54 protein-coding genes and 1 pseudogene (2 of these 55 running past the window's edge) are annotated in these 56,927 nt (G+C 63.7%); 26 read left to right on the top strand and 29 right to left on the bottom strand.

Annotated features, from left to right (window positions below):
• The 3 genes from NKH51_RS08825 to NKH51_RS08815 all read right to left on the bottom strand — a co-directional run.
• Positions 1-452 carry the 5' portion of a hypothetical protein gene (locus tag NKH51_RS08825; RefSeq protein WP_254765000.1) on the bottom strand. 1,372 nt of this gene lie to the left of the window's left edge, so the window shows 452 of its 1,824 coding nt (coding positions 1-452); its start codon is at positions 450-452; its stop codon lies off the left edge, out of view.
• 377 nt (positions 453-829) lie between these two features.
• On the bottom strand, positions 830-2,020 hold the full coding sequence (locus NKH51_RS08820; protein WP_254764998.1) for a carboxylate--amine ligase: 1,191 nt from the start codon (positions 2,018-2,020) through the stop codon (positions 830-832).
• Between the two features lie 270 nt (positions 2,021-2,290).
• A complete protein-coding gene (locus NKH51_RS08815) occupies positions 2,291-3,157 on the bottom strand; it encodes a polysaccharide deacetylase family protein (RefSeq protein WP_254764996.1) in 867 nt (288 codons plus the stop codon).
• Positions 3,158-3,859: 702 nt separating this feature from the next.
• On the opposite strand from NKH51_RS08815, the gene NKH51_RS08810 reads away from it, so the two are divergent.
• Together NKH51_RS08810 and NKH51_RS08805 are read left to right on the top strand one after the other, a co-directional pair.
• Positions 3,860-4,354, top strand: a complete 495-nt coding sequence (locus NKH51_RS08810) for a hypothetical protein (RefSeq protein ID WP_254764994.1) — start codon at positions 3,860-3,862, stop codon at positions 4,352-4,354.
• A 510-nt stretch (positions 4,355-4,864) separates the two neighbouring features.
• Positions 4,865-6,691 carry a hypothetical protein gene (locus tag NKH51_RS08805; RefSeq protein ID WP_254764992.1) on the top strand — a complete coding sequence of 609 codons (1,827 nt, stop codon included), beginning with the start codon at positions 4,865-4,867 and terminating at the stop codon, positions 6,689-6,691.
• A 19-nt stretch (positions 6,692-6,710) separates the two neighbouring features.
• Here NKH51_RS08805 and NKH51_RS08800 read toward each other — a convergent pair whose 3' ends face one another.
• The 9 genes from NKH51_RS08800 to NKH51_RS08760 all read right to left on the bottom strand — a co-directional run bounded on the left by NKH51_RS08800 (position 6,711) and on the right by NKH51_RS08760 (position 17,246).
• Positions 6,711-7,823: a DUF354 domain-containing protein gene (locus NKH51_RS08800; protein ID WP_254764990.1), complete on the bottom strand. Its 1,113-nt coding sequence runs from the start codon at positions 7,821-7,823 to the stop codon at positions 6,711-6,713.
• A 2-nt stretch (positions 7,824-7,825) separates the two neighbouring features.
• On the bottom strand, positions 7,826-9,385 hold the full coding sequence (locus tag NKH51_RS08795) for an alkaline phosphatase family protein (protein WP_254764988.1): 1,560 nt from the start codon (positions 9,383-9,385) through the stop codon (positions 7,826-7,828).
• Between the two features lies 1 nt (position 9,386).
• A complete protein-coding gene (locus tag NKH51_RS08790; protein WP_254764986.1) occupies positions 9,387-10,169 on the bottom strand; it encodes a hypothetical protein in 783 nt (260 codons plus the stop codon).
• Positions 10,162-11,193, bottom strand: a complete 1,032-nt coding sequence (locus NKH51_RS08785; protein ID WP_254765131.1) for a glycosyltransferase family 2 protein — start codon at positions 11,191-11,193, stop codon at positions 10,162-10,164. Before NKH51_RS08785 ends, NKH51_RS08790 begins: the two co-directional genes overlap by 8 nt.
• A complete protein-coding gene (locus NKH51_RS08780) occupies positions 11,186-12,601 on the bottom strand; it encodes a nucleotide sugar dehydrogenase (RefSeq protein ID WP_254764984.1) in 1,416 nt (471 codons plus the stop codon). Before NKH51_RS08780 ends, NKH51_RS08785 begins: the two co-directional genes overlap by 8 nt.
• The gene (locus tag NKH51_RS08775) at positions 12,594-13,583 is read right to left on the bottom strand and encodes a Gfo/Idh/MocA family protein (protein WP_254764982.1); all 990 of its coding nucleotides are present in this window, start codon (positions 13,581-13,583) and stop codon (positions 12,594-12,596) included. Before NKH51_RS08775 ends, NKH51_RS08780 begins: the two co-directional genes overlap by 8 nt.
• Positions 13,573-14,646, bottom strand: a complete 1,074-nt coding sequence (locus NKH51_RS08770) for a DegT/DnrJ/EryC1/StrS family aminotransferase (RefSeq protein ID WP_254764980.1) — start codon at positions 14,644-14,646, stop codon at positions 13,573-13,575. Before NKH51_RS08770 ends, NKH51_RS08775 begins: the two co-directional genes overlap by 11 nt.
• A complete protein-coding gene (locus tag NKH51_RS08765; RefSeq protein ID WP_254764978.1) occupies positions 14,643-15,212 on the bottom strand; it encodes an acyltransferase in 570 nt (189 codons plus the stop codon). Before NKH51_RS08765 ends, NKH51_RS08770 begins: the two co-directional genes overlap by 4 nt.
• A gap of 513 nt (positions 15,213-15,725) precedes the next feature.
• Complete coding sequence (locus NKH51_RS08760; RefSeq protein WP_254764976.1) at positions 15,726-17,246, bottom strand: hypothetical protein; 1,521 nt, start codon at positions 17,244-17,246, stop codon at positions 15,726-15,728.
• 721 nt (positions 17,247-17,967) lie between these two features.
• On the opposite strand from NKH51_RS08760, the gene NKH51_RS08755 reads away from it, so the two are divergent.
• The gene (locus tag NKH51_RS08755; protein WP_254764974.1) at positions 17,968-18,360 is read left to right on the top strand and encodes a hypothetical protein; all 393 of its coding nucleotides are present in this window, start codon (positions 17,968-17,970) and stop codon (positions 18,358-18,360) included.
• 630 nt (positions 18,361-18,990) lie between these two features.
• The gene (locus tag NKH51_RS08750; protein ID WP_254764972.1) at positions 18,991-19,317 is read left to right on the top strand and encodes a hypothetical protein; all 327 of its coding nucleotides are present in this window, start codon (positions 18,991-18,993) and stop codon (positions 19,315-19,317) included.
• Between the two features lie 187 nt (positions 19,318-19,504).
• Here the strand turns inward: NKH51_RS08750 and larC are convergent, their stop codons facing one another.
• Positions 19,505-20,830 carry a nickel pincer cofactor biosynthesis protein LarC gene (gene larC, locus NKH51_RS08745; RefSeq protein WP_254764970.1) on the bottom strand — a complete coding sequence of 442 codons (1,326 nt, stop codon included), beginning with the start codon at positions 20,828-20,830 and terminating at the stop codon, positions 19,505-19,507.
• Positions 20,831-21,040: 210 nt separating this feature from the next.
• Here larC and NKH51_RS08740 point away from each other — a divergent pair, with 210 nt between their 5' ends.
• On the top strand, positions 21,041-23,272 hold the full coding sequence (locus tag NKH51_RS08740; protein ID WP_254764968.1) for a CDC48 family AAA ATPase: 2,232 nt from the start codon (positions 21,041-21,043) through the stop codon (positions 23,270-23,272).
• Between the two features lie 77 nt (positions 23,273-23,349).
• Here NKH51_RS08740 and NKH51_RS08735 read toward each other — a convergent pair whose 3' ends face one another.
• Positions 23,350-25,590, bottom strand: a complete 2,241-nt coding sequence (locus tag NKH51_RS08735; protein WP_254764966.1) for an AAA family ATPase — start codon at positions 25,588-25,590, stop codon at positions 23,350-23,352.
• A gap of 62 nt (positions 25,591-25,652) precedes the next feature.
• A complete protein-coding gene (locus NKH51_RS08730; protein ID WP_254764964.1) occupies positions 25,653-26,288 on the bottom strand; it encodes a helix-turn-helix domain-containing protein in 636 nt (211 codons plus the stop codon).
• Positions 26,289-26,375: 87 nt separating this feature from the next.
• On the opposite strand from NKH51_RS08730, the gene NKH51_RS08725 reads away from it, so the two are divergent.
• Both NKH51_RS08725 and NKH51_RS18815 read left to right on the top strand, forming a co-directional pair.
• Complete coding sequence (locus NKH51_RS08725; protein WP_254764962.1) at positions 26,376-27,275, top strand: ribonucleotide-diphosphate reductase subunit beta; 900 nt, start codon at positions 26,376-26,378, stop codon at positions 27,273-27,275.
• Positions 27,276-27,360: 85 nt separating this feature from the next.
• Positions 27,361-27,495, top strand: a complete 135-nt coding sequence (locus NKH51_RS18815; RefSeq protein WP_256527523.1) for a DUF7128 family protein — start codon at positions 27,361-27,363, stop codon at positions 27,493-27,495.
• A gap of 13 nt (positions 27,496-27,508) precedes the next feature.
• Here the strand turns inward: NKH51_RS18815 and NKH51_RS08720 are convergent, their stop codons facing one another.
• Positions 27,509-27,754 carry a DUF7508 domain-containing protein gene (locus NKH51_RS08720; protein ID WP_254764960.1) on the bottom strand — a complete coding sequence of 82 codons (246 nt, stop codon included), beginning with the start codon at positions 27,752-27,754 and terminating at the stop codon, positions 27,509-27,511.
• Complete coding sequence (locus NKH51_RS08715) at positions 27,754-28,236, bottom strand: DUF5796 family protein (protein ID WP_254764958.1); 483 nt, start codon at positions 28,234-28,236, stop codon at positions 27,754-27,756. Before NKH51_RS08715 ends, NKH51_RS08720 begins: the two co-directional genes overlap by 1 nt.
• A 124-nt stretch (positions 28,237-28,360) precedes the next feature.
• Between NKH51_RS08715 and NKH51_RS08710 the strand changes: the two genes are divergently transcribed.
• Both NKH51_RS08710 and NKH51_RS08705 read left to right on the top strand, forming a co-directional pair.
• On the top strand, positions 28,361-29,233 hold the full coding sequence (locus tag NKH51_RS08710; protein WP_254764956.1) for a shikimate kinase: 873 nt from the start codon (positions 28,361-28,363) through the stop codon (positions 29,231-29,233).
• On the top strand, positions 29,230-29,562 hold the full coding sequence (locus NKH51_RS08705) for a chorismate mutase (RefSeq protein WP_254764954.1): 333 nt from the start codon (positions 29,230-29,232) through the stop codon (positions 29,560-29,562). The genes NKH51_RS08710 and NKH51_RS08705 overlap by 4 nt, the downstream gene beginning before the upstream one ends.
• A gap of 6 nt (positions 29,563-29,568) precedes the next feature.
• Here the strand turns inward: NKH51_RS08705 and NKH51_RS08700 are convergent, their stop codons facing one another.
• Together NKH51_RS08700 and NKH51_RS08695 are read right to left on the bottom strand one after the other, a co-directional pair.
• On the bottom strand, positions 29,569-30,810 hold the full coding sequence (locus NKH51_RS08700; protein WP_254764952.1) for a hypothetical protein: 1,242 nt from the start codon (positions 30,808-30,810) through the stop codon (positions 29,569-29,571).
• 550 nt (positions 30,811-31,360) lie between these two features.
• Complete coding sequence (locus NKH51_RS08695; RefSeq protein ID WP_254764950.1) at positions 31,361-32,221, bottom strand: CPBP family intramembrane glutamic endopeptidase; 861 nt, start codon at positions 32,219-32,221, stop codon at positions 31,361-31,363.
• A gap of 126 nt (positions 32,222-32,347) precedes the next feature.
• On the opposite strand from NKH51_RS08695, the gene NKH51_RS08690 reads away from it, so the two are divergent.
• The 5 genes from NKH51_RS08690 (at position 32,348) to NKH51_RS08670 (ending at position 36,886) form a co-directional block, all read left to right on the top strand.
• Positions 32,348-33,040 carry a YqjF family protein gene (locus NKH51_RS08690; protein WP_254764948.1) on the top strand — a complete coding sequence of 231 codons (693 nt, stop codon included), beginning with the start codon at positions 32,348-32,350 and terminating at the stop codon, positions 33,038-33,040.
• A gap of 88 nt (positions 33,041-33,128) precedes the next feature.
• Positions 33,129-34,397, top strand: coding sequence for a hypothetical protein (locus NKH51_RS08685; RefSeq protein ID WP_254764946.1), 1,269 nt, complete (start codon positions 33,129-33,131; stop codon positions 34,395-34,397).
• Positions 34,394-35,257 carry a DUF8173 domain-containing protein gene (locus NKH51_RS08680; RefSeq protein WP_254764944.1) on the top strand — a complete coding sequence of 288 codons (864 nt, stop codon included), beginning with the start codon at positions 34,394-34,396 and terminating at the stop codon, positions 35,255-35,257. The genes NKH51_RS08685 and NKH51_RS08680 overlap by 4 nt, the downstream gene beginning before the upstream one ends.
• 133 nt (positions 35,258-35,390) lie before the next feature.
• A complete protein-coding gene (locus NKH51_RS08675; RefSeq protein WP_254764942.1) occupies positions 35,391-36,026 on the top strand; it encodes a flavodoxin domain-containing protein in 636 nt (211 codons plus the stop codon).
• The gene (locus tag NKH51_RS08670; protein WP_254764941.1) at positions 36,023-36,886 is read left to right on the top strand and encodes a hypothetical protein; all 864 of its coding nucleotides are present in this window, start codon (positions 36,023-36,025) and stop codon (positions 36,884-36,886) included. Before NKH51_RS08675 ends, NKH51_RS08670 begins: the two co-directional genes overlap by 4 nt.
• A 4-nt stretch (positions 36,887-36,890) precedes the next feature.
• On the opposite strand, the gene NKH51_RS08665 is transcribed toward NKH51_RS08670, so the two are convergent.
• Entirely contained in the window at positions 36,891-37,541 is a 651-nt protein-coding gene (locus NKH51_RS08665; protein WP_254764939.1) for a DUF998 domain-containing protein, read from the bottom strand.
• A 234-nt stretch (positions 37,542-37,775) separates the two neighbouring features.
• Here NKH51_RS08665 and NKH51_RS08660 point away from each other — a divergent pair, with 234 nt between their 5' ends.
• Positions 37,776-38,585, top strand: a complete 810-nt coding sequence (locus NKH51_RS08660; protein WP_254764938.1) for a formate/nitrite transporter family protein — start codon at positions 37,776-37,778, stop codon at positions 38,583-38,585.
• A gap of 68 nt (positions 38,586-38,653) precedes the next feature.
• Here the strand turns inward: NKH51_RS08660 and NKH51_RS08655 are convergent, their stop codons facing one another.
• A complete protein-coding gene (locus NKH51_RS08655; protein WP_254764936.1) occupies positions 38,654-39,334 on the bottom strand; it encodes a carbonic anhydrase in 681 nt (226 codons plus the stop codon).
• Positions 39,335-39,869: 535 nt separating this feature from the next.
• On the opposite strand from NKH51_RS08655, the pseudogene NKH51_RS18910 reads away from it, so the two are divergent.
• Together NKH51_RS18910 and NKH51_RS08650 are read left to right on the top strand one after the other, a co-directional pair.
• Positions 39,870-39,971, top strand: a pseudogene (locus NKH51_RS18910) (surface glycoprotein); the annotation flags it as partial.
• A 120-nt stretch (positions 39,972-40,091) separates the two neighbouring features.
• Positions 40,092-42,206 (top strand): BGTF surface domain-containing protein, encoded by a 2,115-nt coding sequence (locus NKH51_RS08650; protein WP_254764934.1) that lies wholly within the window; start codon positions 40,092-40,094, stop codon positions 42,204-42,206.
• Between the two features lie 480 nt (positions 42,207-42,686).
• On the opposite strand, the gene NKH51_RS08645 is transcribed toward NKH51_RS08650, so the two are convergent.
• Positions 42,687-44,063: an FAD-dependent oxidoreductase gene (locus NKH51_RS08645; RefSeq protein WP_254764933.1), complete on the bottom strand. Its 1,377-nt coding sequence runs from the start codon at positions 44,061-44,063 to the stop codon at positions 42,687-42,689.
• 57 nt (positions 44,064-44,120) lie between these two features.
• Positions 44,121-45,425, bottom strand: a complete 1,305-nt coding sequence (locus NKH51_RS08640) for a DUF389 domain-containing protein (RefSeq protein ID WP_254764932.1) — start codon at positions 45,423-45,425, stop codon at positions 44,121-44,123.
• Positions 45,426-45,699: 274 nt separating this feature from the next.
• On the opposite strand from NKH51_RS08640, the gene NKH51_RS08635 reads away from it, so the two are divergent.
• The 4 genes from NKH51_RS08635 (at position 45,700) to NKH51_RS08620 (ending at position 47,973) form a co-directional block, all read left to right on the top strand.
• Positions 45,700-45,987 carry a DUF357 domain-containing protein gene (locus NKH51_RS08635; protein WP_254764931.1) on the top strand — a complete coding sequence of 96 codons (288 nt, stop codon included), beginning with the start codon at positions 45,700-45,702 and terminating at the stop codon, positions 45,985-45,987.
• A gap of 213 nt (positions 45,988-46,200) precedes the next feature.
• On the top strand, positions 46,201-47,178 hold the full coding sequence (locus NKH51_RS08630) for a transcription initiation factor IIB (RefSeq protein WP_254764930.1): 978 nt from the start codon (positions 46,201-46,203) through the stop codon (positions 47,176-47,178).
• A 111-nt stretch (positions 47,179-47,289) separates the two neighbouring features.
• On the top strand, positions 47,290-47,469 hold the full coding sequence (locus NKH51_RS08625) for a DUF7836 family putative zinc-binding protein (RefSeq protein ID WP_254764928.1): 180 nt from the start codon (positions 47,290-47,292) through the stop codon (positions 47,467-47,469).
• 267 nt (positions 47,470-47,736) lie between these two features.
• A complete protein-coding gene (locus NKH51_RS08620; RefSeq protein ID WP_254764927.1) occupies positions 47,737-47,973 on the top strand; it encodes a UPF0058 family protein in 237 nt (78 codons plus the stop codon).
• A 178-nt stretch (positions 47,974-48,151) separates the two neighbouring features.
• Here NKH51_RS08620 and NKH51_RS08615 read toward each other — a convergent pair whose 3' ends face one another.
• Positions 48,152-48,637: a DUF555 domain-containing protein gene (locus NKH51_RS08615; RefSeq protein WP_254764926.1), complete on the bottom strand. Its 486-nt coding sequence runs from the start codon at positions 48,635-48,637 to the stop codon at positions 48,152-48,154.
• Positions 48,638-48,780: 143 nt separating this feature from the next.
• Between NKH51_RS08615 and NKH51_RS08610 the strand changes: the two genes are divergently transcribed.
• Positions 48,781-49,662 (top strand): DNA-3-methyladenine glycosylase family protein, encoded by an 882-nt coding sequence (locus tag NKH51_RS08610; RefSeq protein WP_254764925.1) that lies wholly within the window; start codon positions 48,781-48,783, stop codon positions 49,660-49,662.
• An 86-nt stretch (positions 49,663-49,748) separates the two neighbouring features.
• On the opposite strand, the gene NKH51_RS08605 is transcribed toward NKH51_RS08610, so the two are convergent.
• A complete protein-coding gene (locus NKH51_RS08605) occupies positions 49,749-50,795 on the bottom strand; it encodes an MBL fold metallo-hydrolase (protein WP_254764924.1) in 1,047 nt (348 codons plus the stop codon).
• 89 nt (positions 50,796-50,884) lie between these two features.
• On the opposite strand from NKH51_RS08605, the gene NKH51_RS08600 reads away from it, so the two are divergent.
• On the top strand, positions 50,885-51,163 hold the full coding sequence (locus tag NKH51_RS08600) for an acylphosphatase (protein WP_254764922.1): 279 nt from the start codon (positions 50,885-50,887) through the stop codon (positions 51,161-51,163).
• 30 nt (positions 51,164-51,193) lie between these two features.
• Here NKH51_RS08600 and NKH51_RS08595 read toward each other — a convergent pair whose 3' ends face one another.
• Complete coding sequence (locus tag NKH51_RS08595; RefSeq protein ID WP_254764921.1) at positions 51,194-51,331, bottom strand: hypothetical protein; 138 nt, start codon at positions 51,329-51,331, stop codon at positions 51,194-51,196.
• 218 nt (positions 51,332-51,549) lie between these two features.
• Here NKH51_RS08595 and NKH51_RS08590 point away from each other — a divergent pair, with 218 nt between their 5' ends.
• Genes NKH51_RS08590 through NKH51_RS08580 form a run of 3 tightly spaced genes read left to right on the top strand, consistent with a single transcriptional unit; the run spans position 51,550 to position 54,539 of the window.
• Complete coding sequence (locus NKH51_RS08590; RefSeq protein ID WP_254764920.1) at positions 51,550-52,977, top strand: NAD(P)H-hydrate dehydratase; 1,428 nt, start codon at positions 51,550-51,552, stop codon at positions 52,975-52,977.
• Positions 52,970-53,503, top strand: a complete 534-nt coding sequence (moaC, locus tag NKH51_RS08585; protein WP_254764919.1) for a cyclic pyranopterin monophosphate synthase MoaC — start codon at positions 52,970-52,972, stop codon at positions 53,501-53,503. Before NKH51_RS08590 ends, moaC begins: the two co-directional genes overlap by 8 nt.
• Positions 53,504-53,510: 7 nt before the next feature.
• Positions 53,511-54,539, top strand: a complete 1,029-nt coding sequence (locus tag NKH51_RS08580; protein ID WP_254764918.1) for an NAD(P)H-dependent flavin oxidoreductase — start codon at positions 53,511-53,513, stop codon at positions 54,537-54,539.
• 50 nt (positions 54,540-54,589) lie between these two features.
• Here the strand turns inward: NKH51_RS08580 and NKH51_RS08575 are convergent, their stop codons facing one another.
• The 3 genes from NKH51_RS08575 to NKH51_RS08565 all read right to left on the bottom strand — a co-directional run.
• Positions 54,590-55,333 (bottom strand): beta-ketoacyl-ACP reductase, encoded by a 744-nt coding sequence (locus tag NKH51_RS08575; protein ID WP_254764916.1) that lies wholly within the window; start codon positions 55,331-55,333, stop codon positions 54,590-54,592.
• A 111-nt stretch (positions 55,334-55,444) separates the two neighbouring features.
• On the bottom strand, positions 55,445-56,911 hold the full coding sequence (phaC, locus tag NKH51_RS08570) for a class III poly(R)-hydroxyalkanoic acid synthase subunit PhaC (RefSeq protein WP_254764914.1): 1,467 nt from the start codon (positions 56,909-56,911) through the stop codon (positions 55,445-55,447).
• Positions 56,908-56,927: the 3' end of a poly(R)-hydroxyalkanoic acid synthase subunit PhaE gene (locus tag NKH51_RS08565; RefSeq protein WP_254764912.1), read on the bottom strand. 523 nt of this gene lie beyond the right edge of the window; the window shows 20 of its 543 coding nt (coding positions 524-543); its start codon lies off the right edge, out of view; its stop codon occupies positions 56,908-56,910. The genes phaC and NKH51_RS08565 overlap by 4 nt, the downstream gene beginning before the upstream one ends.

Below are 56,927 nucleotides of genomic sequence, written 5' to 3'. Positions count from 1 at the left end.
TACTTGTGCGTGACGCTGAAGATCACCAGCGAAATCGCGACGAACGTGTGATACAGACAGACACCCGTGCGTCCCGCGTCGAGATCGGGGATCCAGATCAACAGCAGGATCACCGTGTACAGAAACGCGATACCGGCGTAGAATGTCAACGGACGGACATCGTAGACCGTAAGCGAAAGTATGAGTATGGTAACTGCAACGTGGAACGCGACTGAGGGGAGCCGCCAGTCGACGGCGAGTTCAGACACCGGATTTCGAAAGCGAGGGTCGTCGAGGCGCCACAGAACGATCGACGCCAGGACCATCGGAACGGCGAGATAGAGGCCGAGTATCGCGAAGTTCGTGATACCGAGAAGGTACGGAACGAGCACACCGGCGACCGCTAGCAGGGGGAGCACGATGATCGATGCGACGTAGGCTCGGTCGAACGCGGCGTCTCTGGACCAACTCATGTGTCCATCTCTGAGTCGACCTCGAGGAATCGCTCGCTCCACGCTCGAGTCACGCGACGGCGGTGTGATCGGACGAACGAGACCGACCTCGACTGTGATGGCAGCCCGAATCCGACCGTCATACTCTTGCCCCGTTCGACGTTCGGTTCGCTGTCGGCCCGGCGGCGTGGGACCGAAGTGAGCGGTGGAGGGGACATCAGTTCGGACACCCTACGACAACGTCCTGTATAAATCACCGTTCAACGAGCACAGCATTCTGACGATGTCAGTTCGGAACGAACGGTGGTCCGGTGAACCCGTCGATCCAGCCGGAGACGGCCACTCACGGCCATATATGTCGGTTTCCCATCTATCAGTCGGAAGAGGGTCGACCGAAATCAGCCGATCCGGGTTCGAGGTCGCTCGAACGTGGGCATGCGTCGGACGATGTCTACCGGCGGCGTCAGCCACGCACCGATGTCGTCTCGGTCAACGTTCCAGTCGACTCCGGGTCTGAGCGCCGTCTCGAGGCACTCACGAGCCAGTCGCCGTGTCGGGTTTCGAGCGCAGTGATACAGTTCTCTGAGCGGGAACACCATCTCGCCGACCGATTCGGCGGTGCCAAAGGGCACGTCTGCGTCGAGGTCGAGCGCGCTGGCGACCATCGTCGACGCGAATCGGTAGCCGTGCGCGCTGGCCAACGCATACGACGCCCAGAACTTCGGGTTGATCTCCATGAGGACGAACGAGCCGTCCGCTCGCTGCGTGAACTCGACGAGCGCGATCCCGTGCCAGCCGATCGATCGGAGCAACTCGGCCGCTCGCCGCTCGAGAGCGGTGTCGCGGCAGATTCGGAGGAGGGTACCGCTCCCGCCGCGGCGCGGAACGGATCTGAGTTCCTCGTGGCAAAACCGGAGGACGACCTCGTTGTCCAGACAGAGCACGCCGACGCCGTAGGTCATCCCCGGTCCGTCAACGAGTTCCTGGACCAGCACGTCGTCCGTCGGCGCGGCCGCCAGTATCTCGTCGTAGGCCTCCCAAAAGCGGGCTGGATCGTTGACCCGTGCCGTGGTCGCACCCCCACCGCCGGCTTCACGTCTGGCTTTGAGGAAGACCGGGAACTCTAGCCGAGCGAGCGCGTCGGCCGACCGACCGTTCGCATCGATCGATTCGACGAGGCTCGAGTAGTCCGTCGGAACGTCGATCCCGAGATCCGTCGCGTAGGAGGCGGTGGTCGCTTTGTCCGATCCAGCGCAGAACGACTCCGCGGACGGGAGACAGACCGTAACGGACGACGGGAGCTCCGGTCGAAGACACTGGAGTTGGGCCGCCGACTGGTAGCCGACAGGGAGGACGAACGCCGGTCGGTGGGTCCGGATCGCGGACAGGAGCGACTCGGCGTACCGATCGTCGTCGGTCGGCGCGACGGTGACCTCCACGTCGCAGTATCGCGAACGGAGCAGGCGGCTGTACGCCGTCGTTCCTGCACCGATGACGGTCGCACCGATGTCCTCGCTAAGTTCCTTCGCAATGGTGATCGAACTCGGATAGTCTCCGTCGAGGAGCAGAACCCGTGGCGAGGCGCTCATACCGTTCCAAGCCGCCGTCATCGGTGAAAAGCCAACCGGTGGTATTCGATTGTTCCCTCGAGCAATCCCGTATTTCCGCCTTTCAACGCCGATACGCGCCGATCAGGTTCTGACGATGCCTGTGAGATGGGGGCGATAGTAGCCACTGCAGTCACTGTACACCCGACCGCACGACCGCTGTGCGATCGGTGTGTTACTCGGTTCAGTTGGGACTACGGCGGAGGGACATTTATCACCGATCATAGAACACATACGTCGGCCCGGACGGGATCACTGCACTGTCGTCTCGAGTCGCCGGTAGTATTCTCCGCAGGGGCCTACCCAGGCGTCCATGGCCTTGGCTTCTCGAATCAGCCGTTCGTAGATCGTTCGGTAACCAGGGTATTCTTCCTCGTTTATGTATCTCGGGTGCCAGAGCACGGTCATAACTGCACCATGTTCCTGAGCTTCGACGAGCAGTCGCTTGCACTCCCGCCACGCGGCGTCGACCGACGGTGTCGATTCCATTAGCGGCGTTTCCATAATCGTAAGCGGAAACACGACGAACTCGTCGTCGAACGGCCGGCGGATGTCATACCGGCCGTTGAACCCGTACTCCGTGCTCGACCCCAGGCTGGCATCGTATCGCAATCCGATCCGTCGATGGTGGTCCCACGTTCGCGTTCCCTGCAAATTGAGATAGTGCTGCCGGCCGCCGATGACGTCCCCGTCCAGTAACTCCTCGAGTTGCTCTTTCTCGAATCGTAATCGACCACGGTCATCGAAGGACTCGTAAGACCCGTGCAAACCGACCTCCCACCCCCCTCGGTCGAGTGTCCGAATCACGTCCGTGATCTCATCTGACGTTATCTCGTATCGCCCACCGAAGAGTATCCAATTCCGTGGTTTGATCCACTCTTGGGGGCGTTTATCTCGGAGAAGCTTCTTCTCGTTTAGGAAATAAAACGATGACCGAACGTCGTATTTCTCTTCGAGAGACAGCAGTTCGTCGAACTGCCAGTACGGGCGGTCATCGCTGACCAGTGACGTCAGGTGTGCTAGATCTCGTTCCACAATCGCATCGTATGGGGCCTGAAACGTCTTGTACGGTCTATCGACGTCGTGTGTCAAACAGACCGCGAAGTCGTGTCCCTTCATCTTCGGGGACTCTCCACCTCGAGCATCAAAATACGCTCCCCTAGGGACGGTACTCAGCTGCGACACACACTGGTTCAGAAAAACACCTTGACTCCGAAGGACCCTATTTCGGGACTCCGGGGCCGTGTTGGGGCAGTGACGTATTCGAAGCCAAACGGCGGAGACGGGATGCTCGAGTCAAAGCGACACCCATCTCCTCGGTGGTACGTCAATGCACGTTCCAGAAAGTAGATCTTACCAAGGTCGAACAATACGACTGCTCTTCAAAATGGCCTCCGTACGGTGTATATAATGCTGAACCGTCGGTCGTATCTGAAGGCAGCGACAGTCGGAGCACTTTCGGTGGGTTCGATTTACGGGGTAGCTAGAATTGCCGACGATGCGAAACCCGCCCCGAAGAATGCCCCGGTGAACTCTGCGCTACCGTTTGATGATTTCAAGAGCGAGGAAATCGATAGCATTGCGATCGATTTCGATCAGTTCGACAATCTGGAGGAGATTTATCGAGTTTGGACGTGCGACCCAGAGCGAGCATCGCTAACAACGGAGCGAACTCGTACTGGTGACCAGGCACTTGAAATCAGCCTCGTTGAGGATGACAGTTGCGGGACGAACTGTCATTACTGGTTTCCACATCAAGGAGACGGGCAACCGACCGAGATGTATCAGTCGTGTTATATTCGGCTATCGGAGGGGTGGAAGATGGCCGACGGAGACAAATGTAAGATATTCCGGGTTGGTCTGAACACGGAGGCCGGCTCGTGTGGAACCGGTGTCGATTGCAAACCCTCCGGTGATGACGGATGGTCGGCGTCGCTCATCCTCGAAAATCCAGCCGGGCTGTCGGACGGCACCTACGAGTTGGCCACGTACGAGTATCACTTGGGTGAATGGAGTGACAATAATCCTCCCGACAGTGAGGCCCACGTGACCTCGGGCGAGTGGTTTAAAATCGGCGCTTACGTACGCATGAATTCGATAACCGACGGGGAGGCAAACCCTGACGGTGACTTACGCATCTGGTTAGACGACGAACTGATCTACGAGCGTGAGGAGCGTCGGTGGACGACGACGAACGACCAGGCGATCGAGTACGCCGGTCCGTTTCTGTACTACGGTGGGGGAGAGACTGCACCAACAGACATGGCGGCGACCTATGACGACCATACGCTATTCTTCAATACCGGTTCCGAATAGTCAGATGAATGAGGGTTAGAGAGTAACGGAACCGAACGCGTTAACGAGTACGCAATCCGAATCGACTGGGAACTGTTAGTCGAGAGAGAACGCGAACGATCGATAGACGCACCGCTTTGGTTTCCGGGATCGGTGCCGTATACCCACGATGATGAGTGCCGAGTAAATAGCTCGAGTAAGCAATGACGGCCAGTCAGAGGTGTGCCCGTCTGCGAAGTCGGCAAGCGGCGGGTGGATACCGCCATCGACAACGGCTTGGATAGACGTTCGATAGAACTTGTGGGGAGAGTGCACATCCGGTTAGGCGTTGGACGGGGTTTGGAGTCATCCGTTCTCTCCATGGCGAGGCACTATTGTTATTCCCTAGTCCAAGATCCAACATCGGGAGAATAATAGGCATCAAACGAAGGAGTAGTTAACTTACTTTCTAGATTCAACCACATCAACGTAAATTTCTCCACAATCTATCCTAAAAGCTTATGATGGTAAGGGGGACTTACTGAGACTGCAATGGCACGCGACCGACCGGTACGAGATGGCAAAGAACGGAACGAATCGGACACGCCCCCGAAACACGTTATTAACCGCAGATCGATGCTAAAAGCTGCGGGTGGAACCGCAATCGCATTTACAGGTTCGACGGGAGCCTCGATTGCTGCCGCGGAGTCCGGTGGAGACGTAATAGAGATAGATTATGATTCGCATACGAACCCGTCAGACGTGTATCGCGTATGGACGTGCAGTCCGGACCAGGCCTCTTTCGTCGACGGACAGGCGTACACCGGTACTAACGCATTGGAAATCGCGCTTCGTTCCGGCGGAAGTTGTGGGACGAACACTCATTTCAATGTCGAAAACGCGCTCGGCTATCAGCCGGTCGAGATACGGGACAGTTTCATGTTCCGGTTGTCAGATAACTGGACGATGAACGACGACGATCAGTGTAAGATTCTCCGGACAGCGATGTCCTATTCGGCGGGAAGCGGTCACTCCGGTGGCGAACCGGGTGCCGATGGCACTAACGGCTGGTCTGCAGGCGTCGTCCTCGCAAACCGTGGCTCCGGAGCACAAAACAACGGCCCATACAATCTCTCGGCGTATCTGTACCACATGGATACGGACGCACAGGAGAACGATGGCTACTACGGGAACGGGTTGATCGAACCCGGTAACTGGTATCGATTCGAGACGTACTGTAAAGTCAACAGCGTCGAAAACGGGCAGGCCCAGAACGACGGGATCTATCGCATCCGGGTCGACGGAGAACTCATTTACGAGCGAACTGATCTTCGATGGACCGAAGACCGTACTTCCAATGCGATCGAGTACTCCGGTCCGTACACTCGCTACGGTGGTGGCGAGACATCCCCGAGAGACATGGCGACGTACTACGATGATCACGTGCTAAATATCGAGCAGGGAACTTCAGATTCGGGGACTTCCGACTCAGACTCCTCCGATCCGGAACTGCCGACGGGTGATTTCACGCTCCAAATATCGGGCCAAGACGACCTGAACGAATACATCCTGGAATTCGACGCCGATTCCGTCGATCCGGGTTCGAACGCGAACACGAACGACCACGAGTACCAAGACCGTGCGGTCGAACGAGAGGGGCTCTGGTATGCCCACGGGTACACTTCGTCCGGCGGCACTGACGATTTCGACGTTACGAACGGCGAAATCCTCCGAGTCGGCGTACCCAAGGGTAGCATCACCCTCTCCGAAAGTGGGAATCAGGTCGCCATCGACGGATTCGAAACGATCGAATCGATCCCCGAAGACACAGACGAAGCGGACCTCGCGGCAAACGGGACCGATATCCTCGTCGACGGTGTCGGGACTTCGGGCACAAGCCAGTACGAGTTCCAGGTCAGCGGAGACATCGAGAAGACGAACTACAGGGGCGCGTATATCAACGAGGATGACGTTATCGACGGCGGCCGCGTTACCGGCACCGTCTCCGGATGGCGCGACGCGTACCGATTCAGCGGCGACCTCGAGTCGATCACCGTCGACGGTCCGGCGCGGGTCTATGTCGACGGCGAGCAACTGGACCCATCGGAGTATAGCACCGAACCGTCTCACGTCCTGACAATCGTCGGTAACGGAAACGAATCGACCTACGAGGTGACGGTCAGCGGTGTGATCGACACGCTCGCCGGCAGGGATGTCGAACTACTGTCAGAGACCTCCGCTACCGGGACAATCGAGCGTGGCGTCCACCGCCTCGGATATTCGGGCGAACTAGTCGACTTCACGTTCCTGTCGGGTGGCACGCAGGTCTACACCGACGATCAGCGTATCGATCCCGCGGACTACAACGCAGATCAGTAGCCGTCGCCCACGGCATTTTTCAGTCCGGTGTCGTTCTGGGTTTGGTCGCTTCCCCCTGGCTGAAATTCCGTTGTGTCCGTTTCGGATCGCTGTCGTTCGTGACGGAACGTATTCGATCCAGGAGAAAGGCGGTGACATCTATCTTATCGTCGAGCAGTCTCTTCACGCCCTCACGATGCTTTTCTGCTGTCCGCGGATCGGAGACTTGCGCTCTCAGTTCGCGGACTGCCTCACGTTCATGCGGTGTCGAACGGAGGAGGCCGTACCGCTCCTCTAGTTCGACGAAATTCCCGCCGGTGTGGCGTCCCGCGAGCGGATCGATCCGGATCGCCGGCGTTCCAAGGATCGCCGCTTCAGTCGCCATCGTTCCCGAATCTCCGATATATCCATTGGCAAAAGCTAGTAGATCGTGGATTCGGCATGGCGGGATCTCGAGTCCGTAGTCCGCCAGCGCCGACGGCACAGATCCTTCGCTCGTTATGTATACGCTTCCGCGATCGCTCAGTAGCGAAACGATCTCGGATAGGGTCTGCTGTGACACGCCGGAGGCGCCGTAGTCGTGGAACGCGTCCCAGGCGGTCAATCGGATAACGTAGTACTCTCCGTCGGGATCGATATCGTGGTCCCGCAACGCCGCTTCGTCGGGTGTAAACCGGTCGGGATGCAGATACGCCAGTTCGTGGTATCCGTCGTATCTGATCTGATTGTCGCCCAGCTCGAGTTCGAAACACGACGGCGTGAAGACGGCGTCCGCGAGCGGATAGGTGAGATTTTTGATGAGCGACGATTCGTTCTCCGTATCGTCTAGCATCAGGAACGGACACCCGACGACCTTCGACGCGTGTGCGCCAGCAGGGTTGAACCGACTGACGATAACGTCGGGGTCGAACTCGGTCGCGATTCGTGCCAGTCGGACCTCTCGGAGCAGCCATTCACTGACCGTCCCGACGATCCCGCTCGATTTAGACGAGAGGACGACGTGTGGGATCCCGTAGGACTCGAGCAGCGGTACCGTGATGTCCTTTCCCCTCGCCGTGACGAGGACGTGGTGGCCGGAGTCCCAGAGTTCCCGAATCGCGTTCTTGAACAGGTGCACGTGTGCCGGATGAGTGATGTCGAAGAGGACCCGCATGATCACTCGAGGTATCCCAGGTCGGCCAACCGTTGTTCGACCGATTCACTCTCGGTTCTGGCAGCGCTGTTGGGGGTGGAAAGCGGCGTCCGATATGTGACAGCGTTGTCGGCATCGTCTTCGAAGACGTCCAGAACGGTCCCATCCATATCATCAGGCACGGGAACGTTCATCGAGTGGAGAATCGTCGGTGCGATATCGACGATCTCGGCATCGGCGTCGGTCGCCCCTTGGCGGAAGCTCGGACCGTGAAACAGGAACAAGCCGTTTCGCGTGTTGCCTCCCTGCCAGACACCAGTGTTCGCCCACCACGAATTCGGACCGATCGCATCGCTCGTGTGTACGTTGTCGCCCTGTTCGATGACGAGATCCGGGGAGGCCCCGGCGTACGGTCCCGAGTATAATTCCTCCCCTCGATGGACGGCATCGACGATGTGCGCCCCGGTTTCGGGATGCGAGAGGGCTTGCAACCGTTCGATCAGTTCGGTTCGAAGGGGCTCGTACTCGGCATCGTCACGATCGAGAGTCAGGTAGACCGGACCCTGATTGCTGGCGAGGACCGACGTTTCGTCCCAGTCGACCGCCGAGAGCACTCTGTCACGTTTGAGCCCCTCCTCCCAGGGGAGGACCTTCTGGATTCGTTCGGGCACCGTCTTGCTGAGAACGTCGACCATTCCTAGACGTTTGGCGATCCGAAGCGCCCGTTCGCGGGTAAATCCGAGAGACCGTAACCGCCGATCGACGGTCTGCTCGGTCGTCAGATAGCCGTTCTCCTCGAGCCAGACGTTGATGTAGAACGTAACGTCGACACGACACGTTCCGTGGTCGGAGAAGATGACGAGGTCGTGACCGTCGTCGATAAACCCGGCGAGGTTCTCGTCGATAACCTTCCAGGCACGAAGAACCGGTTCCTCTCGCCAGAAGTAATGCTGGAGGGCCATATTATAGAAGATAGTTAGGTGAAGAAAGTCGGGAGCTTCGCGATCGAGCAGGTACCTCGCAACTTGGAACCGCGTCTCAATCAGATCCAGTATCGCCTCCACCTCTCGGTCGCCGGTCTCAGACGGGGATATCATCGGTGTCGGATGAACATCGTAGTCGAATGCCGCTTGCAACTCGTCGCCCAGTGCGGATGGATACGTGAATCCGGACTCGAGCGACCGATACTCCGAATCGGACGCGTCCGGGCCGCCGGACACCATGAACCCGTCGACAGCCTTCGGGGGATAAGTCGACGGCTTGTTGATGATCCCGGTCGTCAACCCGTCGGCGTTGAGGTAGTCCCACAGTTCTGGACTGTCGAAGTCGGAATAGTCGTGGAACGTGTGCGAACGCGACTCCGTGTCAATCCTGTCGAATCGGAAGACGCCGAAGTTTCCTGGATTCTTTCCGGTCGAATAACACTTCCAGTTGGGCACCGTCAACGGGGGCAAGCAACTCTTCGACGTTCCGCCGATACCGTTCTCTTTTAACCGCCTGAGGTTCGGTAGCTTTCCGTCGGCGATCCATTTATCAACGAGATTCCAGTTCGCACCGTCCAGTCCGATTGCTAGCATTGTCATGTTATCGTACCATATTGAGTCCGAGTTTTCCGAGGTTGACTACCGAATCCTTCGCCGTTTCGACGACGTGTTCCGTCGTGGTCCGCGCCCAGCGATTGGGATGGGTGAGGACACAGCAGGCAGGAAGCGAGCACGCTTCCAGACGGCGTATCAAATCGGGGGTTGTCTCGATCTGGATCGATTTCGAATCCGGGCCGATCGTATGATCCTTTATCTTCATCGCACCATCCCGCCACGTCCGACCGGTATCGGAAAAATAGACCACCGTCTCGAAGTCCAGAGAGAGGTATGCTTCCCCGAGGAGGTCGTACATCTCGAGCGTCGGGGTTTCGTCCCCGTCGCGCCACATCTCCCGATTGTCGTACGTCGTGAGTGGATTTCCGTGCATACAGACCGTGTCGACCGTCGCGTACTGTCGAACTCTCTCGAGGTTCGTTGCGAACGACTCGTGGGCGCGATCGAGATCGCCTGCGCTTCTGTCCATGTCCTCGTAGTGGTAGCCGATCTCGTGACCGAGAGCCTCGATTTCGCGGATCAGGTCGGGATCGAAGGTCTTCTCAATGGTCCTGACGTAATACGTACTCGAGACCCCGTACTCCGCCTCGAGTCGTGCCATTGCGAGTGCATTTTCCGGTTTTCGATCCACGTCGTGTCTGTGAATGATGAACCGTTCTGGCACCCTGCTTCGAGAGAGAAACTCTCGAACAGTGAGATGGTCGTAGCCGGATTCGAGACCGCTCTGGAGCAGGTTCTCGTACATCTCGAACGTGAAATCCCTAGTCATAGATCCGCACCCCGGTGTCCCACTCTCCGTCCGCCTTGAGAAGGTCCCCTATCGACGGAACGAGAACGCCGACGAACAGAATACAACTCGAGACGGCCAGTAGAACGCGCTTCTTCTGGGGTCGATGCTCCGAAAGTAGCGTTCGCAATCCGCCGAGGGTTCCGATTGCCGCGGCGATGAACGCGGCGGTATAGAGCGGTTCTTTTGGGTTGAAGTCGCGTTCGACGTATCGTACCGATACGCGCCAGAGGAAGTTCCGAGCCAGGAGCACCGAGACCTTTCGAACGTACGATGGATAGCGGATGGTAGACTCCTCGTCGCCGTAGACGGCGGGCATTGGGACGTCAGCAACGCGCATTTCGTCGGCGTTTAACTTTACCAGCAGATCGTTCGGATAGCCGTAATATTCGTACAGATCCTCGATCGGGAGACGCTCGAGAGCCCCGAGTGAGATCGCGGTGTACCCGTTTTGTGGGTCCATCACCTTCCAGTACCCAGAGGAAATCCGCGTCAGGTGCGTCAGAATCGCGTTCCCGTACAGTCGGAAGCGGGGCATGTCTGTGCGGTATTCCTTGGCGATCAGCCGGTTCCCTTTCGTGTAGTCGGCAGCGCCATCGACGATCGGATCGAGCAATCGTGGGAGGTGCCGGGGATCCATCTGCCCATCTCCGGCCAGAACGGCTGTGATGTCGAGTTCGTCCTCGCGGGCGCGCAGATACCCGGTCTTTATGACGCCGCCGACGCCGCGGTTCTCCTCGTGGCGTATCGGGACGACGCGGCGATCGAATCCCGCGTCAGTTTCGGCCTTTGACACCGGCGCATGTCCGTCTGCGCTGGCAACAGACGCACACCCGTTCATCTTTGCGGCGTGCCGTCGGATCTCCGTCCACGTGTCGTCGTTTGAGCAGTCGTCGATGGCGTATATCCGATCGACGTACGAGGGGACCGTGTCGATCACGTTCCCAACGAATTCTTCCTCGTTGTACGACGGCACGACGACGCCGACCGTTCGGTCCCTATACACTTCCATCACCCCCGGTTCCGAGGGTGTAGACGCGGTGGTCCTCGGGTAGCCGCTCGCGATCCAACGCGTCCCTGGCATCAAGAACGATCAGATCGCCGTCAGCCGGTTCCACGTCCTGCCAGCGAACCGACTCGAACTCTTCGTGGGGCGTCACGAGGACGATTCCGTCAAACGCTCCGTCGTACAGTGCTTCGAGTTCGATCGGCGTCAGGCCTCGGTCCTCGAACGCGGCATACGACTCGAGCACCGGGTCGACGCCGTAGACATCTGCACCGGCCGCGGTGAGCTCCTCGGCGATCGACAGCGACGGCGAGGCCCGAATCTCCTCGACGCCGGGCCGATACGTAAGTCCGAGTAACAAGACCGTACTGTGGGCCAGTTCAGTTCGCTCCGCAGCGAACTCTTCGCGGAGTTTATCCACCGCGTACGACGGCATCGCGTCGTTGACCGCTCGAGCGGTCCGCAACAGCGGCGCGTCCGTTTCAAACGGGTCGATCACGAAGTACGGGTAGAAGGGGATGCAGTGTCCGCCGACGCCGGGTCCCGGGTCGTGGATGTCGCAGTAGGGCTGCGTGTTGGCGACGCCGATCGCTTCCCGGACGTCGATCCCGAACTCGTCCGTGAACGTCGCGAGTTCGTTGGCGAGCGCGATGTTGACGTCGCGGTACAGCCCCTCGAAGACCTTGACGGCTTCCGCCGTCGTCGCGTCCGAGACGGCGATGACGCCCTCGTCGTTGATCGCCTCGTACACCAGCGTGGCCGCGCGGGTGCTCTCCGCGTCGACGCCGCCGACCACTTTGGGATACGCGCCGCGAATGTCTTCGAGCGCCCGGCCGCTCGAGGTCCGCTCGGGACAGAACGCGACGCCGAATTCGCCGCGCGAGAGCCCCGACGCGGCCTCGAGGGCGGGCAACACTCGGTCGGTCGTCGTCCGCGGCGGGACGGTACACTCGACGAGGACGAGATCGCCCCGCTCGAGGCCGGAACCGATCGACTCGACGACCGCGTCAAGGATCGAGAGGTCGGGTTCGTTCGCGTCGGTGATCGGCGTCGGGACGATGACGACGTGAACCGACGCTCGCCCGGCGGCTTCTCGGGGGTTCGTCGTCGCGGCCAGCGCACCGTCGGCGACGGTTTCGGCGACGAGCGACGGGAGTCCCGGTTCTCGCTTGACGTGGCAGTCGCCGCCGTTTATCGCCTCGACGACATCAGGGTCGATATCGGCACCGAGGACGTTACCCGTCGTCTCCGCGAACACCGCCGCCAGGGGCAGCCCCATCTTGCCGAGGCCGTAGACGGCGACCGGGACCGAGCCGGCCACGAACGCCTCTCGCTGTCGACGACTGGATTCCCCAGCGCCGTACAGGTCCGCCGCGTCGCGTTCGGAGCGGTGGCGTTGCTCAGTCATTTGCCGCCTCCGCATCCGCCGCGACTCGATCCCTCGAGCCCTGGCGCTCGATCCGTCGTGCGATGTCGAGGGCTGCGAGGCCGTCCTCGAGCGTCACTCGCGGCGTTCCGTTCGAGGCGGCCGCGTCGAGAAACGCCGCCAGTTCGTTGCGAAGCGGCTCCCCGGTCGGAACGCGGGGCCGTTCGACGAGGCTCTCGTGTCTGAAGCGGATGTCGCCGTTGGTTTCGACGTATTGGGGGACCGATTGGCGGTGGATCTCGATCGATTGATCGATGTAGTCGAGCTCGACGAGACACTCCTCGGCCGTCACTTCGAGCCGCCGGACTTTCCGCTGGGTGAGGCGACTCGCCGTCAGCGACGCCATCGTCCCGGTACCGAACTCGAGGAGGGTCGTCGCGTGGCGGTTGTCGGCAACGCCGCTGCTCTGTATCGCGGTCGGCTCCTCCCCGAGGAGCGAGCGCACGACATCGATGTCGTGAATCATCAGATCCAACACCGCGCTGTCCTCGATCTCCCGTCCCGGCGGCGGGCCGAGCCGTTCGGCCGAGAGGCTGACGATCGAGAGGTCGGAGATCAGCTCGCTGAGTGTCTCGACGGCGGGGTTGAACCGCTCGATGTGGCCGACCTGTACCGGCACGTCTGCGTCGTGCGCCTTCGCCCGCAGCTTCCGCCCCGTCTCGAGGTCCTCGACGACGGGCTTCTCGATGAGCGTCGCCACTCCCGCGTCGAGGCACTTCGTCGCGACGTCGTAGTGGTGTGCGGTCGGGACGACGACCGAAACGGCGTCGACGGACGCGAGGAGGTCGTCGAGTGCCATCGGTGACGCGCCGTACTCGTCCGCGACGGCTGTCGCCCGGTCCTCGTCGACGTCGAAGACGCCGATCAGGTCCGCACCGGGGAGTCCCTCGTAGACGCGCGCGTGGTTTTCCCCCATCGATCCGACGCCGACGACCCCGACCTCGAGCGGCCGTTCAGGCTGCATAGTCGGCGATCACCTCCGTGATGCGGTCGATCTCGTCTGGAGAGACGTTCGGATGGACCGGGAGGGACAGTACCTCCGCCGCGGCCCGTTCCGCCGCGGGCGCGTCGTGGCTCACGTCGCCGTACGCCGGTTCCTCGTGAATGGGCGTCGAGTAGTAGACGCCCGCCCCGATGTCGTGGGCCGCAAGGTGGTCGCGGAGGGCCCGGCGGTCGGGGGATCGAACCGTGTACTGGTGGTAGACGTGCCGGGCGTGACTCGGCTCCGTCGGCGGCGACAGGTCCGTTCCGGCGAGACCGTCGCTCAGGCGAGTGGCGTTCTCCCGTCGCCGCTCGACGAACCGCGGGAGACGCTCGAGCTGGGCGCGGCCGATGGCGGCCGCAAGGTTGGTCAGCCGGAAGTTGTGACCAAGGGTCGCGTGCGTGCCGTCGTCCGTGCGGCCGTGGTCGACGTACTGCCCGGCGCGGTCTGCGACCTCGCGGCGGTCGGTCAGGACGATACCGCCTTCCCCGGTCGTCATGTTCTTCGTCGGATAAAACGAGAAGCAGGCGGCGTCCCCGAACGACCCGACCCGGTCGCCTCGATAGGTCGCGCCGTGGGCCTGCGCACAGTCTTCGATCAGCGGCACCTCGAGATCGTCTGCGAGGTCCACGAACGCGTCCATCTCGGCCGGAAGGCCGTAGAGGTGGACGACGAGTATCGCATCGATAGCCTTCGACTCAGCAATCTCGCGGGCGGCGCCCGGATCTAAGTTGTACGTGATCGGGTCGATGTCAGCAAAGAGTGGTTCTGCTCCGGCGTGTCTAATCGCGTTCGCCGTCGCGACGAACGAGAACGGCGTCGTGAGGACGCGGTCACCGGCTCCGATACCGACGGCCTCGAGCGCGGCGTGGAGCGCCGCCGTGCCGTTCGCCGTCGCGACGCCGCGTTCGACGCCGCAGTAGTCGGCGAACTCCCGTTCGAACGCTCGGACCTCGTCGCCGTCGGCGAGCATACCGCTCTCGATGACGGACGAAACGCGGTCGACCTCCCGCTTGCCGAGTTCGGGACTCGCGATCGGGATCATCCGTCGTTCCCTCCGCGGAGCGGTTCCGGAAGCGCCTCGTAGGTCGCCGGTGCGCCGACCGCCAGCGTCTCCTCGGGAACGTCCCTCGTTACGACGGCCCCAGCGGCGACGAACGATCCCCGGCCGACGGTCACGCCCGGAAGGACCGTCGCGTTCGCGCCGACCGAGGCGTGATCCTCGAGCGTCGGTCCCTCGAGTTCGGTCTTCTGGCGCAGGGGATATGGGTCGTTGGTCAGCGTCGCGTGCGGTCCGAGAAAGACGTGGTCGCCGATTGCGGTCTTCGCAGGTACGTACGCACCCGTTTGAAAACTCGCGTTCGAGCCGATCGTCGTTTCGCCGTCGATGGTCACGTTCGTTCCGACCAGCGCGTCGTCGCCGATCTCGGTTCGCTCGCGAACCAGCGCGAAGTGGCCAGTGCTGAAGCGGTCGCCGATGACGACGTCGTCGTAGATGATCGTTCCCGATCTGATAGTCGGGTCCGATCCGATCACGGGCTTCCGACTCTCGTCGTCGTATGCGTATCCGACTGTCCCCGCCCCCGGTTTCTGGTAGTTCCCATCGCTCATTGTGTCTGCGCCGTCATGGACCGTTGTGTTTCTAAAACCGGAGAGATCGTTACAGGTGGTAAATCGACGTAGGGACAAACGGTGAAATCGCTGTTCTTAGGGAGCGTGCGTTAGAAATTTGAATGACCTTCGAGAATTTCCAATGGTGAAACACGTGGACCGTAGGGTGGCAAGATTGTGTTTCGTCCCCGAAACAAGGCGGGTGAGTCCGTCACTCGTATCTGCAGAACATGGCGTTGGCCGTGTCTTCGCTGGAACGCTCGGTCGGCGGCAAAACCGTCTCTTGATTTACTATTGGATGGCATTCTGTCGTCCCACGGGGGAGTAAACAGAAACTGCACCGCGTTTCGGAATCGGTCCTTCTACGCGAGACACAGATCGGTCGAACGAGACCGAACCCGACCGACGGAACGTCGCCGGTATGTCGCACTGACGAAGCGATTCGGAGCCGAAATCGAAAGAAACGGAATTGGCCGTCACACCGATCGAAAGCCGATCGTGTGACCGAATCGATTACGCGCCGACCCAGGCGCTCGTCGCAGCGACCGACGTGAACTGGACGTTCTCGTTCTCCTGCAGACTCACCTGTGCCGCGTTCGCGTTACCGTTACCTTCGGCGACTGCCACGGCTGAGTGCTGGTTGAGGTTCTGTTGGGTGACGAACTGCTGTTGCTCGATCGCAACGGTCGCCCCTTGACTGATGTCGTTCTTGTGGTGAGCGCTAGTGTCGTAGTCGTACGAGATTCCTGGATCACTCTGCACGTCGTTTCCGCCGACAGTCACTGTCGTACTCTTCGTCTGCGTGGTGCTGTCGGTGACGTAGCCCGGACTGGCGTAGACGTTGAGCGCTTCGGCGTACCCGACCTGAGCGTTGTAATTCTTCTGGTCAGCGATCTGGAAGGCGGTCGATTCGCTGCCGTTGATCGCGATGGCCATCGCAGTGTTGTTCAGATTGACGTTCAACTGTTCGACGGCCTGTCCCTGTGCGACGACGGCGGTCGCGGTTTGCTCACCGTCTCCTTCTTCGCCTTTCTTCGGGGTCTCGTCGGTGCTTGTCTTCGGCTTGTCAGTGCCGACGATATCACTTTCGCCGATGTTGGCGACGTTCATGCCTGCCATCGACGAGATGACGTTCGTCGCTTTCGCACTCCCGAGTTGCTGGTTCAGGTTACTCTGATCCGTGAGCTGGACTGCCGTCGCGGTGCTGTTCTCGCCGATGGCGATCGCGACGGCGGCGACTCCCTCGTTGACGTTGTTCTGACTGACGTTCTGGCCTTGGGCAACGAAGGCGGACGCGTCCTGCGTGTCGCCCTTTTTGCCCTTCTTGTGGTCGTCGTATTCGCCGAATTTCCCGTCTCCGAGATAGACGTTTGACGCGTTGGCGGTGCCTTGCTGTAGGTTCTGGTTGGCCTGTGTTGTCTGCTGGAAGGCGGTCGCTCGACTGTCGTTCACCGCGAGTGCAAAGGCGGTGCTCTCCTTGTTATAATTGAGTTGGGCGACGTTCTGAGCCTGAGCTACCGCTGCAGTCGCCGTCTGGGTAGCTCTAGGCTCGTCCTCTTCGTCGGCGATTCCCCAGCCGCTGAACTGCTGACCACCGCCGCTGCTGTTCGCCATGACGAGATGGACGTCACCGACGTTTTCGAAATCCGTCGTTCTGGAGTCGGACATCCGATTCTCGGCGGAGGCCTCACCCTGCTGGATGTTCATGTTCTGTTGATCGACGTCCTGAACGGCCGTCGCCGTTCCGTTATCCATCGCGATGGAGACAGCGGCACCCTGTTCGTGGATGTTTACCTGGTTAACATTCTGGTACGTGATGACATCGGCGATCGCCTCCTGCTCTTCGGCATTCGTCGAACCGGTCGCCGCGTGCGAATCGATGAAGTCCTCCAGACTCTGTGTGCTGAGGTCGGCGCCGAACACCAAGTAGAGGTCCTCGCCGTTCTGAAGCGTGTATACTGGTCTATCCTGTACGTCTCGGTCGCCGCCGGCGGCCACTGGGCCGACCATCCCCACCATGGAGACGGTGAGCATAACGGCGACGAAAATCGTCGTAATCTGTGATCGTTCGAGCATTTTGTAGGTCGTGGTCCGTGTCGAATGACTTGTGACGGTCTTTCTTGCTGATTCTCTGCGACGCGAACCATCCTATCTCGGATACAGTCTTTGTTATCAACGCTTTGTACAGAAGAAGGGGTCTGCTACCGTCGCGGAAGGGAGGGAATTAACAGTGGTGAGCGGACCGACGAGTGAAGCGGACGGTTTACGGATAGTTTCAGCCGTATTTCGTCGATTGACCCGCACCTAGTAGGGAAGAATGTATTTCCCACTCGCTTTAATGACCGTCTGTGAGATGCAATCTGTGGAGAAATAGACTGTATAATGACAACTGTGAGTGAACGGAGGTCGTAGGGGAGCTATTTCGCAGACAGCGTAGAGGTAGTAGGACGATCAATCTGCGTCTTATGTCCGTTTCATGTATCATGCATAACCAATTCTTGTGAGAAATATGAACAATATCGCTCAAAGAGCAGCCCTAAACGCTTTTGAGGCGCTCTATTCCGATTCAAACCGAGAATAGCTCTCGAAACCGTGGTTCGGTTTAATACAACAGATTACCGACAGGGCCATCTGGGCAACGCGCCGTGGCATCCGCTCGGATCGGTCGGACGAGTCGCGAAGGATCGTGCGATCGGCCGATGCGACGAAGCGGTTCCGGTGGTCCGCGCGTGTATGCCCAACCGCGAGATCAACTATGAAGCGAACAATCCGATCCACGATTACGGTCGCACTGGCTCTCGGCCTGATGCTCACAATGGGTGCGGGAGCCGCGGCAGCAACGAGCAGTAGCAGCGTCACTCAGACTAATTCCGCTCAGACCATCACTATAGCTGATGCATCCGGCGGCGATGCTGACGCCAGCGGCGGTGACGGTGTCGGCATCGGCGTCGGCGGCGACGGCGGCGACGGCGGCGACGGTGGTGACACTCTCTTGAGCCTATTCTCGGACAATAGCGGCGGTGACGGCGGCAACGGTGGCGACGGAATCGGGGTCGGCGTCGGTGGAGATGGCGGTGTCGCTGTCGGCGGTGACGGCGGATACGCGTTCGCCACTACCAACACTGACCAGCAGAACATCGCCGTCTAACACGTCATACGGACACCGCTCACCGACTACTAGCGGAATATTTTTGACCGTATTCACGGGAGCTTACTTCGGCGAGAATTAGCAAAACAATCCATATTCAGCTACTTGTTCCTGCTGGCTTCGATGATGGACGAACGTAGCGATTCGTTCCTTCTCGTTCCGGGATTTCGATGAAACCGTAAAGGACGTGAACAGACACGAGAAGTAAGACGGTAATCACCGCAACTCACGCTATCGTTTCATCTCTCCCGTGGTATTGAAGACGCACGGTCCGCGACAGCGATCGTGAAATCGCAACTACGCGATCAGCAAACCCGGTCATGAGTGCGAGAGGGAACGCGCTACGGCTATCTCTCGAGTCGACGCTTCGATCACTGGCCATCCGATAATGAATGCGCGGTAAGACCTTTTCAATCGCACGTCGGACCACTGTTTCACGGGTTCTGTGAGGGTGACGGCGGACAATTCGAGATACCGTCAGTGGAACAATATTTCGCTTATATGCAAGCCCCTCTCATTGGAGACGACTGGGTAACACGCATGCCGGGATCGGGCGTGTACACCGCGGAAAGGGGTGTACTCGAAGGGGAGGTTCCCGACCGGCTACGCGTGTGCCCGTGACAATAACCCATGAAACGAACGATCACGGTCATGCTCACACTCGCGATGGCTGTGGGTATGCTGACCATGGCGGCAGGCGCAGTAGCGGCACAACAGGACGCTTCGGGAGGAGACGCTGATGCCAGCGGCGGTGACGGTATCGGCGTCGGCGTCGGCGGAGACGGCGGAGACGGCGGAGACGGTGGCGACTCACTGATCCCGATCATTAACGACCAGAGCGGCGGAGACGGCGGTGACGGCGGCGCCGGCGTCGGCGTCGGTGTCGGCGGCGATGGCGGTGATGCCGACGGCGGTGATGGCGGTGTCGCCTTCGAGGACCTCCTTGACCTCTTCTAGACCCGACGGATAGGCACACGATCATTCGACCATCCGATTTTTCGTCCCTCGGTTCGACCACTACCGTTGCCGCGACCGGTCGGACCGGCGGCGACATCCTCGCGCGGAAACCGATAGTCCAGTTGACCGTCGATCCGGAATTGCTCCAGCGTTCTCACAATAACTCGTCCGCTCCAGCCCACGACGGTTACTCGTCCGCCAGCGTCTGCTCGGCACGTCGGACGATCTCTCGAATCGCGAGCCCGCTCTCGCGGGCGACCGCCGCCGCGTCGTCGTACTCCGCGCTCACGTCGTAGACCTCGCCGTCCGCATCGCTTGCGACTTTGACCGTGACGTCGTACTCCGCGCCGTCTACCTCGAGCGTCACCGTCTCGAACTCCCGCTTGGCGATCCACCGATGGGTCACACCGGCATCGCGAACGCCGAGAGTCCCGGTCTCCTCGGCCAGCGCTCGAGCGACGCGTTCCCGGTCCGCGGGCTTGCAGATGATCTTCACGAGGTGGCCGGGCCGGGACTTCTTCATCGTTGCGGGGAGGATCGACACGTCTCTCGCGCCCGCACGCGAGAGCGACTCCTGTAGCCCGCCCAGTACCTCGGGCGTCGCGTCGTCTAGATTGGTCTCGAGCACCGCGATATCGTCTTTCACCAGTCGCCCGTCGCCGGTTCCGACGAGCGCGCGAAGCACGTTCGGATGGGGATCGAGGTCGTAGCTGCCGGCGCCATAACCTGACGCTTCGATGTCGAGCGCGGGCAGCGAGTCGACGCCGTCGGCGAGGTGGCCGAGGATCGCCGCGCCCGTGGGCGTCAGCAGTTCGGCGTCGACCGGCCCGCCGCGCAGTGACCAGTCGGCTCGCTGGGCGATCTCGACGACCGCCGGCGTCGGGACGGGGTACTCGCCGTGGCTCATCGACACCGTCCCGCCGCCGGTCGCCAGCGGCGTCGTGACGATCCGATCCGGCTCGAGGTCGTGTACCAGCGCCGCCGCGCCGACCACGTCCGCGATCGCGTCGTCGGCCCCGACCTCGTGGAAGTGGATGTCCTCGAGGGCCTCGCCGTGGACGCTGGCTTCCGCCTCGCCGAGCAGTTCGAAGATTGCGAGCGCGTCGCGTTCGACCGCCGGCTCGAGGTCCAACTCTGCGACGATTTCGCGGACCTCGACGTAACTGCGGTGTGGCCCGTGGCCCTCGGCGCGGACGCCATCGTCGTGATCGTGCCCGCCGTGGCCGTGCCCGCTCGCGTGGTCGTCCTCATCGTGATGGTGGCCGTGCCCGCCGTCGCCGGACTCGTCGGTCCCGTGATCGCGTTCACCGTCGGCCGAGTGGCCCTCCGAGAGGAACACGTCGACCGCCGTCGCGGCGATCCCGCACTTTTCGGCGTCGTCGATCCGATACTCGAGGTCGAGGGCGTCCGTGATTGGCTCGAGAACGTCGGGATCGGCGCCGGCATCGATGAGGGCGGCGAGGAGCATGTCGCCGCTGGCACCCATCCGGCCGTCGAAGGCCAGGATTCGCATACCTACCCTGGTGCGTGGAAGCCGCAAAAACCCTCCCCTCTTGGTCGCTCGAGGGGGTGTCGATAGGGCTAAAACCCTCCGAGTCCGGTACATCTTTGTAGCGTCCCGACTTAAGTATCTATGGTATCGACTAGCACAGAAATGTGGGCTAACACAAAACATATCCGCTCACGAATCGGAGACATTGACATCGCCGTCCATCCCTAAATCATGAATGAAGTCCAACTGGAGGTTGCCAAGGCGTACCCGAACGACTCGGGTCGTGGTATCGCCCGACTCGACCCGGACACATTGCTGCATCTGAAGCTCAGTCCGGGCGACATCATCGAAATCGAGGGCGCAGACACTACCGCAGCGAAGGTCTGGCGCGCAGATCGGCAAGACTGGAACACCGACACCGTCCGCATCGACGGGTTCACCCGCCAGAACGCCGATGTCGGTATCGGCGAGCGGGTGACGATCCGCAAGGCCGAAGCGACGAAAGCCGACAAACTCACCCTCGCGCCGCCGGAGGAAGCGTCGGTCCAGTTCGGCTCCGACGCCGCCGGCATGGTGAAACGACAGATCCTGAAACGGCCGGTCGTCGGCCGCGACATCGTCCCGGTGATGAGTTCGACGAACCATCCGTTCATGCGCTCGCCGGGGCAGGCGATCCCGCTGATCGCCGTCGAGACCGAACCCGAAGGGGTGGTCCTCATCACCGAGGACACCGATGTCGAACTCCGCGAGGAACCCATCTCGGGCTTCGAGAAGACCGGGGGCGGGATAACCTACGAGGACATCGGCGGCCTGCAAAACGAGATCCAGCGGGTCCGCGAAATGGTCGAACTGCCGATGAAACACCCGCAGATCTTCAAGAAGCTCGGCATCGAGCCGCCCCAGGGCGTCTTGCTCCACGGCCCGCCGGGCACCGGGAAGACGCTACTCGCGAAGGCAGTCGCCAACGAAACCTCCGCTAGTTTCTTCTCTATCGCCGGCCCGGAGATCATCTCGAAGTACTACGGCGAGTCCGAACAGCAGCTCAGGGAGATCTTCGAGGACGCCACCGAGGAGTCGCCCTCGATCATCTTCATCGACGAACTCGACTCCATCGCGCCCAAACGCGAAGACGTGACCGGTGAGGTCGAGCGCCGCGTCGTCGCCCAGTTGCTGACGATGATGGACGGCCTCGAGTCCCGCGGGCAGGTCATCGTCATCGCGGCGACCAACCGCGTCGACAGCGTCGACCCCGCCCTGCGCCGCCCCGGTCGCTTCGACCGCGAGATCGAGATCGGCGTCCCCGACGAGACGGGCCGCGAGGAGATACTCCAGATCCACACCCGCGGAATGCCGCTGTCCGACGACGTGAGCCTCGGTCACCTGGCCGACGAGACCCACGGCTTCGTCGGGGCCGACATCGAGAGCCTCACCAAGGAGGCCGCGATGAAGGCGCTCCGGCGGTACCTCCCCGAGATCGATCTCGACGAGGAGGACATCCCGCCGAGTCTGATCGACCGGATGATCGTCAAGCGCGAGGACTTCCGCGGCGCGCTGAACGAGGTCGAGCCCTCGGCGATGCGGGAGGTCCTCGTCGAACTCCCGAAGATCTCCTGGGACGACGTTGGCGGCCTCCACGACGCCAAAGACCAGGTCCAAGAGTCCGTCGAGTGGCCGCTTTCGACCCCAGAGCGCTTCGAACGGCTGGGGATCGATCCGCCGGCCGGCGTCTTGCTGTACGGGCCGCCGGGCACCGGGAAGACCCTGATGGCGAAGGCCGTCGCCAACGAGACGAACGCGAACTTCATCTCGGTGCGCGGCCCGCAACTGCTCTCGAAGTGGGTCGGCGAGTCCGAGAAGGCCATCCGCCAGACCTTCCGCAAGGCCCGTCAGGTCTCCCCGACGGTCATCTTCTTCGACGAGCTCGACGCGCTCGCGCCGGGACGAGGCGGTGAAACCGGCTCGAACGTCTCCGAGCGGGTCGTCAACCAGCTCCTGACCGAACTCGACGGGCTCGAGGAGATGGGCAACGTGATGGTCATCGGCGCGACCAACCGGCCGGACATGATCGACCCCGCATTGTTGCGCTCCGGTCGGTTCGACCGGCTGGTCATGATCGGCGAGCCCGATGTCGACGGTCGCGAACGGATCCTCGAGATCCACACGCAGGACACGCCGCTGGCCGCGGACGTCACCCTCCGCGAGATCGCCGAGATCACGGACGGCTACGTCGGCAGCGACCTCGAGTCGATCGCCCGCGAGGCGGCCATCGAGGCGCTGCGCGAGGACGAGGAGGCCGATGTCGTCGAGATGCGCCACTTCCGGCAGGCCATGGAGAACGTCCGGCCGACGATCACCGACGACATCTTGGACTACTACGAGCAGATCGAAGAGGAGTTCCAGGGCGGCTCCGCGGGCGGCCCCGACCCGACCGGTCGCCGCGGCAGCCGGATCGGCTTCCAGTAACGCGAGCGCCGCTTCGACCCGCTTTCGCGTTTCGTTTTCGTCTGATTCGACCCCCGTAGACTTTCGTCGCAGCGTCGCTACCGCTCGTCGGTCGCTTCTCGAGCGCCCTCGAGATGCCGCCGTTCGATCCGAACCTCGGAGGCCTTCTCGTTTGCCGTCTCGGGGTCGTACGCGTCTGCGACCTCCCGAATCGCCCGCATGGAGGCGTCCCTGACCAGCGCCTCGAGGTCGGCCCCGGTGTAGCCCTCGAGTTCCGCTGCGAGGTCGTCGAGATCGATATCGTCGTCGAGTGGTTTCCCCTCCGCGTGGACTGCGAGGATCTTCTCGCGGGCCTCCCGGTCGGGCTCGCCGACGAAGACGTGAGTGTCGAGTCGGCCGGGGCGCAACAATGCGGGGTCGATCTGGTCCTTGCGGTTGGTCGCGGCCAGCACGACGAGGTTGGGGTTCTCCCGCATTCCGTCGAGTTCCGTCAGCAACTGCGAGACGACGCGCTCGGTGACCTCGTGGCCTTCGCCGCGGGCGGCCGTGATGGCGTCGATCTCGTCGAAGAAGACGATCGAGGGAGCCGACTGGCGGGCACGCTCGAACACCTCGCGGATCGCCTTCTCGCTCTCGCCGACGTAGCGGTCGACGATCTCGGGGCCGTCGACGCGGACGAAGTTCACGTCGGTCTCGCCAGCCAGCGCGCGGGCGAGTAGCGTCTTCCCGGTGCCCGGCGGGCCGTGTAAGAGGACGCCGGAGGGGGGCTCGGTGTTCGTCTCCTCGAAGAGCCGGTCGTATATCAGCGGCCACTCGACGGACTCCCGAAGCGTGTCCTTCGCGTCCTCCAGCCCGCCCACGTCCGCGAAGTCGATCGTCGGCGACTCGGCGACGTACTCGCGCATCGCCGAGGGCTCGACGGACGCCAGCGCCGCATCGAAGTGTGTCTTCCGAACTGTCGGATTCCGGTTCCACTCGCTGCGCTCGTCGGTCTCGGTCGGGCGGTCGCGGATGGCGGCCATCGCGGCCTCGCTCGCGACGGCATCTAGATCGGCCCCGACGAAGCCGTGGGTCCGCCTGGCGATGGCGTCGATATCGACATCGTCCGCGAGGGGCATCCCGCGAGTGTGAACCTCGAGAATCTCGTGCCGGCCCTCCTCGTCGGGGACACCGATCCCGATCTCGCGGTCGAACCGCCCGCCCCGCCGGAGCGCCGGATCGATCGAGTCGACGCGGTTAGTCGCGCCGATGACGATGACTTCGCCCCGGCCGTCGAGGCCGTCCATCAGGGTCAGCAGTTGACCGACGATCCGGTTTTCGGCGTCGCCCTCGTCGTCGCGCGTGCCGGCGATCGAGTCGATCTCGTCGAAGAAAATAATCGTCGGCGCGTTCGCTTCGGCGGTTTCGAACACCTCGCGGAGGCGCTCCTCGCTCTCGCCTTTGTACTTCGACATGATCTCCGGGCCGGAGATCGTCTCGAAGTTAGCATCGACCTCGTTGGCGACGGCGCGGGCGATCAGCGTCTTCCCGGTGCCCGGCGGGCCGTGCAGCAAGACGCCTGACGGCGGCTCGACGCCCAGTCGCCGGAATAGGTCCGGCTCCGACAGGGGAAGCTCTATCATCTCCCGGACGAGCTCGAGTTCCTCGTCCAAGCCGCCGATGTCCTCGTAGGTGACGCTCGAACTCGGCGTCGCGTCGGCTGCCTCGACTCCGGAACCGGCATCGGCGGTGGCCGACGGCCCTGCCGATCCGTCGGACTGCCGGTCGCGGTCGGCGGCGCCGCTCCGGTCTCCGCTCGAGCTCGAGGCGTCGCCCGATTTCCCGTGGGGATCGACGAGCCGAACCGTCGTCGAACTCGTGATCCGCACGTCGCCGCCGGGGTCGGTGTCGGTGACCCGGAATGGCTGTTGGTCGATGCCCTCGATCCGGACCTGCTCGCCGGCTCGAACGGGGCGATTGCGTAGTCTCTCCGCCGCGCCGTTCTCGGCGGCCCGCCGCTGGCTCTCGGTGAGCCCCGGCGGCGCGGCCAGCGTGATCCGGGCTGCGTCGACGATGGTCGACTTGTCCTTCGGCCGGACGGTCACCGTATCGCCGACGTGTGCACCCGCGTTGGCGCGGGTGTCCCCGTCGATCTGGATCGCGTCCTCGGGGACCGACGGATCGGCCGGCCACATCTTGGCGATCGTCGTCTCGTCGCCCGCAATCACGACGGCATCGCCGCTCAGGATGCCGAGCCGGCGCCGCGCCGCTTCCGGTATCCGCGCGACGCCGCGACCCGCGTCCCCTTTCTCGGCGGCCTGTACCGACAGCGTGACGCCGCCCGAGTCCGACGAACTCATGTCCGTTCCTTTCGGCCGGGTCGCCTTGAGAATTGTCCCATCGGCGACCTACGGCAGTGAGACTACAGGGCGTTCTCGAGTAACCGATCGATTCCGCGGCGGAGTCGCTCGGAGGCCGACGGTGCCGAGATGCCCAGTCGATCGCCGACCTCCTCGGTCGAGGCCTCCCGCGGGACCGCGAAGTAGCCCGCCTCGCGGGCGGCGACCAGCGCCTCGTACTGCTCGCGGGTCAGCCCGAAGGGCGGATCGTCGGTCGCGGACTCCCGGGTGAGTCGCTCGAGTTTGAAGGTGCCGCCGCGGTCGGTAACGAACGCTCGGTACTCCGCGAGGGCCTCCCGGTCGGGAAACCGCGCCCGCCCCCACCAGCCGTCGACGGTTACGATCCCGCCCAGCGGCGTCGTTCCGAGTTCGACGAACTTCCGATAGATCGGCAGCGGCGGGTCGCGCAGCCTGATTCGGTACGTCGACCCGCCGTCCGCACCGTCGATCGGCGTCTGCGTCTCGACGGTCGGATCGCCCTCGAGCGCGGCCCCGAACTCCTGGTCGGCGTCGTCGACCGCCCGGCAGAGCACGACCGGTCGATCGGGGTCGTCGACCAGAATGCGGTCGATGTAGACCGTGATCTCCGGGACGGCCGCCACCGCGTCCGTCAGCGGCAAGTCGGGCGAGTTGACCTGATACTCGGCGATGAGTCCCATGCATGTGCTTCGACCCCCGCCTTACTTAAATACCCTAGCTGATGAGATACAAGACCATCGGTCACCGGCACATATGTTCGGATCAGAATGGCCACTGACGAGCCACCGATGCAACTCGAGACCGGAATCCGATCGCACAACTACTACCGAAACGCCGTCGAGAAACACTGGGACCCCCACGAGATCGACCTCGAGGCGGACCGCGAGGGGGTCGCCGAACTCCCCGACCCGGCGTTCGAGGGGCTCAAGCAGTCGCTCGCCTTGTTCGGCGCGGGCGAGGAGTCGGTGACGGAGGACCTCGCGCCGCTTGCAGTCGTCCTCGAGGATATCGAAGACCAGATGTTCCTCACGACACAGCTGTATGAGGAGTCGAAACACACCGACTTCTTCGACCGGTACTGGCGCGAAGTCGTCCGTCCGGAGGAAGAGCGCCGCGGACAGGAGCTGTCGTCGCCGACCGACGAGAAGTGGTTTAACGAGCCCTACGACGAGCTGTTCGAGCGCAACGAGCGAGCGATGGCGCTGCTGCTCGAGGAAGACACGCCTGAAAACCGCGCGAAGGCCCACTGCCACTACCACTTGACGATCGAGGGGATTCTGGCCCAGACCGGCTACTACGGACTCACGCTGGCCTACGGCGAGAACGAGCCCGAACTCCCCGATCTGCCGGGACTGGTCGAGGGGCTCAAACTGGTCCGCAGCGACGAAGGCCGCCACGTCGGCTTCGGGATGGCGAAACTCAAGGAACTCGTCGCCAGCGGCGAGGTCGACGCTGACGTGCTCCGCGAGACGGTCGACGAACTCGTGCCGCTCGTCCAAGAGAGCCTGGCGGGCGACGGCGGAGCCAGCGCCGAGGGCGGCCCTGGCCCGAGCCCGTCCGATCTGGCCGACTACGCGTACACGAAACACGAACAGCGAATGCGCCAGATCACCAGCGCGAGCGAACAGATTCCGGACGTCGAGGAACTGACCGAACTCGAAGCCTGAAGGGTCACTCACCGAGTTTCCTCGTTTTTCGCGCGGCGAAACACTCGGAGAAACGCCTTTTGTCGTCCGTGTGCCATCGCGTACTATGGTAGTCCAGACCAAACCCGACGACGCCACCTGGTACGAGTGCGAGACCTGTGGGCTACTGTTCGACGAGAAGTCGGACGCGACGGAACACGAGGACCGCTGCGACGGGGACGATCCGTCCTATATTCAGTGAGGCGTCGCTCGAGTCACCCGAGCCGGCCCCGGTGCTCGGCCGCCAGCTCGCGGGCCGCCTCGAGCGTATGGGTTTCCGTCCAGCGGACGCGGTCGCCGTCGCCGTAAGCCAGCGCGGTCTTGAGTTCGTCCCGAAGGACGCCGTGATCGACAGCCAGCACGGTCCCTGAGCCGTCGCCGAGTTCGTAGACGCCGGGCCGATCCGGCGCGCCCGCGACCGTCTCGCGCTCGAGGTCGCGCCAGGGTTTCTGCAGCGGCATCAGTTCTCGTCGTCCCCCACGGCGTCGTCCGCGCCACCCCCCGTGGTGTCGTCCCCGTTGCCTTCGACGAGTTCGTAGGCGTGTTCGCTCATCTCGTCCTCGGCGAAGACGAAGACCCGCCCGTCGACGACCGAGAGGTCGGCCGCGACGCGGACCGAATAGGCCTCCGTCGCGACGGTGACGCCCGGGAACAGCTCCTCCTCGTCGTCGCGGTCTAGCATGACGCGGCCGACGCCGGTCGACTCGAGGATGTCGTCGTGGGTGTTCCGATCGTTGACGTAGGTCATGACGCCCTCGAGGCCGTCGGGATCCGTGACGAGGACGTGAACCTCCTTGCCGGGCGGGGTCGTGACCGCGTCCTCGACGGGTTCGGGCGGACCGTGATAGAACACGTCCCGGCCGTCCAGATACTCGACGACGACGCCGCCGTCGACGAGGTCGACCCCGATCGTGCTCGGGGCGACGTCGTTCCGTGCGCTCATGGCCGTCCGTTCGGTCGGACCGGGGAAAAGGAATCCGTTCTCGGAGCAGTCGCGCCGCGGCGAGGTCTTCAGTATGGTCCCGCGGATCGTCAGCCGTAAGTACGCCCTCTGAGAGTACTCCCGTATGGACGGCCGTGCTGTCGCACCCGCAGCCGGGACGGTGCTCAACGCGCTCGCGACCGGGACCGGCTCGGCGTTCGCGATCGACCTCGAGACGACGGCGACCGTCGAACTCACCGACGACGGCGAGGTCGTCGGCGAGGTCGCCGGCCAGCCCGAGGCCGACACGACGCTCGTAGAACGCTGTGCCGAGCTGACGATCGCCGACTACGCCGAGCAGGCGGGCCTCGACGAGTCGACGGTCGGGGCCCGCGTCCGAACCGAGAGCGAGGTCCCGATGGCTTCCGGGCTGAAGAGCTCCAGTGCCGCGGCCAACGCGACGGTGCTCGCGACCCTCGACGCCCTCGAGATCGGCGACGCGGTCGAACGGATCGACGCCTGTCGGCTCGGCGTCCGGGCCGCCCGCGACGCCGGCGTAACAGTGACTGGCGCGTTCGACGACGCCAGCGCGAGCATGCTCGGCGGCGTGACGGTGACTGACAACACGGCCGACGCGTTGCTCGCCCGCGAAGAAATCGACTGGCAGGCACTGGTCTACACGCCGCCGGAACAGTCCTACAGCGCCGACGCCGATGTCTCGGCCTGCGAGCGGGTCGCGCCGATGGCCGACCTCGTCGAGGAACTCGCGCTCGAGGGCCGCTACGGCGAGGCGATGACCGTCAACGGCTTCGCCTTCTGTGGCGCGCTCGAGTTCTCGACGGGCCCGATGATCGACGCCTTGCCCGACGTGGCCGGCGTCTCGTTGTCGGGGACCGGGCCGAGCTACGTCGCCGTCGGCGACCGCGAGACCCTCGAGACGGTCCGAGAACGGTGGGACGAGCGCGACGGAACGACACGATTACTGCGGACGCGAACGGACGGAACACGAACGACATGACTCGAGAGCCACAGCATGCGGCGACGGACGGGGGTACAGACGAAGACCGAACACCCGACGAGATGAGCCTCGACGAGTTGCGCGAGGAGATCCGGACGATCGATCAGGAGATCGTCGAACTGATCGCCCAGCGGACCTACGTCGCGGACACGATCGCGGCGGTCAAAGACGAACAGGGACTGCCGACGACCGACGAGAAGCAGGAACAGCAGGTCATGGAGCGCGCGGGCGACAACGCCGAGCAGTTCGACGTCGACGCGAACCTGGTCAAGGCGATCTTCCGGCTCCTGATCGAATTGAACAAAGTCGAGCAACGGGAGAGTCGCTGAACGCCCTCAGTTCACCGCCTTCGACAGCTCAGCCCCCGCCTTGAACTTCACATCCCGAGACGCCCGACTCGCACTCTCCACGTGAAGCACCGGCGCATCCACCGCCACGTGTTTCAACTCAATGTCATACGTCCGCTTCCCTGGCCGCTTCCGAATCCCTCCAGCCACACCACTCGAAAGTACCTCAGACTCGACCAATTCATCGACCGTCCCCGAATCAATCCGCGCCCCACGCCGACCACGCTCACCCGATACCGACCGCTCGACTAAGTCACCGATCCCGTCCCCATCACCGTCGTCGCCGATAGCATCATGCCCAACAGGAACCACCGGCGTCGCTCCAGCCATCGACAACACCGTCACCGAATTCTCGTACAGCGCCGCCTCATCGAGAACCCACCCGCCCGTGTACACGAGCTGGTCATCACTCCGACACTGCTGTACGTACAACAACGCAGGGAACGGATGCGGACACTCCGGCGGCTGCACCATCACCTGTGCGACAGTGAACGTAGGAGCGAGGATATCGGCCGACGGGTCCTCCCCACCCGACGTACGAGCCCACACTCCCGGCCCACACGGGTCATCATCCGCGACGGCAGCACACACCTTCGCTGGCCCACCACCAGTTTCGGAGGGGCGATTGATGACAGCCACCATCTCATCACTCCCTCGAACGATCTGAAGACTACCACCCGTCGCCGTCGGTCCCGTGATGTCTGCCGCCAAGTGAGGCGAAGTCCCACACACCGCACCCGGGTACACAGAAGCATCAGAATCATCACAATCCCCCGCCCCATCCCAAGTGGCCTTCGAATCACCCCACGCGTACACTCGACCCCCGCCGTCAGACTGCCCCGTCACGTACTCGATGAACCGTTCAGGCGTCACTTCCTCCGCGATACTCCCGGCCCCACCCGGAACCTCCGCATCAGGCAGACAGACTGTAAATCGCTCACCAACAATCGGTTTCCCTTCCAGATACGCCAGAAGCGCGGCATCCTCGTCAGCATCCGACACCCCATCCCCGTCAGAGTCATCGTCCGACGACCGCGTCCGGGGCCTGTTACTCCGCGACGAGTTGTAATCCGTCGCCATCACCGCAGCCGACGTGACCCACCCCTCCAACTCGACTTCCCCCGACAACAACCCCGATCCACCCGACAGCGTCGGCGTCAACCGACTCACGTGCGGTCCACCGCGAGCCATCTCAAACGTGACTTCCGTCTCATCGTCATTCCACTCCACACCCGCAAACACCGCCGCGGGCGACGATCCCGTATTCGTCACCGACGACGCCACCCGATTCACACACCCAGCGAGCGACCCAACCGCGCCGGCACCGCCCATCGCGAGGAGGCGACGGCGACTAATGGTATCGTGTGGCACATTACGTGGGGTGCCGGTAGGTCTTCGTGAACTCATAGTGAAATACTGAAAGAGCGGCATAAACATAAGTATAGTTATAATTCTGGTTGGGAGTTTTTCTCTCCAGAAACCAACGACTGGTCTTCTGTGTACAGTCTCCTCTAGTCGAGGGGGTCGCCCTCCGTCTTGTCAAGGACTATCGATCTACTAGAATGTCTAACAAGAGACCGGCTCCCGACGTGAAATAGCAGCAATCGATGCGCAAAGGACGGTACGTTTCCGCCACCTGAACAGGGTGGAGCAACGGGAAAGCAGATAGCACCTCACGCACTGACAACCCTATACGACCGTACTTCGAGGCCATCCCTCTCATGAAGGGCGTGCAGCGCTTCGGTTCGGCGGACCGCCGCTCGTAAGCGTCCCTCACGCCTCACCTCTGGTCAAAACGAGAGGCCGATCGGCCGATCGCTCCGTCTCGAGACCGCACGAGCCGCCTCGGTCCCCAGTACCAGACGACGGCGAGCGTCGTGGCCCCGAACAGGGCCACGAACGCGAGGCTGGCCGGGTCCGACTCGAGGATCGGGAACATCCCCTGCGCCCAGTTGAAGGAGGTGTGAAAGAGGAGCGCAGGGAGGAGGCTCGCGTTCGTGTTATTGTACACCCACGTCATGAGCACGGAGAGCAGCGTGATCGAGACGGCGAAGCCGAGGAACGGCTCGCGGTAGTAGAGCGTTTCGCTCGGCACGAAAAAGAGGGGGAGGTGCCAGACCGCCCAGACGAGACCGACGGCGACGCCCCCGCCGACCGCGGTCAATCGGTCCTGCAGGGGATCGAGTAAGTAGCCGCGCCAACCGAACTCCTCCTGTACCGGACCGCCGAGGAAGAGGATGAACGCGAACGCCACGGGGAGCACGATGGGGTTCCCGGCCCAGGGGAACGACGGGACGGTTCCGGTGAGCGCCGCGACGGCAAGCGATGCAGCGACGACGGCCGGCGCGAGACAGAGCGCGGGGAGCAGCCAGCGCGTCGGATAGTCAAGACTGACGGCACGACCGGCGAGTCGACGAGCGCCCGCGGTGCCATCGACGTACGTGACGAGGACGAACGCGGCGATCGTCGGCCCGAACGCGCCGACTTGCGGGAGCTGGGGGATGCCCTCGAGCAGTCCGGCCTCGCCGAGCGCTTTCGGCACCCAGACGCCCCACGACCAGCCGAACGTCAGCAGGAGAAATACCGTCACGCCGCGCCGCCCCGGGAGCCCGTCGCCGGTGTCGGATCCCTCGCCTCGCATGCGTTCCCAGTTACAGCGCAGCGACATATAGCCCAGGGCACTGCTTCAGGACGCGGGATTTCCGCGGGTCGCAGGCGGTGCGTCGCGGCCCCAGTCGTTTTCCCTGCCGCCGGGGTTGTCGTTCCCATGGTCCTGCCGATCCGGATGGGGTGGCGACACCTCCTGTTCGCCAACTGGCCGCTCGAGCCGGCAGTCGTCGCCAGTCACCTGCCGCCGGGCCTCGAGCCCGATACGTACGAGGGGCGGGCGTGGCTCTCGGTCGTGCCGTATCGCAACGTCGACGTTCGGCCGCGCGGGGTGCCGGCCGTCGCCGGCTTCGCGTTGCCGGAACTCAACCTCCGGACGTACGTCACCTGCGACGGCGAGCCGGGAGTCTACTTCTTCAGCCTCGATGCCCAGGGGCTACTCGGAACCGTCGGGGCGCGGCTCTTTCACCACTTGCCGTACTACTACGCTCGGATGACGTTCCGAAGCGCCGACGGCGGTATCCGCGTGACGAGCAAGCGGCTTCACCCCGGCGAGCGGCCGGTGTCGTTCGACGCGACGTACGGACCGACGGGGCCGGAATTCACCGCCGAGCCCGGGTCGCTGGCCGCCTTTCTGACCGAACGATACCGCTTCTACACCGAGGACCCCGCCGGTCGCCTCCGGTACGCGGACATCGACCACGACCCCTGGACGCTCCACGAGGCCGACGTGACGGTCCGAGAGAACACACTGTTTCACGCGAACGGCTTCGCACCGCCCGACGGGGAGCCGGTCTGCTACTACAGTCCCGGCACGGATATCGCCGCAACGCGGTCTCGTCGCTGGCGGTGATCCGAACGAACGCTCGGTGCTCGGCGGCCGACGCGAAGAAAGGACGGTACACTGATTTGACAGTGCGTCCAACCGACAGCCGATCGCAGTGAAACTACTCGAGTACGCCGTCAGGCGGGAGTGGCCGCCGGTCGTCGGCGCGGCCCTCTTCGTCTCCCTGTTGGCCGCCGGATACTACTACAATCTCACGTTCGTGCAGCTCGGGCTGTTCGATCTCGGCGTCAATCGCGTCGGAATGACCCACACCGCGGTATCGCTCGGCATGGCGCTGCTCGCGCTGCTGGCGTTTTGCAGCGCCGTCGCGACCGGCGTCGCCCTCGACCGGACCGGGTGGAGCCGCGACCTGCTGGTCAAACTCCGGCTCGTACTCGGGGTCGTCCTCACCCAACTCGTTCTCACCGCCGCGGCGCCGTTCGTCGCCGCGCCCGCCCACTTCTTCGCGTGGATCGTCGTCTGTGCGCTCTCGCTGGGCGTCGGCATGCCGACGACGCTCAGCCTGACGATCGATTTCGTGCCCGTCCGCGATCGGGGCTACGTGGCCGCCGCCGTCGCCGGACTCTCGTTTTTCGTCGCCGCGATCTATCCGCTCGAGTGGTCGGTCGAGGAGTTCAGCCTGGTGATGGTCGCGGCGATGGTCCCGGGGTCCGTCGCCATCGGCGTTCTCGCGTCGGGACGCGTCGGTCTCGTGGAGACGCTCGCCGAGCAACACGAGGAGTTCGGGGTCGGCCGGTTCTGTCGACCCGATCCCGTTCGAACGCGGAGTCTGCCGTTCTGGACCCTCGTCGCCCTGCTGTTCGGCGTCTTCTTCATCGATAGCCTCGGCTTCCTCCGGCTCGTCGAGACGCCGACGTACATCTTCACGTCGTGGCAGTCGCCGGACCTCCGCGTTCGATTGTTCATCGCGTGCGCCCACGTCGTCGGGGCGGCGATGGCGGGCGTCCTCTATACGAACTTCGAGCGGCAGTGGCTGTTCCTGTGGGTCCTCGGTCTGTTCTCCTTTACCCACCTACTGTACACCTTCGACACTCGAGTCGCGGGGGCCGGCGAGCCGCCCTTGCTCCTGCCGTTTTTCTACGTGCTCGCGGTCAGCTTCTATACGACGTTGAACTTCGCGCTGTGGCCCGATCTCTCGACGCCCGAGACGATCGGCACCCACTCCGCGATCGGCCTCGGGATGGCCGGCTTCCTCGCGACCTTTCTCAGCACCGGCGTCGCGCTGTACTTCCGAGCGCTCGAGGTATCGCTGTCCGACCACCTCTCTATCGTCAACGCCCTGGCGTTGCTGTTGTTCGTCGGGCTGGCGGTACTGCTATACGTGCGCCGGATGATCGTCCTTGCACGCGCGGAGACCACATGAGACCGGAACTCATCCCGCTGCTCGTCGTGGCGCTTCTCCTGCTCTCGGCGGGCGGGGCCGAGGTCGACCGGGCCGAGATCCTCCTCGACGGCGATCACGCGGCAGACGACGCGGAACGTGCGGTGATCGTCGGCGACGCGACGCTGACCGTGCCGGCGAACGCGACCGTGTCGGGACCGATCTACATCATCGCGGGTGAGACGCGAATTCGAGGCACCGTCGACGGGGACGTCGTCCAACTCGCCGGCAACCTCACCGTCGACGAGGGCGCGGCGATCGATGACGAACTCCGCCTCATCGGCGGCGAGCGAACCGTCGCGCCGGGCGCGTCGATCGCCGAGCGAACGTCTTTCGAGCCGGTCTCCCGGGACGCTTCGCCGCTCGCGACGGTCGTGACCTTCGCCGTTCAGTCGCTACTCGTGGGGGCGGTGGCGTTCGGGTTCGGCCGGCGGAAGCCGACTTTGCTTCGAAACGTCGGGGATTCGATCACCGACCACACCCTCGTCAGCGCCACCATCGGGCTGCTCGCGAGCGTGACTGCCCTCGCGCTGTTCGTCTTCATGGCGTTTACGCTGATCCTGCTTCCGGTCAGTCTGTTGGGCCTGCTCGGCGGGCTGTTCGTCGTGAGCTACGGCTACGTCGTCTACGGCTACCTTCTCGGCCGTCACCTCCCGTTCGAGCGACCAGGGCTCGCGTCGGCCGCCGGTACCGTCCTCTTTCTGGGACTCCTGCGAGCGCTCTCCTGGCTCCCCATCGTCGGCACCTGGGTCGGACTCGCGCTTTCGGTCGTCGGGGTCGGCGCGACGCTGATCACGTACTTCGGGCTCAGCGAGTTCGAACCCGTCCAGCTACCGAAGTAGCGTGTTCCGCGCGCCCACGCGGAAGTCGGTTGCGCGGTTTCGCTGCCCCTCCTGTGCCCCGTCTCCCTTCTTGCGAAATGGGATCGCTGTCGTCCCTTTATTGACGACCCCGGCGTAGGAAGCGTGGGTCACCATGGTTTCCATTCTCGTTCCGTACGGCACCGGTGAGGGACAGACGGCGAGGGTCGCCGATCGCATCGCGTCGGCTCTCACGGACCGCGGCCACGACGCCACGACGATAGACACCGACGACCTCCCATCCGACCTCTCGGTCGACGATTTCGACGCCGTCTGTATCGGCGCGTCGATCCACATGGGTAAACACCAGTCGTCGGTCCGAGAGTTCGTCGACGACAACCGCGACGCCCTGGCAGCGCGGCCGACGGCGTTCTTCCAGTTATCGATGTCCTCGGCCGTCGACGACGAGGAGCGACGGGCCGAGGCCGCGGGCTACGTCGACGAATTCCTCGAGGAGACCGACTTTCACCCCGACCGGATCGGCCTTTTCGGCGGGGCGCTTCGCTACTCGAAGTACGGCTTCGTCAAGCGGCTGTTGATGAAGCGGATCGCCAGGGACGCGACCGGTGATACCGACACCTCTCGAGACTACGAGTACACCGACTGGCACGAGGTCGAGGCCTTCGCCGCCGACTTCGCCGCGTTCCTCGAGCAGCGCCTCGGCGTGGCTCCGCCCGAAGCTGCCGGCGGCGGAGAACGCAACAAGGCGGGAAGCGATGAAAATGGGGGCGACGGAGACCTGATCGAATGAGCGCGTCTCGAGGCGCGTTCCCGCGGTCGCTCGTCGTCGCGTCGCTCGCGACGCTGGTGCTGACAGTCGTCGCGACGGTCGTCGGGCTGTTCGTCTCCGACTTCTACCGTGACGCGCCGGTGTTGCTCCCCCAACTGTACGGACAGGATCTGCTGACGCTGCTCGTCGCCGTGCCGGCGCTGGCCGCGTCGCTGTTGCTCGCGATTCGGGGGTCGCTGCGGGGATACGTCTGCTGGCTCGGGGTGACCGGCTACCTGCTCTACACCTACGCCTCCTACGCGTTCATGACGGCGTTCAACGAGCTCTATCTCGTCTACGTGGCGCTGCTCTGGCTGACGCTGTACGCGTTCGTCGGGGGGATGATCCGGCTCGACGCGACCGCGCTGAAACGCGCCGTCGGGGAGGGATCGGTTCGCCCGTACGTCGCGTTCCAGCTCCTGTTCGTCGCGTTGATCGCGTTCGTCTGGCTGTCGGAGATCCTCGGCGCGCTCGCTGCCGGGACGGTCCCCGAGAGCGTCGCGGCGGCCGGGCTCGAGACCGCCGTCATCTACTCGCTCGATCTCGGTATCGTCGTGCCGGCCGTCGCGCTCTCGGCGCTCTGGCTCCGCGAGGGGCGGGCGTGGGGATACGCGTTCACCGCGGTCCTGCTGGTCAAGATCGCGACCCTCGGCGGGGCCGTCTCGGCGATGGCGTTTTTCATGGTTCAGGACGGACAGCCCGTCCCGGTGGCCCAACTCGTCATCTTCGGCGGGATCACGGTCGTCAGCGCCCTCCTGCTGGCCCGATTCTTCCTCGCGATGGGGTCGGGGACGGGCCAGTCCCCGCTCGAGTCGACGACGGACGCGAAGAGCGAGGTCTAGCCGCTCAGGGCGTCGTCTCGGGGGACACCGCCGCGTCCTCGATCGGCGCGGCCATGAGGTAGCCGCCGAAGGCGAGCAACCACAGCATCGCTGGGTAGACGATCATTCGCTCCGTTCCGCCGTGGCCGATCGGGCCGAACGCCGCTACGTTGCCGGCGTCACCGATCGCCATCAGGACAACGAAGGCGATGCCGACGACGCCAGCGAATATCGAGATGACCCTCATAGGGCCGGCGAGGCGGGTGCCGCTGCCGATCGCTTCCACGTTGAAAAACAGGAACGCGACGAGCGCGAAGAGCCCGTGCAGGCCGCCGGCGTCGAGCGGGAAGACGCCGGCGCCGATCGCACCGACGCCGGCGAGGACGTACACCGACAGGAGCCACCGACTGCCGTGGGTCCGGTAGAAGGCGTAGCCGCCGATCACGTTCAACAGTCCGACGACGACCAGCGAGGCGTTGAACAGGAGTGCCGTCTCGGCGACGACGCCGAGGTCGCTGATCGCGCCGCCGCCGAAGTCGTAGTCCGGCGCCATCGCGGCCCCGAGCATGATGACGATCATGAACTGCGCCGCCAGAGCGAACAGAGCGAGCCCCGCGAATCGCTGACTGCCATCCCCGGGTGTCTCTTCCTCGACGAGCGATTGCGCTGTAGCCATCGTTGGTCTCCGTCCTACTAGTCCGTCATCGGGTAAAAAACTGCGAGTGGTGATCGGGGAACCCGCCCTTGTTCGGACGAGCCGTCGCTCCCGACCCGCCCGCCACTCTAGGCGGCGATGAAAAACCCGGAACCGGTAACATCCCACGTTTCTTCCACCGTCTCGCCGTAGCACTCGATATGATCGGGTTCGAGACGCCCCACACCGGAGTCGCGCTACGGGACGGTGGATAACGTGACGGACTCGGACCACAAACCGGCCGCCGCCGGCGAGCAAACCCCGACGCCGGACATCCTCGAGTCGGTGATCGAATCCGGCCAACACGAGATGCAGCGCGAACCCGAGGGGCTCCTCCTCTCGGGATTCTCCGCCGGGCTCGACATCGGCTTCGGACCGTTGCTGATGGCGGTCCTGCTCACCCTCTCCGACGGCGGATACGGCGACCTCGGGACGGAACTGCTGCTCGCGAGCGCTTACGCCGTGGGGTTTATTTTCGTCATCATCGCGCGCTCGGAGCTCTTTACCGAGCACACGACGCTCGCGGTGATGCCCGTCCTCGACGGCCGCGCGTCGGCCGGGAACCTGGCTCGCGTCTGGGGACTGGTCTGGGTCAGTAACGTCGTCGGCGGTGCGGTGTTCACGATCTTCGTCGTCGTGCTGGTGCCCGACTTCGGAGTCGCTTCGCCGGACGCGTTCAGTACGATCGCTCACCAACTGGTCGACCACGGCGTTCGCTGGCTGTTCGTCGCCGGTATCCTCGCGGGCTGGCTCATGGGACTGGTTGCGTGGTTGGTCGCCGCCGCACAGGAGACGATTAGCCGGCTGGTCATCATCTGGCTCGTCACCGCCTCGATCGGCATGCTCCACCTCCCGCACTCGATCGCGGGCAACGTCGAGGTACTGTTCGGACTGGTCGTCTCGTCCGATATCACCGTCCTCGACTACGCGGAATTCCTCCTGTTATCCACCGTCGGCAACGCGATCGGCGGCGGCGTCTTCGTCGCCCTCCTGAAATACGGTCACGTGGTCCGCGGCGGCGGTTGAGCGTTGCTCTGACGGTCGAGGCGAGTGAGAGCTGCAAGAAAACGGCCGCTCGAGCCTACAGCGCCGACTCAGTACTCCCAGAGACGATCGATCCGCGACTCCACCTCCGCGTACTCGTCTCGGAGCGCCTCGAGGTCGGTTTCACCGTTCACGTTGATCACGTGGACTTCACCACGGCGACCGCCGTATACGTCCTGAAAGTCGTACACGACGCCGACGACGTCGACGCCGTCGGGCACGTCGTCGCTCTCCTCGAGGAACGCGACCTGTCGATCGACGTTGTACTCGACGAGGTGATTGATCGCGTCCGCGCGAGCGATGCCCTCGGGAAGCCGGTCGACGCCCGACTCGAGGTGCGGCTTCAAGAGCTCGAGGCAGTGGGTGATCCCCGCCGGCTCGGAGACGCCCTCGATCAGGTCATCGTAGGTCGCCGTCACCGCTCCGCAGCCGGTGTGGCCGACGACGACGATCGTCTCCGTTCCCGTATGCGCGACCGGGTAGAGCACGTCGCCCGAGACCGCCGTCCCGGACTCGGTTCGCTGCACGACGCGGTTGCCGATGTTCCCGCACGTGAAGATCTGCCCGGGCTCGCCGTTTCCCCACATCGCGTCCTGCAGTACTCTCGAGTCCGAACAGCAAACGGTGACGACGTCCGGCCGCTGGGACTCCTGTACGTCGTCGAACGCCGACTGGTGGGCCTCGGCGTGGTCGGCGTTGCGCTCGAGCAGCTCGATGAATACCTGTCGCATACCTGAACGAGCGGCGTCGCCGAATATAGTTCCAGTCTTTTGAAAGGGTTCACGGACGAGTTTCGGCGGTGCGGATGACGGTCGGTGACAGAGACGACGGATTGGAAGTGTGGAATGATCGGCGCTCGAGGGTAAGCAGCAACGAACGAACGGTCGTCGGTTTTTTCTGGAGATCGAACTGTTCTGGCGTCTGTTTCGTGTTCCGCACCCTGATGCGGCGCAAGCGATCGGAGACGGGAGCCGTTCTGTCCGTTAGCGAATCGGTAAAACAGGTCTACCGCAACCTATAGCCAAACCGGGACGAGATCGCTGAGAACGCACTACCTCGCTTCGGGCGAACGGTAATACCGTGTTTCCACGTGTCGGGCGGACAATGAGTGATACAGAAAGCTTATTACGGACTTGTGTAAAGAAGCGATTACCCCTACCCGGTGTGAGCTTACCCGTCAGTTCGGGAGTTTGATGCTGGCGGTCGGCTCACTCTCCAGGTGAATTGCGCGCTAACTAATCGAAAAACGAAACTAATACATAACAAATGACAAACGAAACGACCTATCGCGAGAAAGGACGTGCAGTCGTCCTGGCAGCGCTTATGGTCCTCTCTGTTGTTGCCATGTCCGCGGCGTTCGCGGGCGGTGCGGCAGCAGCATCACATTCAGAGGCAGATGCAACGCTCGACGTGGGTAATATTGCTGGAAATGATACCTGGGTCGGACAGCAGGTGAAAATCACGAACATCAGTTCGCCCGCTGACCTGATGCAGAACGGCGAAAGCGTCCAGAGCATTCGTGTCAACAGCACCGCCAACACGGCGATGCTCGACACGAGCTCTCTCAGCGAAGGCCGATACTACATCAAGAGTGATGGGTATGAAACCGGATCCTTCTGGATCAACACCCACGAGATCTCCACCGAGTTCTCGAGTGACTCCGCCCGACAGGGTGACAGCGCTACCCTCGAATACGACGACGTGAGCGACGCGCCTCGTCCGGACGGCGACACCAACGTCTCCGTGACCGGTACGTACGAGGGCGAGGATCTCACTGAGGACGAACTCGGTAACATCTTCGGGAGCTCGGCCGAAGGTGAAGCAAACGACGGCGCAGTCCTGCTCAGTGGTCTCAACCCCGATCAGGACCTCACTGCGTCCTTCGCTAGTGACCAGGACCTCGGTAACTACACGTTCACGTTCGACGTGACCGATACGACGGCCGAGGACACCGCCACCGTCACCGTCGAGAATTCGGTTAGTGAGGATGTCTCCTTCGATAAGACGACCTACACGGGCGTCACTGGAGACAACGTTGAGGTCGGTATCGACCTCACCGCCACCAACGGCGCATTCCTCCAGATCAAGCACGAGGACACTCTCGTCGGCAACATTACGCTCAGCAGCATCGAAGAAGAGGACGTAACTGTCGTCGTTAACACGTACAACGGAGACGTGAAAGTCCTCGACAGCGAAGGTGAAGTCATCGCAACGCAGGCTGACAGCGAAGTCGATGTTGACCAGCTCAGTGGTAACGCGCCGCTGCCAGCAGTCGAGTACGATGTTGAGGCCTATCTCAATCAGGGCGACGCGGACGTCACGGACGCTGCAGTGCTGATCCTCAACGAGCGGTCGACTGACTCGATCAAGACGCACGTTGCACCATCTGACCTCAGCATCAGCGACGATGCTGCGGACTTCCTCGACTCGGCGACCCAGGATGACACCGTCGCAGACGGTGACTACCTGATCACGCAGGTTGAGGCATCCGGTGTTTACGGCTACCTGACGACCAACGACGCCCTGAACAACAATCAGGGTCTCCGTCTCATCTACGAGCAGCAGAACGTTGGCCCGTTCGGACAGAGTAATCAGTTCAACCTCACTGACCTCCACACCAGTGACTACCAGATCCACCAGGACGCCGAGAACGAGACGTTCTACGTGATCTTCAACACTGACAACGGCAACGTGTCGATGGAGGAGGCTCAGCAGTGGAACGCCGAGTTCAAGATCAACGAAAGCAACGAGTACATCGACAGCAGTGACGATGTCCAGAGCGTCGACACGAACGTCGATGTCGAAGCGCCTAACGTTGAACTGAACGGTCAGTTCACCGAGGACGACCAGCTGCAGGTCTCGAACAGCGCCGAGTCTCAGGTCAGCGCTGACACGAACCTTGCACCTGGCACGGAAGCCAGCTACTACATCCGCTTCCAGACCCAGGTCTACGAGCACCAGACCACCGTCGACGCGGACGGCATGATCTCGGCCACGTTCGACTTCAGTGACCGGAGCGCCGGCGAGGAGATCAAGACGGTCCGCATCTCCGCTGCTGGCGAGAAGGCTCAGTCTAGCGGTGTCGTCGTCGAGAGTGGCGACCAGCCCGAGACCACGATCGAAGTCTCCGGCGACGCCCCCGCGACCGTCGAGAAGGGCGCTGACGCCTCGCTCGACGTGAGCGTCAGCAACACTGGTGACTCCAGCGAGTCCGTCGACTACCACGTCACGATCAACGGCGAGGAAGTCGACAGCCAGACGCTCGAGCTCGAGGCCGGTGGCGAGCACACCGACAGCTTCGAGATCAACACGAGCGCCACGGGCGACATCACGTGGGAGGTCCACGCTGGTGACCAGTCCGACTCCGGTACCGTCACCGTCGAGAAGGCTGATGGCGACTCCGGTAGTGACTCCGGCAGCTCCGACTCCGGTGGCGACAGCGGCTCGGACTCCGGTAGCGACTCCGGCAGCTCCGACTCCGGTGGCGACTCCGGTGGCGATGACGGTGACTCCGGCAGCTCCGGCACGCCCGGCTTCGGTGTCGGCGTCGCTCTCGTCGCTCTCCTCGGCGCGGCCATGCTGGCCCTGCGCCGCCAGGACTAAGCCATAGAACCACCGGCCTTCGGCCGGCCCTCAACTTTCGCGGTTTCTTTTATCGGACGCTATACCGGAGAGCGGCAGCGCTCGCCGTTCGATACGAAACTCGAGGCTCAGCACGGATCGATCCCGCTCAGTTCCGACGGTCGCCGATGAACATCTCCCTCGAGCGACCGCAGTAACCACGGTGAGTGCTTGACTACTGGAGACCGATCGATCGCACGAGCGACACTATCGGTCTGGAGTCGCTGACTCGGAACAGCTCGGCGTCTGCCGATGCGTCTCCCCAGTTCGTGGTGATCGGCCAGCACAGGGACAAGCCCAACGGTGCGCACTGACGGCCTGCTGAGGGTTACTACCCGAGCGCGGATTGACCGTTAGCAGCGGCTGTACGGACCAGCGACCGTTGAAAGATCGAGCAGATCGAAGCGGAAGAGCTGCCAGAAGAGCTTTCGATTAGTGCTGCGCGGGGACCGTCTCCTTTCCTCAGTCGTCGGCCGCGGCCGGCTCGGCTTCTTCGGCGCTCGAGTCGGCTCGTTCGAGATCCTCTAAGTATTCGTCGGCATCGAGGGCGGCTTTCGAGCCCATCCCGGCCGCAGTCACGGCCTGCTGGTAGTGGTAGTCGACGACGTCGCCGGCGCCGAAGATGCCGGGAACGTGGGTCTCGGTCTGGCCGCCGCCGTCGCCGCCCTTCGTTTTGAGGTACCCCTCGTCGTCCATCTCAACGCCGGTGTCAGCGAGGTAGTCGGTGTTGGGGGTGTGGCCGATCGCGAAGAAAACCGCGCCGACGTCGAAGTCGAACTCCTCGGTTTCGGGGTCGTCGAGGCGGTCGGTGGGATGGCCCTCGTCGTTCTCGACGAGGGTGACGTGGTCGACGCCGCCCTCCTGAGAGCCGTGGATCTCGATCAGTTCGGTGTTTTTCATGATCTCGATCTCGCCTTCCTCGACTTTCTCGTGAACGCGGTCGATCCAGTAGTCCTCGGCGCGGAACTCCTCGCGGCGGTGGACGAGATAGACGGTGTCGGCGAACTTCGTGAGGAAGGTCGCTTCCTCCATGGCGGCGTCGCCGCCGCCGACGACGAGCATGTCCTCGCCGCGGAAGAACGCGCCGTCACAGGTCGCACACGTCGAGAGGCCGTAGCCCATGAGTTCGTCCTCGCCGGGGACGCCGAGCGTGCGGGCGCTGGCCCCTGAGGCGGCGATGACGGCGTCGGCAGTGTAGACATCCCCATTGGTGAACTCGACCCGGAACGGCTGACTCGAGTTGCCACCGGAGTGCGACGCGTTCCGGTTCGCAGTCGAGCCTTGTTCGACGCGCTCGACGGATTCGATGATACCGTTTTTGAGCTCCGCGCCGAACTGTTTGGCCTGCTCTTTCATGTTGTTGACGAGCTCTGGGCCGCCGATCCCGTCGGGGAAGCCGGGGTAGTTAGCCACGTCGGTGGTCAGGGTGAGCTGTCCGCCGGGCTCGTCGCCCTCGATGACGAGCGGCTCGTTGTTCGACCGGCCGGCGTAGATCGCCGCGGTGAGTCCGGCGATACCGGTGCCGGCGATGATGAGTTTGCGATGTTCGACGATATCGTCGCTCTCATCGCTCGCGATACCGAGCTTATCGTCGAGTTCGCCGGTTTCATCGAGTGCGCTCGTGTCGTCCCAGCCGCCGATCAGTTCGTCGTCGATGAATACCTCGGGTGCGGTTTTGCGGCCGTCTGCGCGCTCGACCATCTCCTCGAAGAGGTCGTCGTCGCCGGTGACGTTGTACGTCTCGTACTCGACGCCCTTGCTGTCGAAGAGGTCCTTGGCCTTCTCGCAGTAGGGGCAATCCTCCTTGGTATAGATCTCGACGCGCGGCTGGTCGCTCATGTCTCTTGGTTGGGATAGAACGCCTAAACCGATTGCGTTCTCAGCAACGCCTCCCTCTTACTGTGACGAGCCGTCGGTCGTTGCTCCCTCGACGAACTCGACCGTGACCGTTACCGATCTCTCCGTTCGGGTCTCGAGGGCCGTCTCGAGCGTGTTCGCGAGCCGTGGATAGGGTCGGTCCGCGGGTCGCTGGACGACGACCGCGACTCTCGTCTCGTCGGTGACGAGACCGCCGTCGTTGAACTCGGTGCGAACCTCGACCAGTTCGAGGTCGTCGTACTCCCCGCTGCTCAGGACGGTCCTGACCCCCTCGTTGACCTCGTTCTCGAAGGCAACGTGCTGGCCGAGGACGACGCCGGAGCCGGCGACGACGACCGCACCGAGAGCGAAGACGACGGCGAACGTACCGATCCGGTCTCTGGAGACGTTCCCGCGGAGCGTTCCGGTAGTCCAGCCTTCGGGCCGGTAGCCGAAGTACCAGAACACGGCGATTCCCGCGAGGAGGACCGAGGCGGCGTTGACCGCGACCAGAACGAAGGCGCCGAGCGCGACGGGTGCGTGGCCCCAGGCGAGCCCGATACCCACCGCGGCCGCGGCCGGGATCAGCGCGACGGCGATCATCACGCCGACCAGCGAGACGGGGATCGCCGTGGCGAGACCGAACGCGCCCGCGGCCCCGGCACAGACGCCGACGACGAGCGCGAGCAGGCCCGGCGATATCCGGTGTTGGACCTGTGCGATGGCGGTGATATCGACGGTCGAGGGGACGACGCCGCTGAACCGGATCAGCCAGGCGAACGCGAAAGCGGTGGCGATCGCGACGGCGAGTCCGAGCGCCAGCGACGAGAGTCCGCTTCGGATCATAGCTCGGTCCTCGAGAACAAGCCCGACGGTCCCCGTGAGGGCAGCGCTGACCTGCGGGGCGATCACCATCGACCCCACGACGATCGCCGGCGAGTCGAGCAGGAGCCCCGCCGTCGCGACGAGCGCGCTCAGAACGGTCATCGCGTAGTAGGTGAGCCGCCCAGGCGTCATGTTCAGCGCCCGCGTGCGTATCTCCTCGCGGGCGACGCTGTCGTCTTCCTCGCTGCCGTTGACGTACCGCTCCTCGAGTTCCTCGATTCGCGGGGTTCGAGCGGTCTCGAGCGAGGAGACGACGACGAAATCGTCCTCGACGCCGGCCTCGCGCAGCGACGACAGGACGGTGTCGACGGCCTGAGGTGGCACCGGGAACGCGACGAGTTCGCCGTCGGTCCCGTCACTGTGCTCGTCGGTCCGGACGTAGTCGAGGTCCTCGCGCTCGAGAACGCGGAGCGCCTCGTCTCGCACGGCGACTGGGACGAACACCTGAATGAGACGCACTGAGAGCCGAGAGGCGACGCTGATTGAAATCTATGCGGTGGCTACCACCGTCCCCCGTCGGTACTGATCCCCCCGTCCGGCCGAACCGGCGGGTCGATCGGTAATGGCTTGATGCACGATCGGCTCCAGCGGCCGGTCGTGGAGAGAACTTCCTCGAGTACCGCGACCGTCCGGCCGGAAACGGCGGATTGTGGAGTTCCGGCGAAGGGTGCGATGCTCGTGGCGGTACTCACCGAGACGACGCACTTACGACTGCGAGCGACGACCTGCAACTATGGCTGCCGATCTCGAGGAGAAGACGGATCGCTACGGTGTATTGCTCGCGGAGGCGCTCGAGGAGGCGACGGTCGCGCCGCCCGACGGGACGCCGATGGCTGAGGCGGCCGCCGACTGCTACGAGATGGCGGCGTCCTATCTCGAGGACGGGAACCACTTTCGTGACCAGGAGGACCTCGTCAACGCGCTGGCGTCGTTTTCCTACGGTCACGCGTGGCTCGATGCGGGCGCCCGCGTCGGACTGTTCGACGTGCCGACCGAGGGTCACCTCTTTACCGTCGAGTAACGGATTCCCGGTAGCGAAACCACACCGCTCGACTCCGCCATCCCGAACGATTAATCACTATGTAACCGGAACCTATAAAACAGGATTTCCAGTTAGTTTATAAAGTAGGCGAAACACTTATATGCGTTACGGTCTTACCATATGTTAGCTGAGGCGTCCGGGTTTCTTCTGGTTACCCCACCCGGAAGCCCCGAGTAACCCACCCGATCCACCATGACAGATACCAGCATCCGAACCTATACGAACGAACGCGAGACCGAAAACGAGGCGGAAACTTCGGTATCCGACGAGCGAGAGCACTGCCCCGAGTGTGGTGGCCGACTGGTCTCCGACGACGAACACGCCGAGACGGTCTGTGAAGACTGCGGCCTCGTCGTCGAGGAAGACGAGATCGACCGCGGCCCCGAGTGGCGGGCGTTCGACGCCGCCGAGAAGGACGAGAAGTCCCGCGTCGGCGCACCGACGACGAACATGATGCACGACCAGGGACTCTCGACGAACATCGGCTGGCAGGACAAAGACGCCTATGGCCGCGCGCTCTCGAGTCGCCAGCGCCAGAAGATGCAGCGCCTCCGCACCTGGAACGAGCGCTTCCGCACTCGCGACTCGAAGGAGCGCAACCTCAAGCAGGCGCTCGGCGAGATCGACCGTATGGCCTCCGCGCTCGGTCTCCCCGAGAACGTCCGCGAGACCGCCTCGGTCATCTATCGACGCGCGCTCGAGGAGGATCTTCTCCCGGGCCGGTCGATCGAGGGCGTCGCGACGGCGTCGCTGTACGCCGCCGCCCGTCAGGCCGGCACCCCGCGCAGCCTCGACGAGATCTCGGCGGTCTCCCGCGTCGAGAAGATGGAACTGACTCGGACCTACCGCTACATCATCCGGGAACTCGGCCTCGAGGTCAAGCCGGCCGACCCCGAACACTACGTGCCGCGGTTCGTCAGCGATCTCGACCTCTCCGACGAGACCGAACGCATGGCGCGCGAACTGCTCGAGTCGGCCCGCCAGGAGGGCGTCCACAGCGGCAAATCGCCTGTCGGCCTCGCCGCGGCCGCGGTCTACGCCGCCGCCTTGCTGACCAACGAGAAGGTCACTCAGAACGAGGTCAGCGAAGTCGCCAGCATCTCCGAAGTGACCATCCGCAACCGGTACAAGGAACTTCTCGAGGCCTCGGATACGGCCGCACCGGCCTGAACGCGGCCGACGACGGTCATCTGTCGCGTCCGTTGGATACGGCGCGGGTGGCACTTTTCGTCGATCGGAACTGCGGCAACGTTTTTCAGCTCCCGTGTGAAAGAGCGTAGCATGGATAAAACGACCGTCCAGCTGCTGTGTCCCGAATGCACGAAAGACTGGCAGACGGCGCCGGACGACCTTCCGACGCCGGCCGAGATGTTTCACTGCCCGAACTGTCACGCCTCTCGTCGTACTGCCGAATTTATGCGCACGGATCGGGATCTCCAGACGCTGAAACAACTCGGATAAGTCGTCGATACCGCATTCGGTTTCGTGGCATCGCCTCCCAGTAGCCACTGTTTAACTCTCCGAAACCCAGGTGTCGGAAGCTGGAAAGAAAGAACGGATTACTGGTGTAAATACCGTTGTACGCCGACCCTATACGCGGGATTGACCTCTGTAGGGAATGCGTTCGAACCGTCTCGTCCGGTGACAGACTAATCAGTCAATACAGGGCGCGTGTTAACGCAACTCAAGATAATAATATAACCCTGCAGTGGGTAGGAGTGGATGGTTATGAAGAAGCAGGAGCTCATTCACCTTCACGGCCTTCTGGCGGAGGTATCCAATCAGTGTGCAGCGTGGGAAAACTGTCAGATCGATCTCGAGGAGTACGAATCCCTCGGAATCCGACCGACATCGATCCACAAATCGAAGACCGATCACAAAGCTGCTGTTTTTGCGCTCGCTGGGGGAATCACGACGAACATGCGGGAAGGGGAGCAGGAAGCAGTCGCCGCAACAGCGGACTGAGACATTCGTCGCATCCTCCGATCGTGCTACAGACACAGTAGTGGTGACACTCCTACCGGGGTACCGCTCGCTCTGTTACTGCTCGTCTCTCGTCCCTCAATCGCCGCTGGCTACACCGTTTCGTCCGCGAGCAAAAGCAGAATCGAGCGTCGTCGTCAGTCGCTCCGTGGATGCTCTCCTATTCGACGAGGTCCTCGAACTCGGGGAGGATTTCTTCGTCCTCGTCGGCGTCGCGTTCGTCGCTCCCGGAGTCCGAATCGCCTTTTTCGTCCGCTTGGTCGTCGTCCGAATCGTCTGCAGCCACAGCCGACTCGTCTTCGTCGTCCTCTTCTTCTAATACCTCGACCGAGTCGACCTCGAGCGGGATGTTCTCGAGGCGTTGGCCGATCTCCTTTCGGGCGATCCGCGAGGCGTGTTCCTCACGCTCGACGTTGAAGACGGTCATCTCCAACTCGAGCGCGACGAGGGCCTCGTCGGCCGCGATGAACGCGGGCGGGAGTTCCTCTCCCGATGGCGAGGTCCGCTCGCCCATGTTGATCTCGACGTAATTTAAGTCAGGGTTCAGCATCTCGCCCGTCTTCGAGATGGCGATACGGATCGCCTCGTCCTCCGTTTCCACGTCGAATACCGGCACGGCAGCTTCGACGACAACCCTGCAATTCATACTGAGACGTAGTATCGCCTACAGTAAGAAGGTTCGCCCCGGAGCGACGACGCCGTGGTCACGCCTGTCGACGGTACGGCGCACCGATCGCCGACCGTCCGGGTTCGAAAGGCAAAAGCCCGCGCCCCCGAAGGACCGAACGAATGGAGACGGGGACGATCCCGGTCGACGACCTCGCCGGCGGACTCGATCTGTATCGAACGCTCGAGAGCGGACAGAGCTACCTCTGGCGACGCGAAAACGGCGAGATGTACGCCGGAACGCCGGCCCCGGGCGTCTGGTACTCGACGGTGGTCGACGGCGACGTACTCCGCGTCCGAACCCGCGACGGGCACCTCGAGTGGGAGTCGACGACCGACGCCGAGCCGACCGTGCGCCGACTGCTGCGCCTCGACGACGACCTCGAGGCGATCGTCGCGGCCGCGCCCGACGACCCGTTGCTCCGCGAAGCGTACGAGGCCCACCGCGGGATGCGACTGGTCGACGATCCTCCCTTCGGCTGTCTGATCTCGTTTATCTGTTCGGCCCAGATGCGAGTGAGTCGGATCCACACGATGGTCTCGACGCTGGCTCGGGAATACGGCGACGCGATCGCGTTCGAGGGCGAGACCTACCACGCGTTCCCGACGCCGGACCAGCTCGCGACCGCGACAGAAGCCGACCTCCGCGAACTTGGGTTGGGGTATCGCGCACCCTACGTCGCCCGGACGGCGGCGATGGTCGCCGACGGCGAAGCGCACCCGGCCGAGGCGCGGAACCTCGTGTACGAGGACGCACGGGAGTACCTGACTCGGTTCGTCGGCGTCGGCGAGAAGGTGGCCGACTGCGTCCTGCTCTTCTCGCTCGGCTTCGACGAGGCCGTCCCGCTCGATACCTGGATCAACTCGGCGATCGAGGAGCACTACCCCAGCTGCGATCGCGGCTCCTACGCCGCCACGTCTCGAGCACTGCGCGAACGGCTCGGCGGCGAGTACGCGGGGTATGCCCAAACGTACATCTTCCATCACCTCAGAACCGGCGAGTGACGATCGCGTTCGTCGTCGGCGTCGCCCTTCTCGCCGCTCGGATGGTCCGCGGCGCTCGTCGGTTCGAAACCACCGACTGAAGTCGGCTAGCAGAACTCCTCGAGCGTCCGCTGATCCCGTTTCAACGGCCGGGCGCGGTAGCCGTGTTCCGTCTCGAGGTACTCGGCGAACGCCTCGTCGAAGCCGTGTTGCGTGTAGACGACTTCGGGGTCGATCGTGCGAACTGTCTCGACGAGTTCGTCGAAATCGCAGTGGTCCGTGAGCGGAAACGTGACGTCGTAGTTTCCGCGATAGCGAAAGGAGTCGTCGACGGCCCAGCCGGAAAAGCCCGCTTTCAGCCCGCATTCGCGGTCGACCGCCGTCTCGACCCAGTCGGCCCGCGCCTGGTTCGACGGGAGGATCACGATCTCATCGGTCAGCCCGCGAAGCGAGTCATACGGTCGGCCGGAAAACGAGAGTCCGCCCTCGGTCGCACGTTCGATCGCCCGGTTCACGTTCCCGATCGTGTCGGAGACGAGGATCTCCCGACGCTCATCTCCGGTCGTGTCGCGGGCGATCCACTGGAGTTTCTGGGCGCGGCCCAGCGAGTAGCCAAACAGGAACAGCGGTCGGTCGTCGTTCTCCCGGAGCCAGTCCGCGATCGCGGCCTCGAGTTCGTCTTGTGGCGGAAACCGGTACTTCGGGAGCCCGTAGGTGGTCTCCACGACGAGCGCGTCCGCCGCGACGGCGTGGGGGTCGAACCCCTCGAGGTAGCACCGGTCCCGAACGGAGAAGTCGCCCGTGTAGCAGTAGCGCTGCGGGCCGTCGGTCACGAGTCGGTCGCGGTCCCCGTCGAGACCGCCGACGGCCTCGAGGTCGATGATCGCGGCGCGCGACCCCACCACGTGGCCGGCCGGGACGAGTTCGATGCCGGGCGCTCGCTCGACGAACTCGAAGGCGGTCCCCGTTCGGGCTTCGGCGATCGCCGCGGTCTCGGCGGAGCAGACGACGGTCTCCGGTGGCGTCCGGAACGTGTGGTCGGCGTGGGCGTGACTCACCACGTTGACCGCGCCGACGGCGCTGCGGGCGTCGGCGACGACGCGAGCCTCGCCCTCGCGCTCGAAGTGGATCCCGTCTCGGTACCGTACGGTCACTGGATCGGATACGGGTTCGAGACACCTCCACTTGTCGCTTCTCGGTCACATGGCCCGGATTTTTGCCCGTCGCGCTCGAGGACTCGCACATGGCTGGTCGAACTCGCGCACACGTGTTCGTCTCCGGGACGGTCCAGGGCGTCTACTACCGCGCGAACACTCGCGAGACGGCTCGCGAGGAGGGCGTAGATGGCTGGGTGAAGAACCTCGATGACGGTCGCGTCGAGGCGGTCTTCGAGGGGCCCGAAGACGCCGTCGAGTCGATGATCGAGTGGTGTTACACGGGTAGTCCCGCGTCCGAAGTTGAGGACGTCGAGGCCGAATACGAGGAACCGCAGGGCGAAGCCGGGTTCGAAATTCGGTACTGAGTCGACGACGGGCCGGCTCGAAGTCGGTTTTCAGCGGCGACCCGAGAGCGCGTCGACGAAGAGTTCGGCGTACTCGAGAAACGAGACGGTCGGGGTCCCGGGCATGTAGACCGAGACCTCGGGCTGGACGAGCGGATCGGGATACGCGTCGGATTCAGTTGGATCCATGTCCTCCGTAGGAATCGACTGCGTTTATACATTCGCAACTATAGTTTCGCAATCGAAAACCAACGATCGTTATAGAATAACTGTGGTGTGACGTTGCCGGTCGCGGCCGGGGTCGGCAGCGCCGGCAACCCCTCGCGGAGGCGGTCCGGTTGGACGAGAGACGGCCGCTGTCCGGATCGTCCGCAATCTTCAACGGTCACCCGGTCGAACCTCGAGTCATGATTACAGGCGAGCGAATGGCCGCTGTCGACGAGAACGCCGCCGCGCTCGGCGTACCGCGAAAGCAGTTGATGGAGTCGAGCGGACACGCTGTCGCCCGCGAGGTTCGGGAAGTCACCGACACAGGGGCTCGAGTCGCCGTCGTCGCCGGCCGAGGGAACAACGGCGGTGACGCGTTCGTCGCCGCCCGCTTTCTGGACGAGTTCGAGGTGACGACGCTGCTGCTCGGCCGGGCCGACACGATCGGCACCGACATCGCTCGCGAGAACTGGGACGCGCTCCAGCAAGCCGAGTACGACACCCGTGAGGTGGTCGACTCGAGCGCCTTCGACCTCCCAGAGGCCGACGTGATCGTCGACGCGATGCTCGGAACGGGGATCAGCGGCGACCTCCGCGAACCGGCGGCGACCGCCGCACGGGCGATCAACGAGGCCGACGCGACCGTCGTGGCAGTCGACGTGCCCTCGGGATTCGACGCCGACGGCGGCGACCACGCGGCCAACGGCGTCGACGCCGACCGCATCGTCACCTTCCACGATTCGAAACCGGGACTGGACGACCTCGAGGCCGCGGTCTCCGTCGCGGACATCGGCATCCCCGCGGCCGCCGAGCGGTTCGTCGGTCCCGGCGATGTCGACCTCGCCCGGCCGACTGGCCGGGACGGCCGACCGTACATCATCGGCGGCGGTCCCTACACCGGCGCGCCGGCACTGGCCGCGCAGGCATCGCTGCGAGCGGGTGCCGAACTGTCCTTCGTCGCTGCCCCCGACGCCGTCGCCGGCGAGATCCAGAGCTACGCCGAGGATCTCATCGTCCAGCCCTACGAGAGCGACCGGCTCTCGCCCGATCGGGTCGACGACCTCCTCGAGACGGCCGAGCGGTACGACGACGTGGTCGTCCTCGGTCCCGGTCTCGGCTCCGCCGACGAGACCCTCGAGGCCGTCCGGCAGTTCCTCTCGTCGTACACCGGCCGGGCGGTCGTCGACGCCGACGCGCTCGCGGTCGTGCCGGAGATCGAGACCGAGGCCACGCTGGTCTGTACGCCCAACCGCCGGGAACTCGCCCGGATGGGCGGTCCCGATACCGACTCGCTGCGCGAGGCGGCCGACGAGATCGAGGACTTCGCCGCGGACCTGAGCCACGTCGTCCTTGCCAAGGGCGTCGACGACGTGGCGACCGACGGCGAGCGAACCCGGGTCTGCCGGACCGGCGCGCCCGGTATGAAAGTCGGCGGCACCGGCGACCTGCTGGCCGGCATCGTCGCGGCGCTGCTCGAACACGCCGACCCGCTCGACGCCGCGGCGGCGGCCGCGTACGTCAACGGCCGCGCCGGCGAGCGACTCGCCGACGACGGCTCGATGGGATTTCTCGCCTCCGAGATGCTCGGAGAGATCCCCGCGGCGCTGTGGGGTGAGAACGATGAGTGAGGACGGTGCGGCCGGCTCGAGCGTCCCGGAAGACGAGGGTGAAGACGCGAACGCGGACGAACTGACCCACACCACCGCCGAAGGCGACGTGCAGATGGTCGACGTCGGCGACAAGCCCGACAGCGAGCGCCGCGCGGTCGCCGCCGGTGAAATCCGCCTGCAATCGTCGACGATCGACGCGATCCGGGCCGACGAGGTCGGCAAGGGAGACGTCCTCGCCACTGCCCGCGTCGGCGCGATCCAGGCCGTCAAGCACACCTGGGAGACGATCCCGATGTGCCACCAGATCCCGATCACCAACGTCGACACCGACTTCTCGCTCGCCGACGACCGAATCGAGCTTCGGGTCGCCGTCGAGACCACCGGCAAGACCGGCTGCGAGATGGAGGCTCTCGAGGGGGTCACGACCGGCCTCAACGTCGTCTGGGACATGGTCAAGGCCGTCGAGAAGGACGACGAGGGCCAGTATCCCGACACCGGGATCGAGAACGTGCGCGTCGTACAAAAGGAGAAGCGACGGGCGTAGCCGGACGATGACGCCACGGACGCCGCTCTGTGACTTGCTCGAGATCGAACACCCGATCGTCCAAGCGCCGATCGGGAGCGCGACCTGTCCCGAACTGGCCGCCGCCGTGTCGAACGCGGGCGGCCTGGGACAGCTCGCGGTGACGTGGCGCGATTTCGAGGCGACGCGCCGCGCGATTCGGGAAACGCGAGACCTGACCGACGAGCCGTTCGCGGTCAACCTCGTCCTCGACGAGGCGACGACGATCGAAGACACCCCGGACCACCTCGCGACGGTCCTCGACGCGGGCGCGCCGATCGTCACCTTCTCGTTCGGCGACGCCGCGCCGTTCGTCGAACGGGTCCACGACGCGGACGCGATCGCGGTCCAGACCGTCGGCAGCGCCGCGGAAGCGAGCCGGGCGGTCGACGCCGGCGTCGATATCGTGGTCACGCAGGGGCTCGAGGCCGGCGGCCACGTCCAGAGCGAGGTGGCGACCACGGTGCTCGTTCCGCGGGTCGCGGACGCCGTCGGCGACGAGGTACCGATCGTCGCGGCCGGCGGGATCGCCGACGGCCGCGGGATCGCCGCCGCGCTCGCGCTGGGCGCCGACGGCGCGTGGCTCGGGACGCGATTCGTCGCGACCGAGGAGTCGCGGGTCCACGACCGCTATCGGGATCGGCTCCGTGAGAGCGACGAGACCGACACCGCGTTTACGACTCTCTTCGACAAGGGCTGGCCCGGCACGGCCCACCGGGTGCTGCGAAACGAGACGCTCGAGCGCTGGGAGTCGGCCGGCCGGCCGCCGGTCGGGGAACGGCCGGGCGAGCACGACGTCGTCGCGCGGACCGGCGACGGCGACCCGATCGAGCGGTACGACGAGGCCCTCGCCACGCCGGATGTCGACGGTGCTATCGACGAACTGGCGCTGTTCGCCGGCCAGAGCGTCGGGCTGACCGACGACGTTCGGCCCGCACGCGTCGTACTCGAGGACCTCGTCGCGGACACGCGCGAAGCGATTTCGGGACTACCGGGCCGAGAAACGAGCGAGCGATAGCCGCGCAAAAAGCGAATTTTCCTCGAACGTCTCCGGACGCCGCCCTCGTTCTACAGGTCCATCCCGCCGTTGACGTCGATCACTTCCCCCGTCACATACGACGAGTCCTCGCTCGCGAGGAACCGAACCACGGCCGCGATGTCCTCGACTTCCGCGAGGCGTTCGAGCGGGATGCCTGCGATGATGCGATCGAGGACACTGTCGGGGACGCTCTCGAGCATGTCGGTGGCGGTAAAGCCGGGCGCGACGCAGTTGGCCGTCGAGCCGCCTTGGGCGAGCTCGAGGGCGATCGTCCGGGTGAAGCCGAACATGCCGCTTTTCGCCGCGGCGTAGTTTGCCTGCCCGAAGTTACCCTGTTTACCGACGACGCTCGAGATATTGATGAGTCGGCCCTCGTGTGCGTTCCAGAGGTCGTCGTAGAACAGCTGGGTGCAGTTGAACATGCCGCCGAGGTTGACGTCCATCACGCGGTCCCACTCCTCGCGGGACATCTCGGTGAACTGCTTGTCGGCGGTGATGCCGGCGTTGTTGACAAGGACGTCGCACTGCCCGAAGGCCTCGTGGCAGACCTCGCGCATGTGTTCGACCTCCGCGCGGTCGCTGACGTCGGCCTTGGCCGCGACGGCGGAGCCCCCGGCGGATTCGATCGCTTCGACGGCCTCGTGTGCCGGTCCCTCCGACGAGCGGTAGTTGACCACTACGTTCGCCCCCTCTTCGCCGAGGTACTCGGCGATACCCCGACCGATACCTCGTGCCGATCCTGTGATTACGCAGGTACGACCATCCATGGACATGAGACGTACGTTCAACGGCCGCCTGTAAATAACGACCCGATAGTTAACAGGGACGTTCGATCGAAACGGAACGGCGAGGGCCATCATCGGGGAGCCACCGCTCGCTACTCGTCACCGCTCTCGAGCCTGGTCGGTCCAGTCTTCGATGCGACTCGGGGAAATCCCCGTTTCGGCGGCGAGATCGGCGATGTCCGCGCTAGCAAGGTCGTCGAACGTCTCGATGCCGGCGGCAGCGAGGTCGTCCGCGTAGGCCTGACCGACGCCGTTCAGTTCGGTGAGGTCGTCGGTTTCGGACTCGACCGCGTCGGCCGCCGCGTCGTCGTCGGCCTCCACGTCCGGTTCGGGCTGGGCCTCGGCACTCGAGGTCGCCTCGACGCTCGAGCCGCCGTCGGCGAGGTCCGCGGTGCCCGTCTCCTCACCGGAGACGTCCTCGGCGAGGGCGGCGTCCGCTCCCGCCTCGGCTGGGGCTTCCGGTTCGCCTTCTGCCTCGGTACCGTCCGACCGCGCTTCGAACCAGTCACAGACCTGCGGCCAGAGGTCCGCGTGGCTCCGCGAGGAGACGGACATCCCGATGTGCCCCGTCGCGAACTCGAGGATCTCCGTGTCCTCGGAGGAGATCACGTCGTTGAACGGCTTGGACGCCTCCGGCGGGATGAGGTGGTCGTACTCGGCGACGATCTGGAGCACCGGCATATCGATCTTCGAGAGATCGACGTGTTCGCCCCCGAGAGTGAGTTCGTTCTCGTAGAGCTTGTTCTCCTGGTAGATGTCGCGGATGAACTCCTCGTAGGCCTCGCCGGCGACGTCGATACCCTCGTCGAGCCAGCGCTCCATCCGGGCGAAGTTCTCGACGAAGTCCTCGTCCTCCACGTTGTCGTAGAATCGGACGTACTTCGTCACGTTGTTCGCGACGGGGTCCATCAGCGCGAAGCCGACGTCTAAGAACTCCGCCGGGACGTTGTCGAAGGTCTCGGTGACCGTCTCGGGGTCGTAGTAGTCGTCGGCCCCCCAGAGTTCGAGGACGCCGCCCTCGCCGGCGAAACAGAGGCCGGCGGCCATCAGCGCGAGGTTCTTCACCTTCTCGGGGTACAGCGAGGCGTACATGGCCGACTTCGTGCCACCCATGCAGTAGCCCAGGATATTGATTGCGTCCTGCCCGGAGCGCTCGCGAACCTCGTCCACGCAGTTGTCGATGTAGCGGTTGACGTAGTCGTCGAGCGACAGCGACCGGTCCAGCTTCGAGGGCTCGCCCCAGTCGATGAGGTAGACGTCGAAGCCGGCCTCGAGCAGCGTCTGGACCACGGAGCGATCTGGCTGGAGGTCGAGGATGTAGGGCTTGTTGATCAGCGCGTAGACGACGAGGATCGGCACGTCGTGTTGCTCCTCGGTCATCGGCTCGTAGTGGAGGAGCCGCAGCTTGTTCTCCTCGTAGACGACCTCGCTGGGCGTCTGGCCGACGTCGATGTTCTCGACCGTCTCGGTGCGCTCCGGCGCGATTCGGCTCTTGTCGGCCAGATCGGCGGTCGCCTCCCAGGCCTGTCGTTGCATGTCCAGTGCGATCGAATAGGGATTTTTCATTCTTCTAAGTGCTCGA

This window comes from Natrinema marinum, from assembly GCF_024296685.1.
Taxonomy (GTDB): Archaea; Halobacteriota; Halobacteria; order Halobacteriales; family Natrialbaceae; genus Natrinema; species Natrinema marinum.
This window is presented reverse-complemented; position numbering and strand designations above follow the sequence as displayed.

Coding starts and splice junctions, on each gene's coding strand:
- NKH51_RS08820 (WP_254764998.1), bottom strand. CDS start 2,020: ATGAGCGCCTCGCCACGGGTTCTGCTCCTCGACGGAGACTATCCGAGT.
- NKH51_RS08815 (WP_254764996.1), bottom strand. CDS start 3,157: ATGAAGGGACACGACTTCGCGGTCTGTTTGACACACGACGTCGATAGA.
- NKH51_RS08810 (WP_254764994.1), top strand. CDS start 3,860: ATGGCCGACGGAGACAAATGTAAGATATTCCGGGTTGGTCTGAACACG.
- NKH51_RS08805 (WP_254764992.1), top strand. CDS start 4,865: ATGGCACGCGACCGACCGGTACGAGATGGCAAAGAACGGAACGAATCG.
- NKH51_RS08800 (WP_254764990.1), bottom strand. CDS start 7,823: ATGCGGGTCCTCTTCGACATCACTCATCCGGCACACGTGCACCTGTTC.
- NKH51_RS08795 (WP_254764988.1), bottom strand. CDS start 9,385: ATGACAATGCTAGCAATCGGACTGGACGGTGCGAACTGGAATCTCGTT.
- NKH51_RS08790 (WP_254764986.1), bottom strand. CDS start 10,169: ATGACTAGGGATTTCACGTTCGAGATGTACGAGAACCTGCTCCAGAGC.
- NKH51_RS08780 (WP_254764984.1), bottom strand. CDS start 12,601: ATGACTGAGCAACGCCACCGCTCCGAACGCGACGCGGCGGACCTGTAC.
- NKH51_RS08775 (WP_254764982.1), bottom strand. CDS start 13,583: ATGCAGCCTGAACGGCCGCTCGAGGTCGGGGTCGTCGGCGTCGGATCG.
- NKH51_RS08770 (WP_254764980.1), bottom strand. CDS start 14,646: ATGATCCCGATCGCGAGTCCCGAACTCGGCAAGCGGGAGGTCGACCGC.
- NKH51_RS08765 (WP_254764978.1), bottom strand. CDS start 15,212: ATGAGCGATGGGAACTACCAGAAACCGGGGGCGGGGACAGTCGGATAC.
- NKH51_RS08760 (WP_254764976.1), bottom strand. CDS start 17,246: ATGCTCACCGTCTCCATGGTGGGGATGGTCGGCCCAGTGGCCGCCGGC.
- NKH51_RS08755 (WP_254764974.1), top strand. CDS start 17,968: ATGAAGCGAACAATCCGATCCACGATTACGGTCGCACTGGCTCTCGGC.
- NKH51_RS08750 (WP_254764972.1), top strand. CDS start 18,991: ATGAAACGAACGATCACGGTCATGCTCACACTCGCGATGGCTGTGGGT.
- larC (WP_254764970.1), bottom strand. CDS start 20,830: ATGCGAATCCTGGCCTTCGACGGCCGGATGGGTGCCAGCGGCGACATG.
- NKH51_RS08740 (WP_254764968.1), top strand. CDS start 21,041: ATGAATGAAGTCCAACTGGAGGTTGCCAAGGCGTACCCGAACGACTCG.
- NKH51_RS08735 (WP_254764966.1), bottom strand. CDS start 25,590: ATGAGTTCGTCGGACTCGGGCGGCGTCACGCTGTCGGTACAGGCCGCC.
- NKH51_RS08730 (WP_254764964.1), bottom strand. CDS start 26,288: ATGGGACTCATCGCCGAGTATCAGGTCAACTCGCCCGACTTGCCGCTG.
- NKH51_RS08725 (WP_254764962.1), top strand. CDS start 26,376: ATGGCCACTGACGAGCCACCGATGCAACTCGAGACCGGAATCCGATCG.
- NKH51_RS18815 (WP_256527523.1), top strand. CDS start 27,361: ATGGTAGTCCAGACCAAACCCGACGACGCCACCTGGTACGAGTGCGAG.
- NKH51_RS08720 (WP_254764960.1), bottom strand. CDS start 27,754: ATGCCGCTGCAGAAACCCTGGCGCGACCTCGAGCGCGAGACGGTCGCG.
- NKH51_RS08715 (WP_254764958.1), bottom strand. CDS start 28,236: ATGAGCGCACGGAACGACGTCGCCCCGAGCACGATCGGGGTCGACCTC.
- NKH51_RS08710 (WP_254764956.1), top strand. CDS start 28,361: ATGGACGGCCGTGCTGTCGCACCCGCAGCCGGGACGGTGCTCAACGCG.
- NKH51_RS08705 (WP_254764954.1), top strand. CDS start 29,230: ATGACTCGAGAGCCACAGCATGCGGCGACGGACGGGGGTACAGACGAA.
- NKH51_RS08695 (WP_254764950.1), bottom strand. CDS start 32,221: ATGCGAGGCGAGGGATCCGACACCGGCGACGGGCTCCCGGGGCGGCGC.
- NKH51_RS08690 (WP_254764948.1), top strand. CDS start 32,348: ATGGTCCTGCCGATCCGGATGGGGTGGCGACACCTCCTGTTCGCCAAC.
- NKH51_RS08680 (WP_254764944.1), top strand. CDS start 34,394: ATGAGACCGGAACTCATCCCGCTGCTCGTCGTGGCGCTTCTCCTGCTC.
- NKH51_RS08675 (WP_254764942.1), top strand. CDS start 35,391: ATGGTTTCCATTCTCGTTCCGTACGGCACCGGTGAGGGACAGACGGCG.
- NKH51_RS08670 (WP_254764941.1), top strand. CDS start 36,023: ATGAGCGCGTCTCGAGGCGCGTTCCCGCGGTCGCTCGTCGTCGCGTCG.
- NKH51_RS08665 (WP_254764939.1), bottom strand. CDS start 37,541: ATGGCTACAGCGCAATCGCTCGTCGAGGAAGAGACACCCGGGGATGGC.
- NKH51_RS08655 (WP_254764936.1), bottom strand. CDS start 39,334: ATGCGACAGGTATTCATCGAGCTGCTCGAGCGCAACGCCGACCACGCC.
- NKH51_RS08650 (WP_254764934.1), top strand. CDS start 40,092: ATGCAGAACGGCGAAAGCGTCCAGAGCATTCGTGTCAACAGCACCGCC.
- NKH51_RS08645 (WP_254764933.1), bottom strand. CDS start 44,063: ATGAGCGACCAGCCGCGCGTCGAGATCTATACCAAGGAGGATTGCCCC.
- NKH51_RS08635 (WP_254764931.1), top strand. CDS start 45,700: ATGGCTGCCGATCTCGAGGAGAAGACGGATCGCTACGGTGTATTGCTC.
- NKH51_RS08630 (WP_254764930.1), top strand. CDS start 46,201: ATGACAGATACCAGCATCCGAACCTATACGAACGAACGCGAGACCGAA.
- NKH51_RS08625 (WP_254764928.1), top strand. CDS start 47,290: ATGGATAAAACGACCGTCCAGCTGCTGTGTCCCGAATGCACGAAAGAC.
- NKH51_RS08620 (WP_254764927.1), top strand. CDS start 47,737: ATGAAGAAGCAGGAGCTCATTCACCTTCACGGCCTTCTGGCGGAGGTA.
- NKH51_RS08615 (WP_254764926.1), bottom strand. CDS start 48,637: ATGAATTGCAGGGTTGTCGTCGAAGCTGCCGTGCCGGTATTCGACGTG.
- NKH51_RS08610 (WP_254764925.1), top strand. CDS start 48,781: ATGGAGACGGGGACGATCCCGGTCGACGACCTCGCCGGCGGACTCGAT.
- NKH51_RS08600 (WP_254764922.1), top strand. CDS start 50,885: ATGGCTGGTCGAACTCGCGCACACGTGTTCGTCTCCGGGACGGTCCAG.
- NKH51_RS08595 (WP_254764921.1), bottom strand. CDS start 51,331: ATGGATCCAACTGAATCCGACGCGTATCCCGATCCGCTCGTCCAGCCC.
- NKH51_RS08590 (WP_254764920.1), top strand. CDS start 51,550: ATGATTACAGGCGAGCGAATGGCCGCTGTCGACGAGAACGCCGCCGCG.
- moaC (WP_254764919.1), top strand. CDS start 52,970: ATGAGTGAGGACGGTGCGGCCGGCTCGAGCGTCCCGGAAGACGAGGGT.
- NKH51_RS08580 (WP_254764918.1), top strand. CDS start 53,511: ATGACGCCACGGACGCCGCTCTGTGACTTGCTCGAGATCGAACACCCG.
- NKH51_RS08575 (WP_254764916.1), bottom strand. CDS start 55,333: ATGTCCATGGATGGTCGTACCTGCGTAATCACAGGATCGGCACGAGGT.
- phaC (WP_254764914.1), bottom strand. CDS start 56,911: ATGAAAAATCCCTATTCGATCGCACTGGACATGCAACGACAGGCCTGG.